This is a genomic window from Streptomyces sp. NPDC047072 (assembly GCF_040643855.1).
GTDB lineage: Bacteria > Actinomycetota > Actinomycetes > Streptomycetales > Streptomycetaceae > Streptomyces.
On the sequence record NZ_JBEYVC010000020.1, the window covers coordinates 1 to 57,671 of the forward strand.

At 70.1% G+C, this 57,671-nt stretch carries 51 protein-coding genes; 17 read left to right on the forward strand and 34 right to left on the reverse strand.

The features are described from left to right. The first annotated feature begins 227 nt into the window (after positions 1-227). Positions 228-1,244 carry a sigma-70 family RNA polymerase sigma factor gene (locus ABZ896_RS11735; RefSeq protein ID WP_360925783.1) on the forward strand — a complete coding sequence of 339 codons (1,017 nt, stop codon included), beginning with the start codon at positions 228-230 and terminating at the stop codon, positions 1,242-1,244. On the opposite strand, the gene ABZ896_RS11740 is transcribed toward ABZ896_RS11735, so the two are convergent. Then, positions 1,128-1,514, reverse strand: a complete 387-nt coding sequence (locus tag ABZ896_RS11740; RefSeq protein ID WP_360925785.1) for an STAS domain-containing protein — start codon at positions 1,512-1,514, stop codon at positions 1,128-1,130. The genes ABZ896_RS11735 and ABZ896_RS11740 overlap by 117 nt on opposite strands. A 132-nt stretch (positions 1,515-1,646) precedes the next feature. Here ABZ896_RS11740 and ABZ896_RS11745 point away from each other — a divergent pair, with 132 nt between their 5' ends. Further along, positions 1,647-2,570 (forward strand): AEC family transporter, encoded by a 924-nt coding sequence (locus ABZ896_RS11745; protein WP_360925788.1) that lies wholly within the window; start codon positions 1,647-1,649, stop codon positions 2,568-2,570. A gap of 5 nt (positions 2,571-2,575) precedes the next feature. Here the strand turns inward: ABZ896_RS11745 and ABZ896_RS11750 are convergent, their stop codons facing one another. The 8 genes from ABZ896_RS11750 to ABZ896_RS11785 all read right to left on the reverse strand — a co-directional run bounded on the left by ABZ896_RS11750 (position 2,576) and on the right by ABZ896_RS11785 (position 11,668). Further along, positions 2,576-3,163 (reverse strand): Uma2 family endonuclease, encoded by a 588-nt coding sequence (locus ABZ896_RS11750; protein WP_360925791.1) that lies wholly within the window; start codon positions 3,161-3,163, stop codon positions 2,576-2,578. A gap of 95 nt (positions 3,164-3,258) precedes the next feature. Beyond that, entirely contained in the window at positions 3,259-4,533 is a 1,275-nt protein-coding gene (locus ABZ896_RS11755; RefSeq protein ID WP_360926034.1) for a thymidine phosphorylase, read from the reverse strand. 27 nt (positions 4,534-4,560) lie between these two features. After that, the gene (locus ABZ896_RS11760) at positions 4,561-4,953 is read right to left on the reverse strand and encodes a cytidine deaminase (RefSeq protein ID WP_360925794.1); all 393 of its coding nucleotides are present in this window, start codon (positions 4,951-4,953) and stop codon (positions 4,561-4,563) included. Further along, a complete protein-coding gene (locus tag ABZ896_RS11765; protein ID WP_360925797.1) occupies positions 4,950-6,236 on the reverse strand; it encodes an ABC transporter permease in 1,287 nt (428 codons plus the stop codon). Before ABZ896_RS11765 ends, ABZ896_RS11760 begins: the two co-directional genes overlap by 4 nt. Further along, complete coding sequence (locus ABZ896_RS11770; protein ID WP_360925800.1) at positions 6,233-7,363, reverse strand: ABC transporter permease; 1,131 nt, start codon at positions 7,361-7,363, stop codon at positions 6,233-6,235. Before ABZ896_RS11770 ends, ABZ896_RS11765 begins: the two co-directional genes overlap by 4 nt. Beyond that, complete coding sequence (locus ABZ896_RS11775) at positions 7,360-8,904, reverse strand: ABC transporter ATP-binding protein (protein WP_360926037.1); 1,545 nt, start codon at positions 8,902-8,904, stop codon at positions 7,360-7,362. Before ABZ896_RS11775 ends, ABZ896_RS11770 begins: the two co-directional genes overlap by 4 nt. A 199-nt stretch (positions 8,905-9,103) precedes the next feature. After that, on the reverse strand, positions 9,104-10,162 hold the full coding sequence (locus ABZ896_RS11780; RefSeq protein WP_360925803.1) for a BMP family ABC transporter substrate-binding protein: 1,059 nt from the start codon (positions 10,160-10,162) through the stop codon (positions 9,104-9,106). A gap of 288 nt (positions 10,163-10,450) precedes the next feature. Beyond that, positions 10,451-11,668, reverse strand: a complete 1,218-nt coding sequence (locus ABZ896_RS11785; RefSeq protein WP_360925805.1) for a M20 family metallopeptidase — start codon at positions 11,666-11,668, stop codon at positions 10,451-10,453. Positions 11,669-12,083: 415 nt separating this feature from the next. Here ABZ896_RS11785 and ABZ896_RS11790 point away from each other — a divergent pair, with 415 nt between their 5' ends. Next, positions 12,084-12,449 (forward strand): hypothetical protein, encoded by a 366-nt coding sequence (locus ABZ896_RS11790; RefSeq protein ID WP_360925808.1) that lies wholly within the window; start codon positions 12,084-12,086, stop codon positions 12,447-12,449. Positions 12,450-12,466: 17 nt separating this feature from the next. Here ABZ896_RS11790 and ABZ896_RS11795 read toward each other — a convergent pair whose 3' ends face one another. Together ABZ896_RS11795 and ABZ896_RS11800 are read right to left on the reverse strand one after the other, a co-directional pair. Further along, on the reverse strand, positions 12,467-13,126 hold the full coding sequence (locus tag ABZ896_RS11795) for a class I SAM-dependent methyltransferase (RefSeq protein ID WP_360925811.1): 660 nt from the start codon (positions 13,124-13,126) through the stop codon (positions 12,467-12,469). Positions 13,127-13,457: 331 nt separating this feature from the next. Then, positions 13,458-13,859: an ATP-binding protein gene (locus ABZ896_RS11800; protein WP_360925814.1), complete on the reverse strand. Its 402-nt coding sequence runs from the start codon at positions 13,857-13,859 to the stop codon at positions 13,458-13,460. A gap of 148 nt (positions 13,860-14,007) precedes the next feature. Between ABZ896_RS11800 and ABZ896_RS11805 the strand changes: the two genes are divergently transcribed. The 3 genes from ABZ896_RS11805 (at position 14,008) to ABZ896_RS11815 (ending at position 15,805) form a co-directional block, all read left to right on the forward strand. Then, complete coding sequence (locus tag ABZ896_RS11805) at positions 14,008-14,862, forward strand: helix-turn-helix transcriptional regulator (RefSeq protein WP_360925817.1); 855 nt, start codon at positions 14,008-14,010, stop codon at positions 14,860-14,862. An 8-nt stretch (positions 14,863-14,870) separates the two neighbouring features. Then, a complete protein-coding gene (locus ABZ896_RS11810; RefSeq protein ID WP_360925820.1) occupies positions 14,871-15,071 on the forward strand; it encodes a DUF397 domain-containing protein in 201 nt (66 codons plus the stop codon). Positions 15,072-15,145: 74 nt separating this feature from the next. Next, entirely contained in the window at positions 15,146-15,805 is a 660-nt protein-coding gene (locus tag ABZ896_RS11815) for a class I SAM-dependent methyltransferase (protein ID WP_360925823.1), read from the forward strand. A gap of 70 nt (positions 15,806-15,875) precedes the next feature. On the opposite strand, the gene ABZ896_RS11820 is transcribed toward ABZ896_RS11815, so the two are convergent. From ABZ896_RS11820 to ABZ896_RS11860, 9 genes are all read right to left on the reverse strand, one after another. Beyond that, the gene (locus ABZ896_RS11820) at positions 15,876-17,054 is read right to left on the reverse strand and encodes a DUF1266 domain-containing protein (protein WP_360925826.1); all 1,179 of its coding nucleotides are present in this window, start codon (positions 17,052-17,054) and stop codon (positions 15,876-15,878) included. Between the two features lie 99 nt (positions 17,055-17,153). Beyond that, entirely contained in the window at positions 17,154-17,519 is a 366-nt protein-coding gene (locus ABZ896_RS11825; protein WP_360925829.1) for a hypothetical protein, read from the reverse strand. Continuing rightward, the gene (locus ABZ896_RS11830) at positions 17,516-22,207 is read right to left on the reverse strand and encodes a putative T7SS-secreted protein (protein ID WP_360925832.1); all 4,692 of its coding nucleotides are present in this window, start codon (positions 22,205-22,207) and stop codon (positions 17,516-17,518) included. The genes ABZ896_RS11825 and ABZ896_RS11830 overlap by 4 nt, the downstream gene beginning before the upstream one ends. Further along, positions 22,207-22,797: a hypothetical protein gene (locus ABZ896_RS11835; RefSeq protein ID WP_360925834.1), complete on the reverse strand. Its 591-nt coding sequence runs from the start codon at positions 22,795-22,797 to the stop codon at positions 22,207-22,209. The genes ABZ896_RS11830 and ABZ896_RS11835 overlap by 1 nt, the downstream gene beginning before the upstream one ends. Beyond that, a complete protein-coding gene (locus ABZ896_RS11840; RefSeq protein WP_360925837.1) occupies positions 22,794-23,135 on the reverse strand; it encodes an SseB family protein in 342 nt (113 codons plus the stop codon). The genes ABZ896_RS11835 and ABZ896_RS11840 overlap by 4 nt, the downstream gene beginning before the upstream one ends. 74 nt (positions 23,136-23,209) lie before the next feature. Continuing rightward, the gene (locus ABZ896_RS11845) at positions 23,210-24,274 is read right to left on the reverse strand and encodes a hypothetical protein (protein ID WP_360926040.1); all 1,065 of its coding nucleotides are present in this window, start codon (positions 24,272-24,274) and stop codon (positions 23,210-23,212) included. 95 nt (positions 24,275-24,369) lie between these two features. Next, positions 24,370-25,311, reverse strand: coding sequence for an N-acetylneuraminate synthase family protein (locus ABZ896_RS11850; RefSeq protein ID WP_360925840.1), 942 nt, complete (start codon positions 25,309-25,311; stop codon positions 24,370-24,372). A 14-nt stretch (positions 25,312-25,325) separates the two neighbouring features. Next, positions 25,326-26,582: an N-acylneuraminate cytidylyltransferase gene (locus ABZ896_RS11855; protein WP_360925843.1), complete on the reverse strand. Its 1,257-nt coding sequence runs from the start codon at positions 26,580-26,582 to the stop codon at positions 25,326-25,328. Between the two features lie 116 nt (positions 26,583-26,698). Next, positions 26,699-28,003, reverse strand: coding sequence for a DUF6716 putative glycosyltransferase (locus tag ABZ896_RS11860; protein WP_360925846.1), 1,305 nt, complete (start codon positions 28,001-28,003; stop codon positions 26,699-26,701). A 198-nt stretch (positions 28,004-28,201) separates the two neighbouring features. Between ABZ896_RS11860 and ABZ896_RS11865 the strand changes: the two genes are divergently transcribed. From ABZ896_RS11865 to ABZ896_RS11885, 5 genes are all read left to right on the forward strand, one after another. Then, positions 28,202-29,188, forward strand: coding sequence for a glycosyltransferase family 2 protein (locus tag ABZ896_RS11865; RefSeq protein WP_360925849.1), 987 nt, complete (start codon positions 28,202-28,204; stop codon positions 29,186-29,188). Then, complete coding sequence (locus ABZ896_RS11870; protein ID WP_360925852.1) at positions 29,188-30,531, forward strand: alpha-2,8-polysialyltransferase family protein; 1,344 nt, start codon at positions 29,188-29,190, stop codon at positions 30,529-30,531. The genes ABZ896_RS11865 and ABZ896_RS11870 overlap by 1 nt, the downstream gene beginning before the upstream one ends. Before the next feature lie 174 nt (positions 30,532-30,705). Continuing rightward, positions 30,706-33,345, forward strand: coding sequence for a glycosyltransferase family 4 protein (locus ABZ896_RS11875; RefSeq protein WP_360925855.1), 2,640 nt, complete (start codon positions 30,706-30,708; stop codon positions 33,343-33,345). Positions 33,346-33,476: 131 nt separating this feature from the next. Then, a complete protein-coding gene (locus ABZ896_RS11880) occupies positions 33,477-34,625 on the forward strand; it encodes an acyltransferase (RefSeq protein ID WP_360925858.1) in 1,149 nt (382 codons plus the stop codon). A gap of 63 nt (positions 34,626-34,688) precedes the next feature. Then, positions 34,689-35,561, forward strand: a complete 873-nt coding sequence (locus ABZ896_RS11885; RefSeq protein WP_360925861.1) for a class I SAM-dependent methyltransferase — start codon at positions 34,689-34,691, stop codon at positions 35,559-35,561. On the opposite strand, the gene ABZ896_RS11890 is transcribed toward ABZ896_RS11885, so the two are convergent. After that, positions 35,527-36,204, reverse strand: coding sequence for a TetR/AcrR family transcriptional regulator (locus ABZ896_RS11890; protein ID WP_360925864.1), 678 nt, complete (start codon positions 36,202-36,204; stop codon positions 35,527-35,529). The genes ABZ896_RS11885 and ABZ896_RS11890 overlap by 35 nt on opposite strands. A gap of 70 nt (positions 36,205-36,274) precedes the next feature. Between ABZ896_RS11890 and ABZ896_RS11895 the strand changes: the two genes are divergently transcribed. Further along, positions 36,275-37,672, forward strand: a complete 1,398-nt coding sequence (locus tag ABZ896_RS11895; protein ID WP_360925867.1) for an FAD-dependent oxidoreductase — start codon at positions 36,275-36,277, stop codon at positions 37,670-37,672. Positions 37,673-37,715: 43 nt separating this feature from the next. Here ABZ896_RS11895 and leuE read toward each other — a convergent pair whose 3' ends face one another. Together leuE and ABZ896_RS11905 are read right to left on the reverse strand one after the other, a co-directional pair. Then, complete coding sequence (gene leuE / locus ABZ896_RS11900; RefSeq protein WP_360925870.1) at positions 37,716-38,360, reverse strand: leucine efflux protein LeuE; 645 nt, start codon at positions 38,358-38,360, stop codon at positions 37,716-37,718. An 18-nt stretch (positions 38,361-38,378) separates the two neighbouring features. Then, positions 38,379-39,959 (reverse strand): methylmalonyl-CoA mutase family protein, encoded by a 1,581-nt coding sequence (locus ABZ896_RS11905; RefSeq protein ID WP_360925873.1) that lies wholly within the window; start codon positions 39,957-39,959, stop codon positions 38,379-38,381. Between the two features lie 207 nt (positions 39,960-40,166). On the opposite strand from ABZ896_RS11905, the gene ABZ896_RS11910 reads away from it, so the two are divergent. Next, complete coding sequence (locus ABZ896_RS11910; protein WP_360926042.1) at positions 40,167-41,018, forward strand: L,D-transpeptidase family protein; 852 nt, start codon at positions 40,167-40,169, stop codon at positions 41,016-41,018. A 244-nt stretch (positions 41,019-41,262) separates the two neighbouring features. On the opposite strand, the gene ABZ896_RS11915 is transcribed toward ABZ896_RS11910, so the two are convergent. Next, on the reverse strand, positions 41,263-42,345 hold the full coding sequence (locus ABZ896_RS11915; RefSeq protein ID WP_360925876.1) for a hypothetical protein: 1,083 nt from the start codon (positions 42,343-42,345) through the stop codon (positions 41,263-41,265). Continuing rightward, the gene (locus ABZ896_RS11920; protein ID WP_360925879.1) at positions 42,345-43,007 is read right to left on the reverse strand and encodes an RNA polymerase sigma factor; all 663 of its coding nucleotides are present in this window, start codon (positions 43,005-43,007) and stop codon (positions 42,345-42,347) included. Before ABZ896_RS11920 ends, ABZ896_RS11915 begins: the two co-directional genes overlap by 1 nt. An 846-nt stretch (positions 43,008-43,853) precedes the next feature. On the opposite strand from ABZ896_RS11920, the gene ABZ896_RS11925 reads away from it, so the two are divergent. Continuing rightward, positions 43,854-44,594, forward strand: a complete 741-nt coding sequence (locus tag ABZ896_RS11925; protein ID WP_360925883.1) for a hypothetical protein — start codon at positions 43,854-43,856, stop codon at positions 44,592-44,594. On the opposite strand, the gene ABZ896_RS11930 is transcribed toward ABZ896_RS11925, so the two are convergent. The 3 genes from ABZ896_RS11930 to ABZ896_RS11940 all read right to left on the reverse strand — a co-directional run bounded on the left by ABZ896_RS11930 (position 44,575) and on the right by ABZ896_RS11940 (position 48,134). Continuing rightward, positions 44,575-46,080, reverse strand: coding sequence for an ATP-binding protein (locus ABZ896_RS11930; RefSeq protein WP_360925886.1), 1,506 nt, complete (start codon positions 46,078-46,080; stop codon positions 44,575-44,577). The two genes, ABZ896_RS11925 and ABZ896_RS11930, sit on opposite strands and share 20 nt — an antisense overlap. A gap of 299 nt (positions 46,081-46,379) precedes the next feature. Further along, complete coding sequence (locus ABZ896_RS11935) at positions 46,380-47,222, reverse strand: hypothetical protein (RefSeq protein WP_360925889.1); 843 nt, start codon at positions 47,220-47,222, stop codon at positions 46,380-46,382. A gap of 291 nt (positions 47,223-47,513) precedes the next feature. Further along, positions 47,514-48,134: an RNA polymerase sigma factor gene (locus ABZ896_RS11940; protein WP_360925892.1), complete on the reverse strand. Its 621-nt coding sequence runs from the start codon at positions 48,132-48,134 to the stop codon at positions 47,514-47,516. Between the two features lie 225 nt (positions 48,135-48,359). Here ABZ896_RS11940 and ABZ896_RS11945 point away from each other — a divergent pair, with 225 nt between their 5' ends. Continuing rightward, complete coding sequence (locus tag ABZ896_RS11945; protein ID WP_360925895.1) at positions 48,360-50,477, forward strand: N-acetylmuramoyl-L-alanine amidase; 2,118 nt, start codon at positions 48,360-48,362, stop codon at positions 50,475-50,477. A gap of 4 nt (positions 50,478-50,481) precedes the next feature. On the opposite strand, the gene ABZ896_RS11950 is transcribed toward ABZ896_RS11945, so the two are convergent. After that, on the reverse strand, positions 50,482-51,954 hold the full coding sequence (locus ABZ896_RS11950; RefSeq protein WP_360925898.1) for an MFS transporter: 1,473 nt from the start codon (positions 51,952-51,954) through the stop codon (positions 50,482-50,484). Between the two features lie 66 nt (positions 51,955-52,020). Beyond that, the gene (locus ABZ896_RS11955; protein WP_360925901.1) at positions 52,021-52,443 is read right to left on the reverse strand and encodes a hypothetical protein; all 423 of its coding nucleotides are present in this window, start codon (positions 52,441-52,443) and stop codon (positions 52,021-52,023) included. Positions 52,444-52,611: 168 nt separating this feature from the next. On the opposite strand from ABZ896_RS11955, the gene ABZ896_RS11960 reads away from it, so the two are divergent. Beyond that, positions 52,612-53,073: a DUF1877 family protein gene (locus ABZ896_RS11960; RefSeq protein ID WP_360925904.1), complete on the forward strand. Its 462-nt coding sequence runs from the start codon at positions 52,612-52,614 to the stop codon at positions 53,071-53,073. Between the two features lie 5 nt (positions 53,074-53,078). On the opposite strand, the gene ABZ896_RS11965 is transcribed toward ABZ896_RS11960, so the two are convergent. The 4 genes from ABZ896_RS11965 to ABZ896_RS11980 form a co-directional block, all read right to left on the reverse strand. Then, entirely contained in the window at positions 53,079-53,648 is a 570-nt protein-coding gene (locus ABZ896_RS11965) for a hypothetical protein (RefSeq protein WP_360925907.1), read from the reverse strand. A gap of 76 nt (positions 53,649-53,724) precedes the next feature. Next, on the reverse strand, positions 53,725-54,228 hold the full coding sequence (locus ABZ896_RS11970; protein WP_360925910.1) for a hypothetical protein: 504 nt from the start codon (positions 54,226-54,228) through the stop codon (positions 53,725-53,727). 70 nt (positions 54,229-54,298) lie between these two features. Next, complete coding sequence (locus ABZ896_RS11975; RefSeq protein ID WP_360925913.1) at positions 54,299-55,066, reverse strand: DUF4328 domain-containing protein; 768 nt, start codon at positions 55,064-55,066, stop codon at positions 54,299-54,301. Positions 55,067-55,190: 124 nt separating this feature from the next. Then, positions 55,191-56,747 (reverse strand): glycoside hydrolase family 20 protein, encoded by a 1,557-nt coding sequence (locus ABZ896_RS11980; protein ID WP_360926045.1) that lies wholly within the window; start codon positions 56,745-56,747, stop codon positions 55,191-55,193. A gap of 257 nt (positions 56,748-57,004) precedes the next feature. Here ABZ896_RS11980 and ABZ896_RS11985 point away from each other — a divergent pair, with 257 nt between their 5' ends. Next, a complete protein-coding gene (locus tag ABZ896_RS11985; protein WP_360925916.1) occupies positions 57,005-57,553 on the forward strand; it encodes a 2-oxo-4-hydroxy-4-carboxy-5-ureidoimidazoline decarboxylase in 549 nt (182 codons plus the stop codon). Positions 57,554-57,671: the final 118 nt, after the last annotated feature.

Below are 57,671 nucleotides of genomic sequence, written 5' to 3' on the forward strand. Positions count from 1 at the left end.
GTCCTCAAACGCCGGACGGGCTGAAATCAGCCCCTCCGGCGTTTGAGGAGCAGGGGTCGAAGGGGGCAGCGCCCCCTGGGGATGGGACGGGTAGGGGCGGCGGGGGCGAGAAACGCTCTGACCTGCACGTTCGCCCACTCGGCACGCCATTGTCAGACCCCTGCGGTAGCTTCCAAGGTACTGGGCGCAAAGGCGCGACACAGCACGGCCACAGGGGTGGGTGGACGATGACGGACGGTACGGCGACTACGACGGATCTCGATCTGAGGCTCGAGAAACACCGGACCGAGCTGACGGGGTACTGCTACCGCATGCTCGGCTCCTCCTTCGAGGCCGAGGACGCGGTGCAGGACACGATGGTCCGGGCCTGGCGGAGCTACGAGAAGTTCGAGGGCCGCTCCAGCCTCCGCTCCTGGCTGTACCGCATCGCGACCAACGTCTGCCTGGACATGCTCACGGCGGGCAACAAACGCGCGAGGCCGATGGACCTCACCGAGTCGACGCCCCTCGCCCAGGCCGCCCTCTCCCCCCGCCCCGACCACACCTGGCTGGAGCCGATGCCCGACGCCCGCGTACTGCCGACCGTGGAGGACCCGGCGGAGGCGGCCGTCGCCAAGGAGACCGTCCGGCTCGCCTTCATGGCCGCCCTCCAGCACCTCCCGCCCAAACAGCGCGCGGTCCTGATCCTGCGCGAGGTGCTGGCGTGGAAGGCCAGCGAGGTCGCCGAACTGCTCGACACCTCGGTCGCCTCGGTCAACAGCGCCCTCCAGCGGGCCCGCGCGACCCTCGCCGAAGGGCAACAGCACGGCGCCGAGGCGGCCGTCTCCGACCCGCTCGACGAGGAGCAGCAGAAACTCCTGGAGCGCTATGTGAAGGCGTTCGAGGGCTACGACATGACGGCGCTGACGGCCCTCCTCCACGAGGACGCCATCATGACGATGCCGCCGTTCGACCTGTGGCTGACCGGCCACGACGACATCGCCGGATTCATGACGACGCTCGGCTCGGCCTGCGAGGGCTCCCGCCTGCTGCCGGTCCAGGTCAACGGCCTGCCGGGCTTCGCCCAGTACAAGCCGGACCCGGAGAAGGGCGGCTACAGCCCCTGGTCGATCCAGGTGCTGGAGATCTCAGACGGCCGGCTCACCGGGTTCCACTTCTTCCTGGACACCCAGCGCTGGTTCCCCCTGTTCGACCTGCCCCTCCATCTCGAAGGAGAGCCCGACCAGACCGAGGAGACCGTGTAGCGCGGGGTCGGCGTCGCGCAGTCGGATCCGGCCCCCGGCCCGGCGGGCGGTGAGCTGGAGCCGCGCGAGCAGGTCGACGGCGGCGAGCCCCGGCGGCCCGAGACCGGCGACATCGCAGACCACGACTCTCGCGCGGGTGCGCTCCATCAGCACCCGCAGCTCGTCACAGAGCCCCCTCACCTCGTCCCGGGTGACGGGGCCGGTCAGCACGAGTACGGCGGGTGTCATGGCGTCCACGAACGGTAGACCGGGCGGGCGGGGGTAACTCATCGGTCACGCACGATCACGTTGACCTGGGGGCCGCCTTCCCCCGAGGGTTACCTGTATGCGCCACCCATCAGCACCTCCCTGGATACGTCACGCCCTCCTCGCCTTTGAGAAGTTCCCGTGCGAGGAGTCCCCGTGCAGGGAGTGCTGACCGGCTTCGCGGTGATCGCGGTGGTCATCGGCGTCGGCTATCTGATCGGCCTGCGCGGTTACCTCGGCGACCAGGGGCGCGAGGTCCTGACCAAGCTGGCGTTCCATGTGGCGTCCCCGGCCCTGCTGTTCACGACCCTGGCCCGCACCGACCTCTCCGTGATCTTCTCCAGCCGCCTCCTGGTCACGGCGCTCAGCACGGCGGCGGTGGCGGGGGTCTTCGTCGCGGTGGGTGTCGTACGGCACTGGGGCGCGGGCCGTACGACGATCGGCGCGCTGTGCTCGTCGTACGTCAACTCCGGCAACCTCGGTATCCCGATCGCGGTGTACGTCCTGGGCGACGCGTCGCTGGTGGCGCCGGTGCTGCTGTTCCAGCTGGTCGGGGTGACACCGGTCGCGCTGACGGTCCTGGACCTGACGTCGGGCGACGCCAAGAAGGGTCCTTTGTGGCGCCGCCTGCTGACGCCCCTCCGCAACCCGATCGCGCTCGGCTCGCTGGCCGGTGTGGCGGTCTCGGCGGCGGGCGTGCACGTCCCGTCCCCGGTCATGGACCCCCTGACCCTCATCGGCGGCATGTCGGTCCCGGCCGTCCTGCTGGCCTTCGGCATCTCCCTGTGCGGCAGCACGATGCCCGGCCGGGGCCCGGACCGGGGGCTCGTCCTGCTCTCGGTCGCGTTGAAGTCGGTGGGCCAGCCGGCGGTGGCGTGGGCACTGGCGGCGGGGGTCTTCGGCCTGCGTGGCGCACCGCTCCTGGACGTGGTGGTGACGTCGGCACTACCGGCGGCCCAGAACCTGTTCACCTACGCGTCGACCTACGGCGTCGGCGTGCGATTGGCCCGCGACTCGATCCTGGTGTCGACGGTGCTGTCGGTACCGGTGCTGGTGGGGGTCGCGGCGTTGTTGGGGTGAGGCCCTCAGCTCAGCGGGAAGATGCCGGTGTCCAGGGCCAGCTTGAACGGTGCGGGCAGCGTCAGTTCCTCGCCGTACTCCACTGAATCGAGGACTCGATATGTGCCGCTCTGCGGTTCTCCATAGAGCGTCGCCGTGGGACGTCCCGACTGCCAGGCGTCCAACAGGAGATAGAGCGGTACGCCTGCCACCGCGTATCCGTGAGCCTTCTTGATGCGATCGTGGTTCGCATTGCTCTTGGACGTGACCTCGACGACGAGTTCGGCTTCGCCCGCATGCACGCGCGTTCCGCGGCGCAGGGCAGCCCTCGGCACCACGCACAGGTCTGGCATGAAGAGGCCACCCGACTCCGGGCACGTGAGGCCGAGTGTCTGATAGACACCCCAGTCGTCTGGAATTGCTGTGTACAAGCGACGCTGCACCAACTCAGCAGTGTCGTTGTGTTCTTCGGACGGCGGCGGCGGCACGGTGACGATCCCTTCAATGATCTCCACCTTGCTGCCCTCGGGGGCGTCCGTCTCCTCCCAGACACGGACGATCTCGTCCCAATCCGTACCCTCAGGGACCCCGGACTCGGCTGCGAGTGCGCTCATGGCGGTCTCCGTTCGTCACGTCACCGATCCCAGCATGCCGAACGGGACCGGCGGCGGTCCACCGATCCCGTTCACCCAAATGAGGAAATTCCAGGTCAGGCGATACGTTCCAGCACGACAGGCGACCCTGCGAAGCCCGTACCCGCCGCCCCGATGTCGTAGGACCCCTCGATCGACTCGAGCGCGTACTCGAAGCGTTCCGGGGTGTCCGTGTGGAGGGTCAGCAACGGCTGGCCCTCGGTCACCGTGTCGCCGGGCTTGGCGTGCAGTTCCACGCCCGCCCCCGCCTGCACCGAGTCCTCCTTGCGCGCACGCCCCGCGCCGAGGCGCCACGCGGCCACGCCGATGTCGTACGCATCGAGGCGGGTCAGGACGCCCGAGGACGGTGCCTTGATGACGTGCTGTTCGCGCGCCACCGGCAGCTCCGCGTCCGGGTCGCCGCCCTGCGCCGCGATCATCCGCCGCCAGACGTCCATCGCCGAACCGTCGGCCAGGGCCTTCGCCGGGTCGGCGTCCACGCCCGCCGCGTCGAGCATCTCGTGGGCCAGGGCGAGGGTCAGCTCGACCACGTCCGAGGGGCCGCCGCCCGCCAGGACCTCCACCGACTCGCGGACCTCCAGCGCGTTGCCCGCCGTGCGGCCGAGCGGCGTCGACATGTCCGTCAGCAGGGCCACCGTCTTCACGCCGTGGTCCGTGCCCAGGCCGACCATCGTGGACGCCAACTCCCGTGCGTCCTCGACGGTCTTCATGAACGCGCCGGTGCCGACCTTGACGTCGAGCACGAGCGAGCCCGTGCCCTCCGCGATCTTCTTCGACATGATCGACGAGGCGATCAGCGGGATCGCTTCGACCGTCCCCGTCACGTCCCGCAGGGCGTACAGCTTCTTGTCGGCCGGGGCCAGTCCGTCGCCCGCCGCGCAGATCACCGCGCCGGTGCCGTCCAGCACCGACAGCATCTCCTCGTTGGAGAGCAGCGCGCGCCAGCCCGGGATCGACTCCAGCTTGTCCAGCGTGCCGCCGGTGTGGCCGAGGCCGCGCCCGGACAGCTGCGGGACGGCCGCCCCGCACGCCGCCACCAGCGGAGCGAGCGGCAGCGTGATCTTGTCGCCGACACCACCCGTGGAGTGCTTGTCGGCGGTCGGGCGGGAGAGCGACGAGAAGTCCATCCGCTCGCCCGACGCGATCATCGCCGCCGTCCAGCGGGCGATCTCGCGGCGGTTCATGCCGTTGAGCAGGATGGCCATCGCGAGCGCGGACATCTGCTCGTCGGCGACCTCCCCGCGGGTGTACGCGTCGATGACCCAGTCGATCTGCTCGTCGCTGAGTTCGCCGCGGTCCCGCTTGGTGCGGATGACGGAGATGACGTCCATGGCCATGCAGGGCTTTCCTTCCGGGAATTACTTGGTGAGATGCCCCGGCCCGAAGGCCTGCGGGAGCATCTCCGACAGCGGCAGGATCCCCTCCGGGGTCTCCAGGAGGAGATCGGCGCCGCCGAACTCGTAGAGCAGCTGCCGGCAGCGGCCGCAGGGGACGAGCACCTCGCCCCGGCCGTCCACGCACGTGAAGTGCGTGAGCCGGCCGCCGCCCGTGTTCTGCAGCTCCGAGACCAGTCCGCACTCGGCGCACAGGCCGAGTCCGTAGGAGGCGTTCTCGACGTTGCAGCCGGTGATCGTGCGGCCGTCGTCGACCAGGGCGGCCACGCCGACGGGGTAGCCGGAGTAGGGGGCGTAGGCCCGGGACATGGCGCCCCGGGCGGCGGTCCTGAGCGCGCCCCAGTCGACGCCCGTCACTTGCCCTGGCCCTTCCGGTACCGCATGCCGTCCGCCTTCGGCATCCTGAGGCGCTGCGCGGACAGCGACAGCACCAGCAGCGTGACGACATACGGGGTCGCGCCCACGAAGTCGCTCGGGACCTCGTCGGTGGTCAGGTACCAGACCAGGACGCCCACGGCCACGACGGCGCTGATGACACCCTGAACGAGAGCCTTCTTGTACAGCTTCCAGCCGGCCATCGCGACGAGCAGCACGAACAGCAGGAGGAGCAGCGCGTGGACGGTCTCGCCGCCGTTGCGCAGCTGGAGCGCGTCGGAGTAGCCGAACAGGCCCGCGCCCATGGCGAGTCCGCCGGGCCGCCAGTTGCCGAAGATCATGGCGGCGAGACCGATGTAACCGCGGCCGCCCGTCTGGCCTTCGAGGTAGGTGTGCGAGGTGACCAGCGCGAGGAAGGCGCCGCCGAGGCCCGCGAGGCCGCCGGAGACGGCCACGGCCGCGTACTTGTACTTGTAGACGTTGACGCCGAGGGACTCCGCGGCGATCGGGTTCTCGCCGCAGGAGCGCAGCCGCAGACCGAACGGGGTGCGCCACAGCAGCCACCAGCTGGCGACGAACAGCGCGATCGCGAGGACGGTGACCACGGACAGGTCGGTGACCAGGCCGCCGAGGATGCCGGCGAGGTCGGAGATCAGGAACCAGTGGTGGTTCTCGATGGAGTGCAGCCCGCTGGACAGGCCCGGGACGTCGAAGTCGGGCAGCGAGTCCACCGGCGGGGACTGCTTGGGGTTGCCGCCCGCCTCCGCCGCCTTGCCGTCCACGAAGAAGAGCTTGGCGAGGTACTGGGTGGCGCCGAGCGCGAGGAGGTTGATCGCGACACCGGAGACGATGTGGTCGACGCCGAAGGTGACGGTCGCGACCGCGTGCAGCAGACCGCCGAGGACACCGAAGCCGACACCGCACAGCAGACCGAGCCAGGGGCTGGACTGCCAGCCGATCCAGCCGGCCCCGAAGGTGCCGAGGATCATCATGCCTTCGAGGCCGATGTTGACCACGCCGGAGCGCTCGGACCACAGACCGGCCAGGCCCGCGAGGCCGATCGGCACGGCGAGGCTGAGGGCGGCGGAGACCTGGCCCTCGGAGGTGAGCTGCTCGGAGCCGGAGATGACCCGCACCGCCGCGATGAGCAGCAGGGCGCCGGCGACGATCATCAGGATCTGGCCGAGCGAGCGGCCCGACCGGGTCTCGGCGCTGTCCGCCTTGGGGGCCGCGGGGGGCGGCGTGTCGGTCATCGTGGCAGTCATCGCGCCACCTCCTGCTTCTGGGTCGGGGTGGCGGCCTGGGCGGCGAGCTCGGCGCCGACCCGCTGCTGCTGGCGCTTGAGTCCGTAGCGTCGTACGACCTCGTAGGCGATGACGACGCACAGGACGATGACGCCCTGGATCACGCCGAGGATCTCCTTGTCGTAGCCCTCGAACTCCAGGTGGTTGGTGGTGCGCTCCAGGAAGCCCCACAGCAGGGCGCCGAGCGCGATGCCGATCGGGTGGTTGCGGCCGAGCAGCGCGATGGCGATACCGGTGAAGCCGATGCCGACCGGGAAGTCGTTGCTGAACTGGTGGCTGTCGTTGAGCAGGGTCGGCATACCGATCAGGCCGGCGACCGCGCCCGAGATGACCATGCTGGTGGCGACCATCTTCTTCACCGACACACCGCTCGCGGCGGCCGCGGACTCGGACTGGCCGACGGTGCGCAGGTCGAAGCCGAACCGGGTGCGGCCGAGCACGAACCAGTAGGCGATGCCGACGATCACGGCGATGACGATGAAGCCCCACAGCTCGCCCGCCGCGCCCGTGTCGATCTGGAAGAAGTACGACGACTCGGGCAGCGGCTTGGTGGAGACGACGGTGCCGCCGGCCTGGAGTTCGGCGAGCTTCCCGGGCTGGAGGAGGTAGGCGATGATCGCGGTGGCGATGGAGTTCAGCATGATCGTCGAGATGACCTCGCTGACCCCGCGGGTCACCTTGAGGACGCCCGCGATGGCCGCCCACAGGGCGCCAGTGCCCATGGCGCACAGGATGATCAGCGGGATGGAGATCCAGCCCGGCGTGGTCAGCGCGCCGCCGAGGACGGCGGCGATGAACGCGGCGATGCGGTACTGGCCGTCGACGCCGATGTTGAACAGGTTCATCCGGAAGCCGATGGCCACCGAGACGCCCGCCAGGTAGTAGGTGGTCGCCTTGTTGAGGATGTAGACCTGGCTGTCGCTGGCGGAGCCGTAGGTCACCATGTCGCTGAAGGCGGCGCCCGGGTTCTTGCCGGTGGAGAGGATCACCAGGGTGGTGACGACGAGCGCGGCGACGATCGCGAGCAGCGGCGCCGCGACGCCGAGGAGCAGCCGCTCCTTGTCGATGCGTTGGGTCAGCTTGTTCATCGGGCGTCGTCCTCGTCGCTCTCGGCGTCCGTCGTGTGCTCCAGGTGGCCGGTGGCCGCACCCGTCATCGCGGAGCCCAGCTCCTCGGGAGTGATCGTGGCGGGGTCGGCGTCGGCGACCAGGCGGCCGCGGTACATCACCCGCAGGGTGTCCGACAGGCCGATCAGCTCGTCCAGGTCGGCGGAGATCAGCAGCACGGCCAGGCCCTCGCGGCGGGCCTCGCGGATGTGGTCCCAGATCGCGGCCTGTGCGCCGACGTCCACACCGCGGGTGGGGTGGGCGGCGATGAGCAGCTTGGGCGCGTGGCTCATCTCGCGGCCGACGATCAGCTTCTGCTGGTTGCCGCCGGAGAGGGAGGCGGCGGTGACGTCGATACCGGGGGTGCGGACGTCGTACGACTGGATGATGCGCTCGGTGTCGCTGCGGGCCGCCTTGATGTCGAGCAGCTGGCCGCGGGAGTTGGGCTTCTCGGTGACATGGCCGAGGATGCGGTTCTCCCACAGCGGGGCTTCGAGGAGCAGGCCGTGGCGGTGGCGGTCCTCGGGGATGTAGCCGACGCCGGCCTCGCGGCGGCGGCGGGTGGGCGCGTGCGAGATGTCGGTGTCGTCGAGGGTGATGACGCCGGCGTCGGGGTCGCGGATGCCCATGATCGCCTCGACCAGCTCGGACTGGCCGTTGCCCTCCACGCCGGCGATGCCGAGGACCTCGCCCTTGTGGATGGTGAAGGAGATGTCGTCGAGGATGATGCGCTCGACGCCGTCGAGGTCGGTCTGGGCCAGGCGCAGGCCGTCCAGCTTGAGCAGCGGGACGTCGGTGACCGTGGACTCCTCGGTCTCCGGGGTGGGCAGTTCGCTGCCGACCATCAGCTCGGCGAGCTGCTTGGGGGTGGTGCCGGCGGGCTCGACGGTGCCGACGGTGGTGCCGCGGCGGATGACGGTGATCTCGTCGGCCACGGAGAGGACTTCGCCGAGCTTGTGCGAGATGAAGATGACCGTGAGGCCTTCCGCCTTCAGCTCCCGCAGGTTGTCGAAGAGGGCGTCGACCTCCTGCGGCACGAGGACGGCGGTGGGCTCGTCGAGGATGAGGGTCTTGGCGCCGCGGTAGAGGACCTTGAGGATCTCCACGCGCTGGCGGTCGGCGACGCCGAGTTCTTCCAGGAGGACGTCCGGGCGGACGTTCAGGCTGTACGCCTCGGAGATCTCCCGGATCTTCGTACGGGCCTTGGCGCCGATGCCGTACAGCTTCTCCGCGCCCAGGACGACGTTCTCCAGGACGGTGAGGTTGTCGGCGAGCATGAAGTGCTGGTGGACCATGCCGATGCCGCGGGCGATGGCGTCGGCGGGGTTGTTGAAGGTGACGGTCTCGCCGCCGACCGTGATGGTGCCCTCGTCCGGCTGCTGCATGCCGTAGAGGATCTTCATCAGGGTGGACTTGCCGGCGCCGTTCTCACCGCACAGGGCGTGCACGGTGCCGGTGCGGACGGTGATGTCGATGTCCTTGTTGGCCACGACACCGGGGAAGCGCTTGGTGATGCCGCGCAGTTCGACGGCAGCGGGAGGGCTGGACGCGTTGATGGCGCACTCTCCTGGGGGAAAGGGGCTGCGTAGGAGGGGGCAGGCGTCGGCGACGCTAGCGCGGCAACTCCGCGCTACACGCGTAGAGTTGACACATTGTTATGGCTCGGCGAGGGGCTTGACAAGGCCCCTGCGCCGAGCCGGGGTTCCGGCGGGAACCGTGAGGTCAGCTGGTCTTGACCTTGACGGTGCCGTCGATGATCTTCTTCTTCGCGTCATCGATCTGCGTCTTGATGTCGTCGATGAAGCCACCGCTGGTGGAGAGGCTGACACCGCCCTTGGCCAGGGAGTAGATCTGGTTGCCGGTCAGCGGCTTGCCGTCGTTGACGGACTTGATGAAGTCGTAGACGCCGGTGTCGACGTTCTTGACCATGGAGGTCAGGATCGAGTTCTTGAACTTGGCCAGACCCGGGATGTTGTACTGGTCCGAGTCCACGCCGATGGCCCAGGCGCCCTTGACGCCGGAGACGGCCTCGATCGAGCCGTTGCCGGAGGAACCGGCCGCGGCGTAGATCACGTCGGCGCCGTTGTCGAGCATGCCGGACGCGGCCTCCTTGCCCTTGGCGGGGTCGGCGAAGCCGGAGAAGTCCGAACCGTGGGTCAGGTACTGGACGTCGACCTTGACCGAGGGCTTGGTGTCCTTGACGCCCTGGGCGTAGCCCGCCTCGAACTTCTTGATCAGCGGGGTGTCCACACCGCCGATGAAGCCGACGTGGTCCTTCTTGGTCTTCAGCGCCGCGGCGACACCGGCGAGGTAGGAACCCTGCTCCTCGGTGAAGGTGATGCTGTCGACGTTCGTGGCCTTCGCCACCGAGTCGATGAGGCCGAAGCTGACCTTCGGGTACTTGGGGGCGACCTTGTCGATCGAGGTGGCGTAGGAGAAGCCGACTGCCACGATCGGGTTGTAGCCGGCGTCCGCCAGGTCGGTCAGGCGCTGCTCGCGGTCGGCCTCGGTGTCGGAGCTCTTGGCGGTCAGCTCCTTGATGGAACCGCCGAACTCCTTCTCGGCCTTGTCGGCACCGCGCGCGGCGGAGTCGTTGAAGGAGCGGTCGCCGCGGCCGCCGACGTCGTAGGCGAGGCCGATCTTGATGCCGCCCTTGCCGCCGTCCGACGACGAGGAGGACGAGCTGTCGTTCTCGGAGGAGGTGCTGCCACACGCGGTGGCAGTCAGTGCGAGAGCTGCGGTCGCGATACACGCAGCGGAAAGCTTGGCTACCCGGCGCACGGGAGGCTCCTTCACCTGACCTGAGCGCCTTGTCGGCGCTTCATGTGAGCACCATGCCAGTGCTCGGGCCTGCACGCCCCTGCGGCGTCGGCTTCGCGGCATCGTAACGCGCGTAGATGTCGGAAACAGACCCCCAACGAAGCCGTTATCGATTCGAGGCAAACACCGTCTGAACTGAGGCTCTGGGGCCTTCGCACACCCTGGTTGCGATGAGCGCACGATTGGCTTACGAGCATGTTGCGCCGGGTGGCGGAACGGCCCCCGCGGGGGCCGTTCGCCGGGATCCGATCAGCTCGCGGCGTCCAGGAGGGCCGCCGCCGTGAACATCTCCACGCCTACGGTGATGGCGTGCTCGTCGGCGTCGAAGTCGCCCTGGTGCAGGTCGCGCACGGTCCGCTCGCCGGGCGTCCGCACGCCGAGGCGGGCCATCGCGCCCGGGACGTGCTCCAGGTACCAGGAGAAGTCCTCGCCGCCGAGGCTCTGCTCGGTGCTCTCGACGGAGTCGGCGCCGCGCCGGGCGGTCATGGCGGTGCGGATCAACTCGGTGGAGTCCGCGTGGTTGACGACGGGCGGGACGCCCCGGACGTAGTTGATCTCGGACTTGGCCCCGTGCAGGTTGGCGACCTCGTCGATCGCGGCGACGACGATGTCGGGGGCCTGCCGCCAGGCCTCGATGTCGAGGCAGCGCACGGTCCCGGAGAGTTCGGCGTGCTGCGGGATGACGTTCGGCGCGTGCCCCGACTCGATCCGGCCCCAGGTGACGGCGAGCCCGGCGCGGGTGTCGATGCGCCGGCCGACGATGGCGGGCACGTCGGTGACGACGCGGGCGGCGGCGGTGACGAGGTCGGTGGTGAGGTGCGGCCGGGCGGTGTGGCCGCCGGGCCCGTCGAGGGAGATCTCCAGCCGATCGCACGCGGAGGTGATGGCGCCGGTCCGCAGCCCGATCCTCCCGGCGTCGACGCGCGGGTCGCAGTGCACGGCGAGGATCTGCCCGACCCCCTCAAGCACCCCGCAGTCGATGGCGTCGGCGGCGCCGCCGGGCAGCACCTCTTCGGCGGGCTGGAAGAGCAGCCGCACGGGCCGCGGCAGCAGCCCCTTCCTGTCGAGCTCGGCGAGGACGAGACCCGCGCCCAACACCACCGTCGTATGCACGTCATGCCCACAGGCGTGCGCCCGGTCGGGCACGGTCGAGCGGTACGAGCACTCGCTCTTGGTGTCCGGGATGGGCAGGCCGTCGATGTCGGCGCGCAGGGCGAGCATGGGGCGTCCGCCGTCCCAGTCGCCGATGTCACAGATGAGCCCGGTCCCGACGGCGAGCACGCGCGGCTTCAGCCCGGCCTTCTCCAGCCGTTCCTTGATCGCCGCGGTGGTGCGGAACTCCTGGTTGCCGAGCTCCGGGTGCATGTGCAGGTCGCGCCGGAACGCGACGAGTTCGGCGTGCAGCGACGCGGGAAGGGTGCCGGGGAGCTGTTCTCCGGCGGGGTCGACCTCGGACTCTGGTGACATCAGTTGCTTCACCCTCTTAAGCGTAGGACGCCTCAGTGGCCGCCTGACCCTCGATCAACAAAACTTCAACCCGTCAGGGGAGGAAAATCTGGCCGCTCGACGCATGGGACTGGCTGGAGGTGGGTAGAAACTCCGTTTCCCCACGGATACCACGGGCAGTCGCCCACGCGCCGGTTTGTTCACCTGTCGGGACCGGACGGCGGCGAAACCGGGGCAGAGTCCCGGAACCATCACCGCCGGAACGCGGCCGGGCACCCAGGGTGCACGGATCACGGAATTCACCCGGACGGCGGGATCCCGATGACGCGGACCCGGTTCAGCGACCCAGCCACTCGTCGAGTACGCGGCCACGCTCCGCGCCTACCTCGGCACGGCACTGGAGACGGGCGCGCTCGCCGTACCGCACGACGGCCCGGTGTCCTGGACGTCCCACGAGGACCTGGCGGAGGCGGCAGCGACGGCCCTGACGGAGGAAGCCCCGCTTTACGGCATCACGCCCCCGCTGACCGCACCCCGCACGCTGGACTTCACCGAGATCGCCGCGATACTCACCCACACCACGGGCCGAACCGTCACCCGAGTCGTCATGGACGACGACGAGTGGACGACCGCGGCGATCACGGCCGGGGTGCCGCGCCCGCTGGCGGAGTTCCTCCTGACGATGTTCACCGCGTCCCGGGAGGGAGAGTTCGCCGTGACGGACCCCACGCTGGAGACGACGATCGGGCGCCCGGCGAGGACCGTTCAGGAGCTGGTGGAGACCGTCGCGCGCTCACGGTGACCGCAGGCCGGCCCTCGTCAGCCGGGCTTCCTCGCCACGACGTACGCCCGCGGGTACTTCTTGCCGTCCAGCGCCTCACAGCGCACCCGGCTGACGACCTGGAGGCCGGCCGCGGTGAGAAGTCCGGCGACCGTGTCCGGCGTACGCCAGTAGTAGTCGAGGTCGATCTCGTGACCGAAACGTTCGGTCAGATGAAGGCGATCGTTCTCGTCCGAGGTCTGGAACCCGAGGAGGACATGCCCACCGGCCCTCAGCACACGATGGAACTCGGCGAAGGCGGTGGGAAGTTGGTCGTCCGGGACATGGATGGTCGAGTAGAGCGCTGTGATGCCGCCCAGCGTCCCGGACGGCAGGTCCAGAGCCGTCATCGAGCCGACGTGGAACCGGAGTTCGGGATGGGCACGGCGGGCCAACTCCACCATCTTGGGCGAGACATCCACCCCGAAGACGGGAATCCCGAGTTCATGGAACCGGGCGGTGGCGTGCCCCGGCCCACTGCCGACATCGGCGACCGGCCCGAGGTTCTGCTCCTTCACCAACTCCGCGAACCCACTGATCAGACCTCTGTCCAGGGTCTGAATCCCGAGCCAGTCCGAGAACTGCTCGGAGTAGGGCTCGGCGATGGTGTCGTACGCGGTTCGGGTGGCCCGTATGAAGTCGGGGGTGTCGGCGCTCACGGGCTGCACCTTAGCGACGCCGACAGTGCCGTTGCGGCGCACCGGGCACCCGACACGCAACACCCGACAGCCGCTCGCCGCCGACCCACCCGGCGTGCAGGCGAGACGCGACCGCGCACGCCCCTACTCCGGCCCACAACCCAACAGCCCCTACGACGAACCCACTTGGCCCCCGCTCTCCCCAGGCCGCCCGCTCGCTTCTCCCCCGCGCTGGAGGGAGCCGTGTCAGGGGTGACCCGAAGGGTCATCGGCGAAGCCGACGCGCAGCGCCCTTGACTCGGCTCGCGGAAGCGCGACCCTCAGAAAGAAGCGGGCGGCCCAACGGCCACGCCTAAGCAGCCGCCAACTCACACCACACGAACTTTCCCCGACTCCCGCACCTGGCCAACGGCTGCCACCCCCACACATCGGCACACGCCTTGACCAACGCGAGCCCCCGCCCCGCCTCCCCCAGCTCCCCCAACTCACCGGGCGGCTCAGGAAGTTCAGGATCCGCATCCCAGGCCCCGACCCGCAACACCCCACCCGCCCACCGCACCCGCAGCGCAGCGGGCCCTTTCGTATGCCGTACGGCATTGGAGACCAACTCCGCGGCGAGCAGCTCCGCGGTGTCGACGAGCCGGATCAGCCCGTGCATCGTCAGAACGAGCCGAAGGGTACGACGGGCAACGGTGACGGCACGGACGTCGTTGGGGATGTACAGCGTGTACTCCCAGGGTTCGTTTTCAGGCATGGGTCAACTCCAGTTCGACAGAGCGATTTCGCAGAGTGCGCGTTACGCCACCGACGGTAGACCTGTAATTCCAGGTCTAGCAATCGAATCGCGTAATCTGACCCCGAACGAGTCGCGCCCACCGGCGTGTTGATCCGAGGAGCGCTCCATGGCGGGACTGAGGCCGGAACCCACTGCACGCCAGATGCGACTGGGGACCGAACTCCGCAGACTGCGGGAGCAGGCCGGCCTCACAGGACGGGAAGCGGCCGCCCTGCTCGGGGTGAGCTCCGGCCAGATCAGCCAGATCGAGTTCGCCCAGACCGGAGTGAGCGAGAAGCGCCTGCGCACCATGGCGGCCAACTACTCCTGCTCCGACGAGAAGTTGATCTCAGCCCTCGTACACGTGGCCACCGACCGGACACGCGGCTGGTGGGAGGAGTACCGGGAGCAACTGCCCACGCCGTTCCTGGACCTCTCCGAGCTGGAACACAACGCCACCTTCCGATGGGACGTGGACCTGCTGCACGTGTCGGGCCTCCTGCAGACCGAGGACTACGCACGGGCACTCTTCTCGACCCGCATCCCCGAACTCCCCGATACCGATCGCGAGTTGCGCGTGCGGCACCGCATGCAGCGTCGGGTGATCCTCAAGGGGCCGACACCGATCCCCTACCGGGCAGTGATCCACGAGGCGGCACTACGCATCAGAGTCGGCGGCCGGACCACCTCGCAGACCCAGCTCGCCCGCATCCTGGAACTCTCCGAAGCGGATCACATCACCGTCCGGATCATCCCGTTCAGCCTGGAACGCTTCGACGACACCGGCAGCGCGATGATCTACGCCGGCGGCAGCATCCCCAAGCTGGACACGGTGGTCCGCGACGCCCCACACGGCACGGTGTTCATCGACGCGGAGACTCAACTCGGCGTCTTTCGAACGCTCTTCCGTAGAGTAGAGGCGGCGTCACTCGATCCCGAACAGTCCCGCGACCTGATCCACCGGCTGGCCAAAGAGCTGTGAGGCACCCGATGAACACCCCCGACATCTGGCGGAAGTCCTCCTATTCCGGCGGCGGCGACGGCAACGCCTGCGTGGAGGTGGCCCACCTGCACTCCCGCATAGCCGTACGCGACTCCAAGGCCCCGGCCAAGGCGACCCTCGTCTTCCCCGCCGCCCCCTTCACCACGTTCCTCGAATCCCTCAAGTCCCCCCACCCCACCCCCCGATGACCACCAGGCAAACTCCACACGGCGCCCCGCGCCTTTCCCCCTGACGGCCCCCGAACCCCCGCTAGGGTCACCCCGTGACCGCCGACACCCCCGACTTCATACGGGCCACCCGCACCGCGTACGACACGATCGCCGAGCCCTACACCGAGCAGTTCTCGGACTGGGCAGGCATCCCCACGCTGGACAGAGCCCAGATCACCGGCTTCGCGGAACTCGTGAAGGAGCAGAACGCCGGCCCGGTCGCCGACATCGGCAGCGGCCCAGGACACGTGACCGCGGCGCTCCACGCACTCGGCATCCCCGTCTTCGGCGTGGACGTCTCCCCGAAGATGGTGGAACTGGCCCGCAGAGCCCACCCGGCCCTCCGCTTCCACGTGGGCTCGATGACCTCCCTGGACCTACCGTCGGAAACCCTGGGCGGCATCACAGCGCTCTACTCGATCATCCACGTCCCGGACGACCACCTACCGCAGGCCTTCGCCGAGTTCCACCGAGTCCTGTCCCCCGGCGCCCACGCCCTGATCGGCTTCCAGTACGAACAGGGCGACCCCCACATGCACCTCGACGAACGCTACGGCCACAAAATCTCCCTGGACTACTGGCTGCGCACCCCGGAAGCAGTGGCCGCCCCCCTCACCAAGGCCGGCTTCCAGGTGATCGCCCGAGTACTGCGAGAACCCCTGGACGACGAGAAGCTGCCCCGCGCCTACCTCGTGGCGAGGAAGCCGTCGTAGTGGTGCCTCCGCACCCACCGAAAGGCGACGAGCGGACAGCGGAGTGACCGACGTTCTTCCCCTGATAGGCCTACCGGAAGGGAAGGTTGAGCCAGGGGCTGGCGGGGTCGGACATCAGGATCCGGTGGACGGTGACCATGTCCTGGTACCAGCTGCCGAACTTCTCGTTGTCGAACTGCAGACAGCGACCGAGGATGAACGCGGCGGAGAAGTCCTGCCAGGACTCGTAGCAGCGAGCGGCCCGGAGCCCGGCTTCGACGACGGCGGCCTCGGCCTCCGGCAGGGCGCAGTAGCGGGTACTCAGACCCCAGCGAGCCATGCAGGAGGCCCGGCCCAGATCCCACGCGTCGGCTGAGCTGACGTACTGCCCCTCGCCGAGAATGCCGTCAGCACGCATGCGGGCCTCGTAGCGGGTGATACGACCGATGAGCTGCTGGACACCCTTGACACGCGCCTCGGTCTCGGCCGCCGGGAAGGGTGTGGTCCTGGTGACCCCGTCCGAAGTGAGAAGGACCTCGCCCTCCGCCCGTCGGCGCAGAACTTGGGCGGCCGCGTCGAGCCAGTAGCCGGTCTCGACGCACCCGTCGACGTCCTGGGCAATGGCCCGGCGTAGGCCGAGGGCGAACTCCCACTGGGAGTCGGCGCCGTTGGTGGCCAGCAGGGCGCCTTGCATCTCCTGCCAGCCCTGGTGGCTGGTGACACCCCACGACTTGCGCAACATCCGCCGCTCGGTCTTGTAGCCATGGCCGTGGTAGGCGAGGGCGTTCCAGGGGCGGCCCTGGTGGACGATGAGGTGGGCGCCGCAGGCCAGACCGTGGGCCACGGGTCCATGCAGCGGGCCACCCACCCGTAGTGTCCGCAGCGCTGCTTCGTCGGAGGGGCCGGCGCTCTGTGTGGCGTACCGGGTCCAGGCGTAGGACTGCGGCGGGGCGCCGGGCAGGAATGCCTCGCAAGGACTCCCCGGATTCACGACGATCATGTCCGGAAAGCCAGGTCTCCAGCTCTCTGCGACCCATTTGAGCTTCGCCCACTCGAACACCCGCTGCGGCTCGGGCGCGGGCAGCATGCCCTCGGTGTACACCGCCCAGATCCGGCCCCCGGCAACCCGGGGGTCGCTGTCGAACACGTAGTAAGTGCTCAGGATCTTGTTGGCATCCGCCTTGTCCCGCCGAATCTCGTAGAAGACCCGATTCCGCGCAAGCGCCTCGAAGTAAGCCGCCCAGTCGTTACGGCACTTGGCGTCGAACAAAGCCTGCTCGACATCCGTGGGAGGCGTCCAGACGGGCGGGACGGAAGAACCGAAACCCGCAGGAGGAGGCCCGAAGGACATTGTTCACCTTTGCGCTAGTCACGTGGTTTCGATCGCGCCGGAGACTTCTAGACCTCGTAGAACGTCAAGCGCCTTCCGGGCAGCAACACGCAAATCGCACCACACCTGAGAATTCCGAACGGCACTCTCGCTCCATTTTTCTTCAGGGGTACGAGTCATATCTTCAAGGATTGCATCCACACTCCCCAAGGGCCCACCGAGCGAGTCAGGAATTACCCCTTCGGCGATCATCCCAGAAACAACACGGAAGGAGTCATCAAAATCCAAGGCCAACTCGTCCGGTCCGACACCCAAACCGCGAACGTGGTCGATCTGTCGCGACGCGTCCCAGGAAAGACACTCCAACGACTTTTCCAACTGCCGGACAGCGACATCAACCCTCACCTGATAATCCCTTCTACGTCTCCGCCCAAATTCCCTTCCCATCCCTTCACCCGCCAGTACGCTCCTTCTCCATGATGCCCACCACCAGGATGCCATCGCAGCATCCGGCCAGTGGGGTGATCGAGCTCATTGTATTCGCGCAGCACCCACCCTTGCCCGGCGTGACCACCTCGGCCAAGGGATTCCTCTCTCCAACCAGGCGTATTGATCAATGCGCCTCGGACTTGATCCGGCCTGACCCCTCCGCTGAGAACATCTGGATTTTCCATGATGTCCTCGATCCCTTGTATAGACCCTACTGGTCCGGCCTCTTGCCGAAGCTGTTGATTCAGACGTTCACCATTTGCAGCGTTGTGGGGCCCATCAGCCCCAGTACGCCACCCTCCCGTTTCGCATGGCGTCAGCCCCAGAGGGTCACACCACATATACGGATTGGGACCGTAGGTGTCAGGGTTGGGGGCCGGAGCAAGGCCGAGGGGGTCCGGCGTGGTGTAGCGGGCGGTTTCGGGGTCGTAGTGGCGGAAGTAGTTGTAGTGGAGGCCCGTTTCGGGGTCGTAGTACTGGCCCGGGAAGCGGAGGGGGGTGTACGCCGTGCTGTCGACGGCCCAGGCTGTGGTGCCCCAGAGGGTGGAGCGGGTGCGCCAGGCTATCTCGCCGCGTTCGTCGAGCAGTTCGCTCGGGGTACCGACCAGGTCCGTGACGATCGCGAAGAAGCGGGAGTCGATCTCCTGTTGTGGGGCGTCGGCTGCGGTGATGCGTTCCGTCTGGGTCAGGGGGTGCAGGCCCCGGTGGTTCCAGGTCAACGTGACCGGGTCGGGGTGGGACGGGGACGTCGTCGTCTGTTCGCAGAGGGTTGTGCCGTCCCAGGTGAAGGTCACCTGTTCCAGCATCGATTCGCCGTCCGGGGACAGGCGTTGTTTGGCTGTGCGGCGGCCCAGAGGGTCGTAGCGGTAGCGCCAGCGTGTGCCGTCCGGGGTCGTCACCGATGTGAGGCGGTCCTCCGCGTCCCACTCGTAACGCCAGGTGTCCGGCTTGCGGGAGAGGCGGGTTTTCTGGCGGAGCGTGACGCGGCCCGCTTCGTCGTGTTCGTAGCGGACGGCTCCGGCGCGGGTGATGCGGGTGCCCGCATAAGCGCGCGGGCCGGTCGATTCGCTGCCCGGGTGGTCGGACGGCCAGGACGCCGACGTCTGGTTGCCCGCCTCGTCGTAGGCGTATGTCTCCGTCCAGTTCGGCGCGTGGACGGCTGTTACCCGGCCCGCCTGGTCGAGGTCGAAGCGGCGGAGACCGTTCAGGTGGTCGTCGATGGCCGTGAGGTTGCCGTCCGCGCGGTAGGTGTACGCGCGGTGTTGGGCAGCGGGGCCGGTGAGTTCTTGTTTCGTCAGGCGACCCACGAGGTCGTAGGCATGGGTCAGGGTCACCGACTCGCCCACCCTGCGCGTCAGTTCGCGGCCCGCCTCGTCATGGGTGAACGTGAGCGTGCGGCCCGACGTCTGCATCGCGGTGCGGTTGCCCGCCGCGTCGTACGTCCACGTCGTCGTCGCGCCGGTGGGGGTGGTGCGGCCCACCCGGCGGCCCAGGACGTCGTATGTGTAGGCGACCGCGCGGTCGTTGACCGTTTCCGACAGGACGCGGCCCGCCTCGTCACGGCGCAGGGACAGGACGGCGTCCGGGCCCGCCGCAAGGGTCAGGGCGCCCGTCACGTCGTAGACGAAGGAAGTGACCGCACCCGCCGCGTCCTTGCGGATCACCTGGCCCAGGACGTTCCGCTCGAAGTGGATCCTTCGGCCCAACGGCGCGGATCTCGCCGCCAGTTGGCCCGCCGCGTCGTGCTCATACGTGAGCGTGCGGTCGTCGAAGTCCGTCTCCTTCACAAGGCGGCCCGCGGCGTCGTAGGTGTAACTCCACGTCAGGCCCTGCGGGTTCACCACTTGCGTGAGGCGCAGTTCCGTGTCGTGGGTGAACTCGTAGCGGACGCCGTCCGGGCCCGTGCGGGCCGCCAGCAGGTCGAAGTGGGTGTACTCGTAGCGGGAGACCGCGCCCAACGCATCCGTGTGAACAACACAGTTGCCTTCGCCGTCGTATGTCCACGACTCCGAGGCGCCATCTGCTGTCGTACGGCGGGACAGGCGGCCTTCCACCGTCCACTCCAGGCGGGTCACCGCGCCCAAGGGGTCCGTGACCGTCACCGGGCGGCCGAAGGCGTCGCGGGAGTAGCGGGTCACCGCGCCCAGGGGGTCCGTGATCTCCACGGGCAGGCCCGCCGTGTCGCAGCGGACCCGGGTGGTCGCTCCGAGTGCGTCGGTGACGGACGCGAGGTGGCCGTTGTCGTCATAACCGAAGCGGGTCGTCGCTCCGGAGGCGTCCGTCACCGCCGTGCGGTTGCCGAACTCGTCGTACTGCTGCACCACGCAGGTGCCGTCCACGCCCGTCACCGTGACCGGCAGGCCCTGAGCGTTGTAAGCGATGCTCGTGTACCGGCCGTCCGGGCGGACGGTCAGGACCGGGCGGCCCGCTCCGTCGTACGCGTAACTCACCGTGCGGCCCAGGGGGTCGGTGATGGTGAGGGGGCGGTCGGCCTCGTCGTAGGTGGTGCGGGTCGTGGCGCCGTCCGGGGTGGTCACCGCTGCCACCTGCAGGTCGCTGTTGATCTCGTACAGCGTGCTGTGGCCCAGGGAGTTGACCGCCGTGACCATCCCGTCGCCGTACCTGTACGCGTAGGCGAGGTGGCCCGCCTCGCCGCCCTGCGAGACACAGCGGTCCTGGTCGTCGTACACGTAGTGGTACGAGGAGTTGTTCGTGTCGGTCCATGCGGTGATGCGGCCGAGGTGGTCGTTGGTGAACCGCGTCGGCAGACCGGAGGAGTTGGTCACCGCCGACAGGTGGCCTCCGGCGTCGTAGCCGAAGCGGAGCAGTTCCACGTCCGCCAGATGCAGCGCCGTGATCCGGTCATCGGAACACACGATCCTCAGGTGGTACCCGGCCGAGTGGACGATCGCGGTGGGGGCGCCCTCGTCGTCGTACTCGAAGGTCAGCCACTGGCCCGAGCGGTCGGTCAACTGGACCAGCAGGGCGATGCCGTCGCCGTCGCCGCCCGGGGCCGCGAAGTCCCAGAAGCGGCCGGTCTCCGGGTCGGTGACCGTGTAGTCGCCGGAGAAGTCCACCGTCAGAGGCCACTCGACGCCCGCGAGCGGCAGCACCGGGACGCCCGGCGCCGGGTGCGGGTACGCCAGCAGCGAGCCGTCCTCCCGGACGAACACGACACCCTCGGCGTCCACTTCGAGGCGCTGGTCGGCCGTCGAGGTCCAACTCGGGCCGAACCAACGGCCCGAGCGGTACGACGACTCGAACTGGCGGGAGAAGGTCAGGGGGAGGCGGGCGGGCAAGGAGACGTCCGTGGCGGGGAGCGACATGCGGCCCGTGGCCATGTCGATCGGGTCGCTGCCGAACGTCTTGCACCACAGTCGGCGGGCCGTGTCGCGAAGGGACGTGCGCACGCTGTCACGTGCGGCGCTCTTCGCCGCGTCCTTGGCCGCCGCCCGGGCCGCGTCGCTCAACGCCGCCCGGCCCACCCCGCCCGCGCCCTTCCCACCGATCAGGTTCGACGCCAAGTAGCCCAGCGCGTCGCCCGGGTCGCTCGACCAGCCTGTGCCCAGCAGGGACATCGGCAGGCGTTCGGGGTGGGCCGCCGTGCCGACCAGGCCCGCAAGCAGCAGTTGGGAGTTCTTCATCCACTCGCCGGGGTGGGTCAGGTTGTAGACGTCCAGCGGGTTGACCGTGCGGGCCAGTTTCAGCATGTCCGCGCCGCCGCGGAGCAGACCGCCGACCATGTGGGCGTTGTTGAGCTGGGTGCCGACGAACAGGTCCGCCGCGTCCGCGCCCATGCGGTCGGTGAACTCCGGTTTCGGCGGGGCCTGTTCGAGCGCGGCGGCGATCCGGCGGCGGGCCTCGTCGGCCGCGTCCGTGCGCTGTCGGCGGGCCTCCGCCAGGATCTCCTCGGCCTCGCCACGGGCCGCCGTACCCGGGTCGACGAAAGCGCCCGGCCTGACAGGCTTCGCACCCGGGTCGCCGCCCGCCTCGGCGGTCGCGTTGTACCGCTCGGCAGCCTGGGCGTATGCCTTCTGATCGGCTTCGTAGGCGTCAGCCGCCCGCTGTGAAGCGTCCTGCGCCCTCCGATACGTGTCGATCGCCGACTGCGCCTGCTGCTGCGCCCAACGGACCGTGTCCGCGTACGACTCCAACGCGCCGGCCGCCGCCGTGCACGCGGCCGCCGCCGTCAGCCACTGCTTGGGCTGGACCTCGAACTTCGCGCGGAACGCGTCCGCCGCCTTGCCCTGCCACTCGGCCGGGTCCAGCGAGCGCATGCCCTGGCCGACGTTCTCAAAAGCCCCGGCGAACTTCCGCAGATGCCCGGCCCGTTCCCGAAGCGCCGACTCGCTGCCGTGGAGCAGTTCCCTCGGGTCCTCGCTCTCGCCCAGCGCGCGTTCGGCGACCGTGCCGCCGAGGCGGTTGTTCACGCCCTCGCCGAAGTCCCTTACACCTTCGGCCAGTCCGTCCGCGCCGACCGCCGACAGGCCGTCAGCCACACCGTCCGCAGACCAGTTGACCGCCTCGCCGACGCCCTTGCTGACGCCGTCCGCCGCGCTCTCCAGGCCGTCGCCGAAGTCGTCGACCAGATCCCCGAAACCCATCAGCCCTCGTCCTCACCCGAGTTGGGCGGTCCGCTCCACTGCCAGTCCGTGCGCGGGTCGAAGAGCGCGTCCGGTGTCACCGTCGACGTTGAGACATCCTCCGCCGCCTGCGACCAGGCCGCCTTCACCTCGTCCTGGCCGGACGTGAACGACTCCGCGCTGTAGTCGGCGTTCGCCACCTGGGAGACGGGGTTGTCCTTCAACGTCTCCGACCAGGAACGGGACTTGACCTCGTCCGAAGACAAGTAGGGGTTGCCCGTGCCTGCCGTCCACACCGTCTTCAACGTGTCCGACACGTACTGTTCCTGCTCGTGGTACAGGCCCGCCGACAGGCCGAGCCGCGCCGCGAACTCGTTCGCGTCCTGCATCAGCGAGCGCACACCCCAGCCCCAGCGGTCGCAGAAGTCCGAGAACACGCCTTGCAGACCGTCGTCGCCCGTTTCCAGGCCCGTCAGCGAGAGGTCGTCGAAGCCGCGGCCCAGGTTCGCCTCGATGTCGAAGCCGAAGTCCTTCAGCTCGTCCATCGCCTGGTTGATGCCCCGGGTGATGCGGGCCATCGCCTCCGGATCGGCCTGGTAGCCATCGCTCACGCTTCGGCCCTCACGGAATCCACGGCCACCGCGTCCGGCACGATCCCCACAACAGGCGGCAGTGCGAAGCCCGTTGCGCTCCCCGCGTCCACCGCGATCCCCGTCGGGCCGTCCGCTCTCGGAATCGCCTGGTCCAGCAATCGCGCCCCGTACACCGGTATTCGCTCCGGCACAGCCTCGCCGCGCGCCTCCGCGAACCGCTCCAGCGCCGCCTGGTCCGTGAAGGCGAACAGCCAGCGGATATCGCCCGACTCCGCCGACAGCAACGAGCCGTCGACTACCGGCACCAGCACCTCACGGCGCCGGAACTCGCCCACGATCTCCCGCGGGTTGTCCACGTCAGCCACCCCCGTCGTAGCCCTCATCGAACGTCGCACAAGCGAACGACGATGCTAGACGATGCGGCTGAGACTCAGCCCGTCGCCACCGCCGACAGCCGGGTCACGTCCCGTGCCGTGCCCGTCACCCCCGACAGGAACCCCTGCGCCCGGGGCGAGGCCGTCTCCGTGAGCCAGTCCGGGTCGATGTCGCAGACCGCCACGCGGACCTCCGTGCCGGCCAGGGCCAGGGGGAGCGTGTGGACGACCGTCGAGGGGAAGCTGAGGATCGTACGACCGATGGGGCCGCGGCGGGCGATCAGTTCGAGGGGGAGGTCCGGGCGGACGATCTCCAGGCCCGTCTCCACGGCGAGTCGGTGGAGCTTGTCGGTCGCCTCGCGGCGGTGGGCGAAGTAGCGGGTCGCGCCATGGGTCTTGGCCAGGCCCCGGACAGCCTCCAGGTAGCGCTCGGCGTCCACCACCCCCGTCTCCACCAGCGAAGTACCCACCATGTCCGCGCCCTTGGTGATGCGGGGCGGGCCGAAGCGGGCGCGGGTCCAGGCGAAGGCGTTGGCCGAGACCGTGACTCCGGGCGGGGTCTCCGTCATCGGCATCGAGGAGAAGATCTCGACTCCCCGGCCCTCCCCCGGCGTCAGGCGTTTGCGGGCCGCCGCCGAGATCGGGGCGAAGGCGAGGTCGCGGGGGCTCGGGCGGCCGCCCTTGCGGTGCCAGCGCACGAGCCGTTCACCGCGGGCCAGTTGGGCGACGAACTCCATCGTGGCCGTGCCGTCGTCCACGACGACCACGTCGGGGGCGCGGGTGATCGTCAGCAGCAGTTGTACGTAGCGGGAGAAGGGGTCGCCCAGGACGATGCGGTCGGCCCTGCGGACCATGCCGGCCAGGCCGCCGATCGTCTGGAAGGGGGCCGCCGGGCCGCCCCTCGCCTCCTCCCAGCGGACCTCGTGGTCCGCCTCCCGGGCCAGCTCGGCCATCCGGCGCAGCTGGCCGCGGGTCATGGGGTCGGTCGGGGACAGCACGACGAGGGTGAGCTCCGCGCCGGGCGCGTGGGCGTGCGCCCACTCCAGCACGTTGAGCAGCTGGACCGGGCTCTCGACGAAGGCGAGAGTGTGGGGGCCGGTGTTCCCGGCGCGGGGGCTCATCGACGTACGACCGTCCCGTCGTAAGGCGCTCATGAGGGGCGCGTAAGCAGGAGACGCGCCCGGCCCGGAGCTGCTCCGGGCCCGGCGTTCACAACTCAGACCGAGACCGGCTCGCCCGCCGCCGCGGCGATCTCCGCCTCCGCGACGACGCCCGAGACGCGGCGCAGCTTCTTCATGGGGCCGAGCTCGGAGTCGTAGACCTTCTTGACGCCGTCGCCGAGGGAGGCCTCGATGGTGCGGATGTCGCGGACCAGGCGCTGAAGGCCCTGCGGCTCGACGGAGGCGGCCTGGTCGGAGCCCCACATCGCGCGGTCCAGGGTGATGTGGCGCTCGACGAACACCGCGCCCAACGCCACGGCGGCCAGCGTGGTCTGGAGGCCCGTCTCGTGGCCGGAGTAGCCGATCGGGACGTTGGGGTACTCCTCCTGGAGCGTGTTGATCACGCGCAGGTTGAGCTCCTCGGCCTTGGCCGGGTAGGTCGAAGTGGCGTGGCAGAGAAGGATGTTGTCGCTGCCCAGGACCTCGACCGCGTGGCGGATCTGCTTCGGCGTCGACATGCCGGAGGAGAGGATGATCGTACGGCCGGTCGCGCGCAGGGCGCGCAGCAGCTCGTCGTCGGTCAGGGAGGCGGAGGCCACCTTGTGGGCCGGGACGTCGAACTTCTCCAGGAAGGCGACGGCCTCGGTGTCCCACGGGGAGGCGAACCAGGCGATCCCCTTCTCCTTGCAGTACTCGTCGATCTGGCGGTACTCGTCCTCGCCGAACTCCACGCGGTGGCGGTAGTCGATGTACGTCATCCGGCCCCAGGGGGTGTCGCGCTCGATGTCCCACTGGTCGCGCGGGGTGCAGATCTCGGGGGTGCGCTTCTGGAACTTCACGGCGTCGCAGCCGGCCTCGGCGGCCACGTCGATGAGCTTGAAGGCGTTCTCCAGCTCGCCGTTGTGGTTGATGCCGATCTCGCCGCAGATGTAGACGGGCTGGCCGGGACCGGCGATGCGCTCGGTACCGAAGGTGCGCAGACGGGAGTTGACAGTCATGGCAGGCGATTTCCTTACTTGGTGAGGGAGTCGAGAGAGGGGCCGAGGATCCAGCTGGCGATCTCTCGGATCGCGCCGTCGCCACCGGGGACGGTGGTGACCGCACGGGCGGCGCCGCGTACCACGTCGTGGGCGCTCGCGACCGCCACGGGCCAGCCCACGAGGGCGAAGCACGGGAGGTCGTTGACGTCGTTGCCGACGTAGAGCACGCGCTCGGGCGCGATGCCCTGCTCCTCGCACCACTGTTTGAGGGCGAGGTCCTTCCGGTCGATGCCGTGCAGCACGGGAAGCTTCAACTTCCGTGCGCGCGCGGCCACTACCGGGTTCTGCTCCGTGGAGAGGATCAGCATCTTGAGGCCCGACTTGCGCAGGGCGGCGATGCCGAGTCCGTCGCCGCGGTGCACGGAGACGAACTCCTTTCCATCGGCGTCGATCAGCACCCGGTCGTCGGTCTGGGTGCCGTCGAAGTCCAGGACGACCGCGTCGACGTCCTCAAAAGAGGGCTGGGTGCCCGTGTCGAGCAGGGGGGCCAACGCCCTTGCTCGGGCGAGGTCGTGCGGGTCGTCGATCTCCAGCACCCGTGCCGGGTCGGTCCGTACGAGTTCGGTACGGCCGAAGAAGCGGTGCTGGTGCTTGCGGAAGCCGGCCGCGTCCATGCCGTAGACGGCGCCGGTCTCCAGGAAGTCCTGGGGGCGGTCCTGGCGGCGGGGGCGGAACGACTTGTCGTGGTTGACGCCGTAGCCGCCGCCGACGGCAGCGTCGGCCTCCTCGACGGTGCCGGCGCGGGCCTCGTCGTCGGCGTCGCGCCACACGAAGCCGTGGAAGGGGGCCACCGTCATGGCGGAGTCCGCGCCGTTGTCGACGATCGCGCCGACCACGCCGTCCACGTCCTCGCGGACGATGAAGGGGCTGGTGCACTGGACGAGGAGGACCACGTCCACCTGGGCGCCGTGCAGGGCCTCGTGGGCGTCCAGCGCGTGCAGGACGGCGGCCTCGGAGGTGGCGGTGTCGCCCGCGATGGCGGCGGGGCGCAGGACGACCTCGGCGCCGGCGGAGCGGGCCGCTGCCGCGATGGCCTGGTCGTCGGTGGAGACGACGACGTCCGTCACCAAGCGGGAGGCCAGGCACTCGCGGGTCGCCCTCGCGACCAGGGGGACTCCGCCGACGGGGAGGAGGTTCTTCGCGGGTACGCCCTTGGAGCCGCCGCGGGCGGGGATCACCGCGAGCACGCGGCGCACGGATGCGTGTTGGGCGGCTTGCGGGTGGGACATCGGGGCTGCTCCTTGGGCTGCTTGCGAAGAGTTGGGGGTCGTTCGTCGGGTGCGGGTCTGTGGGGGCTGGTCGCGCAGTTCCCCGCGCCCCTAGGTGGGTTTCCGTTCAGCGGTGTTCACAGTTCGCCCATTCGTCTGATCACCGGCGCCACCCGCTGTACGCCGTGGCGGTACGCGCCTCGTGCCGCGCGGCGGACTATCTGGCGGACCGGGCCCGGGTCCTTGTCGTGGGCCGGGGCGCCGGGGAGCGGGGTGCCGTCGGGGGCGAGGTGGTGGCGGGCGAGGATGCCCGGGAGGTAGCCGGGGGCCGTCTCGGGGGTGTAGTAGGGGGTCAACTCCGGCAGGCCGCCCGGGTGGTCGAGCAGCTTCGCGATCCGCTCGCGCGCCGCGTCGAAGGCGTGCGCGTACGAGCCGTCCGCCGCGACCCCCTGCCGCGCCACCCACTCCTCGTCCGCCACCGGCCGGTGCCCGGCGTCGAGTTGGTCCCAGGAGGCGAGGCAGCCCGAGCCGACGAAGTGGTGGTTGCCGAGGACCTCGCGGATGCCCAGGTCGGTGAGGACCACCGTGGGGATCCGCCGGTGCAGGGACTCCAGCGCGGCCGTCGAGCTGACGGTGACCAGCAGGTCGGTGCGGTCGAGGACCTCGCCCATGTTGCCGTAGACCAGGCGGAAGTTGGCCGGGGGTTCGAGCCGCTGGACCAGCTTCTGGTACGGCAACTCCTCGATGTGCGTGGTGTGTTCGCCGGGCTTGGAGCGCAGCTTGAGCAACACCTCGCGCTCCGGGTGCAGTCGGGCGTGCCCGATCAGCCGCTTCAACAGGTACACCCGGTCCCGGCGGTTGTCCGGCACCGAGGGCTGGACCGCGAACACCACCGTGTACGGGTCGTGTTCACCCTCGTAGGAGGAACCGCCCAGGAACGGCAGCGCCACCTCCGTCACCGACGAGGCGTCGGCGCCCACCCCCTCGTACACCGCGCGGAAACGCTCCGCGTCCTGGCGGGAGTTGGCGAGGACGAGGTCGGCGCCGTGCCGCAGGAGGAGGCCGTCGGCGAGCTTCTCATAGACGACACCGACGTAACCGGTGACGACCACGGGCCGCTCGGTGCGGCCCTGCCACACCCGCGCCAGTCCGTGCAGCATCGCCTGCACGCCGCCGCCGACGAGCGAGAGCACGACGATGTCGTACGACTCCTCGGCCATGGCCCGCAGGAACTCCACGGCCGTCACCTCGCGCAGCGAGTCCGCGCGCACCCCTACCTCGTCGAGCTGGCGTGCGGTGGGGGTGGCCCGGCCGCGCAGCAGATAGCCGTCGAGGGCGGGATCCTGGGCGATGCGGGCGGCGGTCAGCGCACCCCACTTCCAACGGGTGTCGGAGTCCGCGAGGATGGCGATTCGGAGTTGCTTCGTTGCACTTGGCGGCACGTCGAAGACGCTAGGAAGCAATTTCTAGGTGTTGCCCAACCGCGAATCAACGAAAAGTTAACAAAGCCCGTCCGAGAGCCGAACTGGCCCGTGGAAGACCGGGAAGTACACGGGATGCACTGTTCCGACACATGGAGTTCACCCCCTGTCTCCTCACCGATAAGGTGTGCTGCCGGACCGCCTTCTAGCGTTTCTGGGGTGCCTAAGCTTTCCGTGATCGTGCCGTTCTACAACGTGCAGCAATACGCGCCCGACACCCTCCGAAGTCTTCGAATGAATGCGCGACGCGACTTCGAGTTCGTTCTGGTCAATGACAGATCGAAGGACGAGACGCCGGCGATTCTCGACCGCGCGGCGACGGACCTTTCGGACGTCGCGCAGGTCAAGGTCGTCCACCACGAGGTGAACGGAGGACTCGCCACCGCGCGCAACACCGGTCTGGACGCGGCGACGGGCGAGTACCTGACGTTCCTGGACGGGGACGACTGGCTGGCCCCGGGCTATCTCACGGAGCTGGTGACCGCCATCGAGGACCTGGGCTGCGACTTCGTGCGCACCGACCATGTGCAGGCCACCGCGCGCGCCCGGACCGTGCACCGGGTGCCGGTGGGCCGCCGGAACGAGGTGCTGGACCCACGCGCGGCGATCCTGCCCGCCGACCGCACCACCTCCGTGGACTACGCCTACGCCTGGGCCGGCGTCTACCACCGCAGACTGCTCGACAAGGGCCTGCTGCACTTCACCCACGGGCTGCGCACCGCCGAGGACCGGCCCTGGATCTGGAAGCTGCACCGCGAGGCGGAGTCGTTCGCCGTGGTGAGCCTGCTCGGTGTCTTCTACCGGCGCGGGGTGGCCTCCTCCCTCACCCAGATCGGCGACGCCCGCCAGCTGGACTTCATCCGCGCCTTCGACCAGGTCGTCGAGGAGACGGCCCAGGACCCGGACGCCGAGCAGCTGTTGCCGAAGGCCGTGCGCACCTACTGCGCGATCATCGCCCACCACCTCTCCGACGAGTCCAAGTGGGAGCCGGCCGTGGCCCGTCAGCTGCGCACGCTGAGCGCGGCGGCGATAAAGCGGATGCCGCAGGACATGCTCGGTGACGTACTCGACACCATGGACCTGCGGCGCTCGTCGAAGCTGCGGCGGCTGCGGCGCCGGGTCACCACTGCGAAGGCGGCCGCCTGATGCCCCGTAACTCCCCTCCTACGACGCAGATCTTCTGCGCCTCCACGCTGTACGGCGCCGCCACCCTGGCCGCCGCGATCGACTCCGACCTCTTCGAGGAGGCGGAGCGGCGGGTGCTCCTTGTGTTCAACAACTCCGCGACCCCGGAGACCACGACCCCGCTGGACGCCATGCCCGGCTTCGAGCCGCTGCGCGCCCACTTCGACGAGGTCCTCTCCTGGAACGAGGCAATCCGCCCCTTCCACCCGGGCGCCTGGACCCCCCGCCCGGACGACGTCCCGCTCTTCGAGCGCTATCTGCGCCTGCTGTGGGGCCTCGGCGAGGACCGCGTCGAGCTGGTCCTGGAGTCCATCCAGGTCACCCCGGCGCTCACGGTGGCCCAGCTGTTCACCGACGCGCCGGTCGACGTCTACGCCGACGGCCTGATGAGTTACGGCCCCACCCGCAACAAGATCGACCCGCTGGTCGGCACCCGGGTGCGCCGGCTGCTCCACCTGGACCTGATCCCGGGCCTCACCCCGCTGCTGCTCACCGAGTTCGACGTGCCGCCGGTCGTGGTGCCGACGTCCGCCTTCCTCAAGGTGCTGGGCGAACTCGGCGAGTCCGTGGCGCAGTTGCCCCCGCTGCCGGACGACGCGGCGCTGCTGCTCGGCCAGTACCTCTCCGCGCTGAACATCCTGAGCGCGGAGGAGGAAGAGGACCTGCACGTACGGATGCTGAAGGGCGCGGTCGCGCGCGGGCACCGTACGGTCGTCTTCAAGCCGCACCCCACCGCACCGGCCCGCTACAGCCGCGCCCTGGAGGCGGAGGCGGAGAAGCTGGGCGTCGAACTGACCGTGCTGGACACGCCCGTGCTCGCCGAGGTGCTGTTCGAGCAGGCGCGGCCCGCGCTGGTCGTCGGCTGCTTCTCCACCGCGCTGTTCACGGCGTCCGCGCTCTACGACCTGCCGGCCGCCCGCATCGGCACCGAGCAGCTGCTGGAGCGGCTCACGCCGTACCAGAACAGCAACCGGATCCCGGTCGTGCTGGCGGACGCGGTGCTGCCGGACCTGGAGGACCGCAAGGGCGAAGAGGCGCTCCCCGGCGCGGAGTTGAACGCCCTGGTGGCCGCCATAGGGTTCACCATGCAGCCGCAGATCCACCCGGCCCTGCGCACGCCCGCGCAGCGCTACCTCTCGAAGCACTTCGGCCCGCGCACCCGCCGTTACTTCAGGAAGAAGCGGCTCACCTCGCTGGGTCTGCCGGGCGGTATCCCGGAGCGGCTGGCGTTTCTGCCGAACAACTCGACCGCGCGCCGGGTGGTGCGTCGGGCGCGGGCGCTGAAGAAGGCCGTACGGCGTTAGAAGTTCCCCGAGAAGGCGGGGCGTGACGGACTTCCGTCACGCCCCGTTCGTGTGTTTACGGAGCCGTTGTTCATCGGCCGTTCTTTTCATGTTTCACACGGTCATAGAAAGGTCGGATTTCATTCACGAAGTTGCAGACTTATCCCCAAGTGCTCGGAGTGGACGGGTATACCCATGCGCATCGCTGTGTTTGTCGAGAACCGCAACGGCGTCGGCCTCGCCTCGGAGATCATGCGCGCGCCGGGCGCCGGGGACCACTCGTTCCACCTGGTCACCGCGGACCGGGACGGCAACGTCGCCGGCTGGATCGAGGAGGAGGCCGCGGCCCGCTTCGACGACCTCGTGGTGCGCAACCTCTTCGCCGTGGACGAGGCGCTGAGCGCCGACGAGTTCCTGGAGGAACTCGGGTACCGCGTCCAGGCGTTCGCCGAGCAGGAGGACATCGACCGGCTGGTCTTCTTCAACGACCAGTCGCAGCGCGGCCGAAGAGTCGCCGGAGCGCTCGGCCGCACGGTCCCGCTCGTCCTGGTCCAGGACGGCCACCTCGACTTCCGCTTCAAGAAGACCGAGGCCGGGCTGCACGACCAGAACTGGTACTACGGCTCCTCCTCCCCCGCCGCCGTCTGCGTCTGGGGCCCGGCCACCGCCAACCACCTCACCTTCCGTACGGCGGACGCCAACCCGCCCGTCCACATCACCGGCGCGCTCGGCCACAGCGACGACCCGGCGCTGCTGCGCGCCGCCCGCTCCACCACCCACCGGCACGCCAAGGCGGCGGGCGAGCGGCTGCGGATCGTGCTGCTGGACCAGCCGCTGAGCAACCAGAGCAAGCTCTCCCGGAACGACCACCGCACCCAGCTGACCGAAGTGTGCGAGGCGCTCCACGAGTTCGGCGACATCGAGATCAAGCCGCACCCCTCCACGCTCGGCGGCCACCTCGACTGGCTGCGCACCCTGGAGAACGTCGAGGTCCTCGACGAGAAGGCGCTGCTGGACGCCGAGGCCCTGGACGGCTACGACCTCGCCGTCACCTTCTTCTCCACGACCTACCTCCAGACCCTGCGCGCGGGCACCCCGCTGGTCCTGTTCAGCCCGCCCCCGCTCAACATCGTCTTCCCGACGGTCAACCACCCGCTGCTGCGCAACGTCGGCACCGTCGGCGAACTCGTCGACGTGGCCGCCGAACTCCAGCGCTCCGGCAAGTTCGCGGCCAACGTGCACGGCGAGCCGGTCGAGCACTTCCTCACCTTCCACGACGACGTCCCCGCGCGGGTGCTGGCCATCATCGAGAAGGCCGCCGTGCCCGCCGAGCCGCCCGCCCCGCGCTGGACCACGGCCGAGGACACCCGCGTCGGCCTGACCCGCGCCGAGCGCGCCCTGCACGCGGTGGAGCGGCGGGTGGTCCGGCCGCGCTCGCTGGCCGTCCTCGGCCTCGGCTTCTCGTACGTCACCGGGGTCGCGATCCCCGTCCTCACCTACACCCAGGCGCTGCTCGCGCAGAGCCCGGTCGACATCCGCTACTACGACCTCGGCGCCTACACCCGCTCCGAGGACGTCATGGCGGAGCTGGAGGGCGCTGAGGTTGTCCTGATCAACAGCCTTGCGCCGTTCTGGCGTTCGGCGCTGGCCAACGAACTGGTGCAGGCGCTCCAGGACGCCGGGAAGTCCGTGGTGCTGTACGCCCACGAGACCGAGTACGTCATGAACTTCGAGGGCGGCCAGCACACCCTGCGGCACGAGGAGATGCTCCGGCTGCTGCCGAAGCTCAAGGTGCTGTGCGTCTCCACCTCGCAGGCCGACATGTTCCGCCAGCTCGGGGTGAGCGACCCGGTCGTCGTCTACAACACGGTCCCGCGCGACACCCACCGCGCCCGGGCCCGCCGTACGCCGGGCGAGCGGCCCAGGATCGTGATGGTCGGCTCGATGCAGGACCGCAAGGGCCTCGACCTGTTCTCCCGGGTCGCGGAACTCGCGTACACCCAGGGCCTGCCGTGGCGGTTCGCGTGGATCGGCCACAAGACCTGGCGGATCGGTCCCTCGACCCTGCTGTCGGACCGCGTCGAGTGGATGGGAGCGCTCTCCCGGGACCGGGTGCGCGAGGAACTGGCCGCCTCGGACGTCTTCTTCCTCTCCAGCGTCGACGACCCGATGCCGCTGTCGGTGGTCGAGGCCGTGCAGCAGCGGCTGCGGGCGGTCACCTACCACCGGGTGGGCTCGCGGGAGGTCCTCGAAGGCGTGGCCGGCTACCGCTCGTTCGCCGAGTACACGCCCGAGGCGGCCCTGGAGGCGCTGCGCCGGGTGCTCGACGAGGAGGTGTCGGAGACCGACTACCAGGACGTCGAGGACCTCTTCGACATCGACGCGTTCGCGGCCCGGATGACGACGGCCCTGGGGCTGCCGGGGCCGGGCGAGGGCTCCCGCGAGGAGCACACGGACGCCTTCGACGCCGTGCTCTCCCGGCACGGCCGCTACCTCGCCGAGGACTTCACCCGGCACATGGAGAAGGGGCAGCACGACGACGCGCTGCGGGTCGGGACGGAGATCCTGCGCCGCCGGCAGCCGGTGGACGTGCTCGTCGGCATGGCCGAGATACGGGCCCGCCGGGGCCAGACCGAGGACGCGGTCAAGCTGCTGTCCGCGGCCGCGATCGCCGGCGGGGAGCGGGCGCGGGTGTGGACGGAGGTGGCCCGGGTCGCGGAACTGCTCGGCGCGCGCGGCCGGTCCATACGGAGCCTGGCCCGCAAGGAGGCGGTCCGCATCCAGGTCGGCAACCGCTCGGCACGGCTGCTCGCCCCGGGGGGCCGGGAACAGTGAGGGAATCCTGTACGACGGTCAAGTGAACCCTTGGAGAGGGCTGGGCGAAGAGCGATCTCATCGAACAAACGCGCCCAGGGTGATGCCTAATCTGCTGGTGGACGCCACTTCTGCCTGCTAGGGGTACCACCGTGACCGAGACGGTCCTGAGCACCACCAAGCCACAGCCCGTCCCGGCCGCGCCCGCCCAGGCCGACCCCGCTCCGGTCGCGCCGGTCAAGCGCGAGGGCGGCCGGCTGCGGGCCCTGGACGGGCTGCGGCTGGTCGCCGCGCTGATGGTGGCGCTCTACCACTACGGCGGCCGCGGCGGCTTCGTGACGCAGGCCTGGGGTTCCTCCCCCAAGGAGCAGTTCCCCACCCTGCACACGCCGTTCGCCTACGGCTGTCTCGGCGTCGAGGTCTTCTTCGTCATCAGCGGGTTCGTCATCTGCATGAGCGGCTGGGGCCGTTCCCTGCGCTCCTTCTTCGCCTCCCGGGTGTCCCGGCTGATGCCCGCCTACTGGGTGGCCGTCCTCCTCGTCACCGCGGTGTTCGCGCTGCCGGCGGTCGTCTACAAGACGGTCTCGCCGAGCGACGCCCTGGTGAACATGACGCTGCTCCAGCAGCCGCTGGGCGTGGACCGGGTGCTGGGCGTCGACTGGACGCTGTGGGCGGAGATCCGCTTCTACGCCCTGTTCGCGCTGCTGGTGGTCCTGCCGGGGGTGACCCGGCGCCGGGTCATCATGTTCTCGGTGTGCTGGCTGCTGGCGGCGGCGGTCACGCAGGGCGCGAACGAGCCGCTGCTGACCATCGTGCTCATGCCGGAGTACGCGCCGTTCTTCATCGGCGGCATGGGCCTGTACCTGGTGCACCGCGACCGGTCGGACGTCTACGCCTGGGGCATCGCCGTGGCCGGCTTCCTGATCGGCCAGCACTACATGGTCAAGGAGCTGTTCAACGCCACCGACCCGAACGCCTTCGCACACCGCACGTCCTTCGGCATCATCGCCGTCGTCGCCTTCGGCTTCGTCGCGGTCGCCGCGATCGCGGTGGGCTGGCTGGACTGGGCCAACTGGCGCTGGCTGACGGTGGCCGGGGCGCTGACGTACCCCTTCTACCTGGTCCACGAACACCTGGGCTGGGTGGTCATCAAGGTCCTCCACCAGGACCTCGGCCTCCCCTCCGCGGCGACCTTCGCCCTGACCATCGCCCTGATGCTGACCCTGGCGTACGCGCTGCACCGGCTGGTGGAGAAGCCGCTCACCCCGAAGCTGCGGGCGGCGCTGAACAAGGCGCGGTGAGCTGTTCACCCGACGTTCTCCTCGTCGACCGCTGGCCCGCCGCTGGATGAGCAGACTGGTCTCATGGGTGACGCACAGCAGACGTACACGTATCCCGGTGAGCTCCGTGACGTACCCGGGTGGTTCCCTCCCCTGGACCAGATGCTCTTCTCCTGGTTCCTCGAACGGCAGGAGGAACCGGGGGACCTGCTCGAACTCGGCGTCTACATGGGCAAGAGCGCGATCCTGCTCGGACGGCATCTGCGGGACGGCGAACGGTTCACGGTGTGCGACCTGTTCGGGGGCGCGGCGCCGGACGGGGCGAATCGCGCGGAGACCTCGAAGTCGTACGCCACCCTCACCCGGCAGGCCTTCGAACAGAACTACCTCTCCTTCCACGACAGCCTGCCGCGGGTGATCGAGGGCCCCACCTCGGTGATCTCCTCCGAAGTCGCCCCGAACAGCTGCCGGTTCGTCCATGTCGACGCCTCGCATCTGTACGAGTACGTGCGCGACGACATCGGGGCGGCTCGGGAGATCCTGCGGCCGGGAGGTGTGGTGGTCCTCGACGACTTCCGGTCCGAGCACACGCCGGGAGTCTCGGTCGCCGTGTGGGAGGCGGTGCTGAACCGGGGGTTGCGGCCGATCTGCCTCAGCACGCAGAAGCTGTACGGGACTTGGGGCGACCCGGCGCCGGTCCAGGAGGAGTTGCTGACGATGCTGCGGGGCCGGGCCGACGTGGGGCTGAGCGTGCAGGAGGCGGCGGGGCATCGGCTGGTGCGGGCGCGTGCGCAGGGGATGAAGGCACCGGTGTTTCCGCGGTCCCGGCACTACGTGGCACCCGTGGCCGCACCTCGCCCCGCGCCGAAGCCACGGCGGTCTCCCGCGAGGCAGATCGCCGTGGACCTGTTGCCGCCCGTCGTCACGCGTGCGGTGCGGAAGGTCCGGGCCCGCTAGGCCGGTAGCGCCGCTCGATTCCCTCCACCAGTAGGGCCAGGCCCTCCTCGTAGTGGTGGTCGTAGTCCTCGAAGATCTCCGCGCCCGCCGCTGCCGACAGGGGAAAGTCGGCCATCAGGCGGGCGCGATCCTCTACGTCGAACCCTTCCCTCCGCTCGCCCGGCATCGGCTTCACGCCCTGTTCCTCGGTGACGAAGCCGAGCGTGTAGAAGTACGACGTCGAAGTGGCCCGGACGGCCTGGGCGATCGTGAAGCCGGCCGCCGTGAAGACGCGCAGCGTCTCCTCCATCTCGCGGGCGTGCTCTATGCCGGTGAAGCGTGAGCCGCTGAAGACCTTCGCGCCGTCGCGGTATCCCAACAGGGCCGTGCGCAGGCCCCTGTTGGACTTCAGCAGGCGTTCCCGCCAGGTGTCGGCCGGGTCCAGTGCCGTGTCGGCGACCATACGGCGGTACATCTCCGTCGCCATCTCGTCCAGCAGCGCCTGTTTGTCCTTGAAGTGCCAGTAGAGGGCCGGCGCCTTCACGTCGAGTTCCTTGGCGATGGCGCGCAGGGAGAGGCCGTCGAGGCCCACCTCGTTCAGGAGCTTCAGGGCGGTGTCCGCGACCCGGGCGCGGTCCAGGGGCGGGCGTTTCTCCGTACTCACGCTTGACAGCTTAACAGCGTTAAGGGCACTCTCGGAGAGGACGGAACTTAACAGCGTTAAGGAGATGGACATGAACACCGACGTACTCGTCGTGGGCGCGGGCCCGACCGGCCTCGCCCTCGGCATCGACCTCGCCCGGCAGGGCGTGGACGCGCTGGTCGTGGAGAAGGCCGACCGGCTCTTCCCGGGCTCACGCGGCAAGGGCATCCAGCCGCGCACCATGGAGGTCTTCGACGACCTCGGCGTCCTCGACGCGATCCGCGCGGTCGGCGGGGACTACCCGGTCGGGATGATCTGGCAGGACGGCAAGCGGGTCGCCGAGAACCAGATGTTCGACCCGGCCGAGGCGACGGAGGACTCGCCGTACACCGCGCCCTGGATGGTCCCGCAGTGGCGCACGCAGGAGGTGCTGTTCGCGCGGCTGGAAGAGCTCGGCGGGCGGGTCGGCTTCGGACGGGAGGTCGTCGGGTTCGAGCAGGACGACGACGGCGTGACGGTGCGCTTCTCGGACGGTCCGGACGTCCGCGCCCGGTACGTGGTCGCGGCGGACGGCGGCCGCTCGGTGGTCCGGCGCGCCCTCGGCATCGGCATGACCGGCGAGACCGTCGACCCGAACCCGCTGCTCGTGGCCGACGTGCTCATCAGCGGCCTGGACCGCGACAACTGGCACGTCTTCCCGCCGCGCGGTGAGGGCGACGGCTTCCTCGCGATCTGCCCGCTCGCCGGCACGGACGTCTTCCAGGCGGTCGCCCAGTTCCCCGAGGGCACGGCCGTCGACCTCTCCCTCGACGGCATCCGCGAGGTCGTCGCGGCCCGCTCCCACCTCGCCCCCGAGTCCGTGACCGAGGTCCGCTGGGCCTCCGACTTCCGGCCCCGCGCGGCCCTCGCGGACAGCTTCCGCGCCGGCCGCGTCTTCCTCGCGGGCGACGCGGCCCACGTCCACTCCCCGGCGGGCGGACAGGGCCTCAACACGAGCGTCCAGGACGCGTACAACCTGGGCTGGAAGCTGGGCGCGGTGCTCCGGGCGGGCGCTCCGATCTCGTTGCTGGACACCTACGAGGAGGAGCGCCGTCCGATCGCCGCGCGGATGCTCGGCATCTCGACGGGCGTCCACCGCGGAGAGGTCCGCCGGGGCGAGTCGACCCGCCAACTCAACCTGGGCTACCGGGAGTCATCGCTGACGGAGGAGACCCGTACGGACCCAGGGCCACTGCGGGCCGGCGACCGCGCACCGGACGGGGTCCTGTCGGGGGGACGGTTGTTCGACGCCTTCCGGGGACCCCACTGGACCCTGGTGGCGGTGGACACGGAAGCACCAGAGGTGCCGGGGGCAGTGCGGGTGATCAGGGGGGAGGAGCAGGGGTCGTACAGGAAAGGGCTGTACCTGGTACGCCCGGACGGCTACGTGGGCTGGGCAGGCGACTCAGCCGCCGGCTTGTCGGAATACGCCCACCGAATCTGCTTTTAGGGGCGCGGGGAACTGCGCGACCAGCCCCCACCGGCCCGCACCCTCAAGCGCTCGCCAGCGACAACTTCACAGCGAACCCGAGAAACAACGCCCCCGCGGCCGAAGTAGCCCCGGCCGACAACCGCCGCCGCCTCCGAAACGCATCGGCCAGCCGCGTCCCACCGAATATCAACACCGTCAGATACAAGAAGCTGGCGACCTGCGCGAACGCGCCGAGCACCACGAACGACAGCGCCGGATACGCATACCCCGGATCCACGAACTGCACGAAGAACGCGACGAAGAACAGAATCGCCTTGGGATTGAACAGGCTGATCACCAACGCCTTGCGATACGGCCGCTCACCGGGCCCGGCCTCGGAGACCTCCACGTCGGCCGTCGCAGACCGCCGCCACATCCCCCAGGCAGCACGCAGCATCCCGATCGCGAGCCACGTCAGATACCCGGCCCCCGCGTACTTCACGATCCCGAACAACACGGCGTTGGCCTGAAGCAGCGAAGCGACTCCCGCCGCCGACAAGGTCATCAGCACGGCGTCCCCGCACCACACCCCCGCCGCAGCCCGATACCCGGCCCGCACCCCGAGCCGCGCGGCGACCGAGACGACGTACAGCGAGTTGGGACCGGGCAGCAGGACGATCAGGACGAGTCCGGCCAGATAGGTGGGGAGATCTATGACACCGAGCATGAAAAGGAGTGTCGCACGCTAGAACGCGTCGGTCGGGACGTATGTGCCCCAGACCTCGCGAAGGGCGTTGCACACCTCACCGACCGTCGCGCGGGCGCGCAGGGCGTCCTTCATCGGGTAGAGGACGTTGTCCGTGCCCTCGGCCGCCTTCTTCAGGTCGGCCAGGGCGGTGTCCACCGCCGCCTGGTCCCGCTCCGCCCGCAGCGCGGCCAGGCGTTCCGCCTGCTGTGCCTCGATCGCCGGGTCGACGCGGAGCGGCTCGTACGGCTCCTCAGCGTCCAGCTGGTAGCGGTTGACGCCGACGACGACCCGTTCGCCGGAGTCGGTCTCCTGGGCGATGCGGTAGGCGGAGCGCTCGATCTCGTTCTTCTGGAAGCCGTGCTCGATGGCGTTGACCGCGCCCCCGAGGTCCTCGACCTTCCGCATCAGCTCGATCGCCGCCGCCTCGACCTCGTCCGTCATCTTCTCGATGACGTAGGACCCGGCGAAGGGGTCGACGGTCGCGGTCACGTCGGTCTCGTACGCCAGCACCTGCTGGGTGCGCAGCGCCAGCCGCGCGCTCTTGTCCGTCGGGAGCGCGATCGCCTCGTCGAAGGAGTTGGTGTGCAGGGACTGGGTGCCGCCGAGAACGGCCGCCAGGCCCTGGACCGCGACCCGGACGAGGTTCACCTCCGGCTGCTGGGCGGTGAGTTGGACGCCCGCCGTCTGCGTGTGGAAGCGCAGCATCAGCGACTTGGGGTTCTTCGCGCCGAACTCCTCGCGCATCACCCGGGCCCAAATGCGCCTGGCCGCACGGAACTTGGCGACCTCTTCGAGGATCGTCGTACGCGCCACGAAGAAGAAGGAGAGCCGGGGCGCGAAGTCGTCGACGTCCATGCCGGCCGCGACCGCCGTACGGACGTACTCGATGCCGTCCGCGAGGGTGAACGCGATCTCCTGCGCGGGCGAGGCGCCGGCCTCGGCCATGTGGTAGCCGGAGATCGAGATGGTGTTCCACTTCGGGATCTCGGCCTTGCAGTACTTGAAGATGTCCGCGATCAGCCGCAGGGAGGGCTTCGGCGGGAAGATGTACGTGCCCCGCGCGATGTACTCCTTCAACACGTCGTTCTGGATCGTGCCGGTGAGCTGGTCGGCGCTCACGCCCTGCTCCTCGGCGACCAGTTGGTACAGGAGGAGCAGCAGGGAGGCCGGGGCGTTGATCGTCATCGACGTGGAGACCTTGTCCAGCGGGATCCCGCCGAACAGCACCCGCATGTCGTCGATCGAGTCGATGGCGACCCCGACCTTGCCGACCTCGCCCGAGGCGATCGGGGCGTCGGAGTCGTGGCCCATCTGGGTGGGCAGGTCGAAGGCGACCGACAGACCCATCGTGCCGTTGGCGATCAGCTGCTTGTACCGGGCGTTGGACTCCACCGCCGTACCGAAGCCCGCGTACTGGCGCATGGTCCACGGGCGCCCGGTGTACATCGACGGGTACACGCCCCGCGTGAAGGGGTACGACCCCGGCGCGCCCAGCTTCTCGGCCGGATCCCAGTCCGCGAGATCCTCAGGTCCGTACACCGGCTCGATGGGCAGTCCGGACTCCGACTCGCGCGCCATGGTGTTGTTGCCTTCCCGTACCGACTGACCTTCGACGGACTGTAGCGGTGCGCCTGCGCCCAGTGGAGGGGCACACCCTGGGAGCTTCCTCACAAGCGTATTGCGGCCTGCGTCACACCGCCGCCGGACTGTTCACGACCGGCCGGACGGGGGAGACATCTGGGGGATACCGGTGAGACGACGGGGGTCCGGATGCGTATCGAGGGCATGGGGAGAGCGTTCGCCGCGGTGCTGGTCCTGGCGCTGGCCTGCGGGTGCACGGTGCAGGGCGGCGACGGGGACGGCAAGCGGCATCTGCCCGTGCGCATCGAGGTCCCGAAGCGCAGTACGCCCCCACCCGACGACAAGGCATCCGACAAGGCATCCGACAACGCCTCCGACGATGCCTCTGACAAGGCCGACCCCACGCCTGAGTCCTCCGCCGCGCCCGCCGTGCTGTGGTCGCGCGGCGACTCCGGGCTCGGGGTGCGCGAACTCCAGGCCCGCCTGCGCCAGGTCGCCTGGCTCTACGACGGCCCGACCGGGTCGTACGACGACCTCACCGAGCGGGCGGTCAAGGGGTTCCAGGGCAAGCGGGGGCTGCCGAGGACGGGGAAGACGGACACGGTCACCTGGCAGCGGCTGAAGAAGATGACGCACGAGCCCGGCAAGTGGAAGCTGTACCTGATGGGCGGGCAGCCGGCCGACGCGCCGGACGCGCGGTGTCTGACCGGGCGGGTGCTGTGCATCAGCAAGACCAGCCGGACCCTGCGCTGGATGGTCGACGGGCGGACGCTGACGACGGTCCCGGTCCGCTTCGGCGCGGTGGGCACACCGACCCGGGAGGGTGTGTTCCACGTCTACTGGAAGTCCCGCCACCATGTGTCCACGCTCTACGACTCCCCCATGCCGTACGCCATGTTCTTCAGCGGCGGCCAGGCGGTGCACTACTCGGCGGACTTCGCGGCCCGGGGGTACGCGGGCAACTCGCACGGGTGCGTCAATGTCCGGGACGAGGCGGCGATCGCGGATCTCTTCGCGGAGGTGCGGAACGGCGACAAGGTCGTCGTGCACTGGTGAGACGCGGGGTATGAGGCGCGGACGGGACCGGGGGAACGTGTCCCGCCCGCGCCGAGGTGCACGAGCCGTAGGTACGGGGGGAACCCCGGCTCTGTGCGACGGCCGATGACCAGTCGGCTCACTCACTACTGCGCCACGGCGGCCGAAAACGTCACACCCGCCGCGGCGGAAACCGGGGCGGGTGGCGTCTTCGCAGCTCAGCGGGGGTTCAGGGGGTCGCCGGGTCACCGGGCGACTGAAGTTCTCAGACCGCGCTGTACGTCGGTTCGGGTGACGGCGTCGGGTCCGCTGTCGGGGCGGCCGTCGTGGACGTGGGCGCCGCCGTCGGGTCGACCGGGGTCTCGGAGACACCGCCGTCGGGGTTGTGGCGGTTCTTGCGGGGCGCCATGAACTGGCCGTCGCCCTGGCTGTTCCCGCCGCCGTCCTCCTGACCGTTCCCGTCGCCCTGGCCGTTCTGGCCGCCGCGGTCGGTCCGGTCGCTGTCCTCGCCCTGGTCGCCCTCTTCGCCGCGCGCCTTGCGGTCGTCGGTGCCGGTACCGGTGTCGCGGTCCTTCAGGACCCCCCGGCAGTACTTCCACACCTGGGTCGAACCGCCCGCCGCGTCCTCCAGGGAGCGTCGGCGGTCGCCGCTCAGGCCCTTGCCGCCGCGCAGGTCGCGGCAGGCGGACTCGGCACCGCCCCACTCCCCGGTCGGGAGTTCGCCCCGGGTGCCGCCCACGGCACCGGGGTTCGTCTGGGTGCCGCCGCGTGCGGTGTCGCGCGAGCCCTCGTCGGAACCGTCGGCCGACGGCTTGCTCTCGGGGACCGTGGGCGACGGCGAGACCTTCGGCTGTCCCGGGGTGGCCGGGGCGGAGACGGAGGCGGCGGGGCTCGGGTCGTCCCCACCGGTCAGCGACGGCACGATTCCGGTCGCGGTCACCAGGGCGCCCACGCCCACCATGCCGACGGCCAGCGCGGCGGCCAGCCCGAAGTGGGGACGGCTGCGGCGGGGCGGCGCGTCCGGTCCGGGCCGGCCGAGGCGCACCAGACCCGCGTCGTGCGGGCGCCCTGCGGCGGACGGGGTGACCCAGTCGTCCGCGCGGCCCGCGCGCACCTTGCGGAAGGCCGCCAGCGCGGCCTCCTCGCCGGGGAGTTCGACGCCGGCCCGGGCGGGCTGCGCGGTCAGGGACTCCAGGGTCTTCGCGAGCCGGTCGGCCTGGTCGCGGGCGGCCGGGTCGACGGCTTCCGGGGACTCGCCGCGCAGCAGCAGCTCTGCCGTTTCGAGGTCCAGCCACTGGCCGGGGGTGGGAGGTTCGCCCTCGGGGTAGACACAGCTCTCGTCGGCCATCACATGTCCTTCTGCGTCCGCGCGCGCAGATGCGTCACACTCGCGGACGTCACCGCTCGGTCGTGCGGTTCTCGCTGGGGCGGCAGGGCGTCGAGTGCCTCGGCCGATTCCGGATCCGCGCCGAGGAGTTCCGCGAGCCGTTTGAGCCCCCGGTGTGCGGCGGTCCGTACGGCGCCGGGCCGTTTGCCGAGGGTCTCGGCGGCGCTCTTCGCGTCCAGGCCCACCACCACGCGCAGGACGACGGCCTCGGCCTGGTCCTGGGGCAGCCGGGCGATCAGGGAGAGGGTGCTGTCGGTGGCCAGGGCCTCGATGGCCTCGCCCGCGGTGTCCGACTCGGCGGGCTTGCCGGTCAGTTCGGTCTCGTCGCCGCCGATCGCGGGGCGGCGGCCGCGCATCCGGATGTGGTCGAGGGCGCGGTTGCGGGCTATGCGGGCGGCCCAGCCGCGGAAGCGGTCCGCGTCGCCGCTGAAGCGGTCCAGGTCACGGGCTATCTGGAGCCAGGCCTCGGAGGCCACGTCCTCGGCGTCCGGGTCGCCGACCAGGGTCCGGACGTACCCGAGCAGCCGCGGGTGCACGGCGCGGTACACAGTCCGGAACGCGGTCTCGTCCCCGTCCTGCGCCGCAAGCACCGCGGCGGTCAACTCCGCGTCGTCCCCCAGCACCCGTGAATCCTCAATACATGGTCGCGATCGATGGTCGTCGCTTCGAGCCGCGCGCCCGGCGCGAAAGGCACGTTACGACCTGAAACCGCTGCTCGTCCATGTCCGTACAAGTTGCAACAACCTCGTGATCCGAGGCCGGGCCGACGGGGTGTGACAGAAAACGCACTCCTGGCGCTGAAGAGAGTAACGGGCCGCCGCGCGGCCCGTGCCGCGCGACGGCCGGGGCCTCTCCTGTGGGGGGTGGCGGCCCCGGTCGTTGCCTCGGTTTAACGGCCTCGACCTGGGACGATGCACGGATTCGGTGACCGACACGGCCAACGCGTGAAACCGGTCAGACACTTCATACGACCCAATCTGGACCGATATGCTGAGCCGTTCCGGGCGCCGTCCTGCGGAGCTGCCGACCCGCCGTTGACCGCATGTGGCCATCGTATGGCCGGCGAGGATGCCTCACGTTCGCGGAGCCCACGGGGGTTCTTCCCTGGGCCCAGTTCATTCGTACCTCCGCTGTGCCGCCTGTCGTGGATACGGAGCCGCTCGGGAGATTCCATTCGTCCCCGGGCGGAGCGTCACCGTGCACCGACCTGGCTGGCATCCCGTCCTCAGGCGCGCGGTGTCAACAACGTGACGTACCTGCTGGAGCAACTCTGCCGCACCCTGAACCCGCGCGACGATTCGCCGCCTTGTTCAACTGGAGGCGGGGATCGTCGTCCCCGAGGCGGCGGATGCGCCCATCTGTCGGTCTCGCAGTCGCACTCGCCGACCACATGCTCGTGTGCGGTCCGTCGCCGTCGGCGCTCTCAGGAAGTCGCCCCTGCCGCGGGCCGTCGCCCACAGGCTCGGGACATGGAGGACGTGGACACCCCGGACACGGTACGCAACCTGATCTCCGGCGGTACTCAACGCACCGTCGTACAGGCCAGGACCGTTCAGCTCGGGTTCTCCCCGTCGTGCCCGTTCCCCGACGACGCTAAAACAGACGATCTCGCCTTGCTCGAAAGCCGGTGGGGCGAGGACACACTGCGCCTCGCTCCTCCGGGCCCATTGCCATACGACTTGCTTCTACAATCGGGCGCCCATCGTCTGGCACCGGCGATCCGACGATTCGAAGACTACGGTTTCGATGTGCCACTCAGAGCGCCTCACCGCCCCGACGAGCTGGATGAGCAGCTGTTGTCTTCCTTCGGGCCGTGTTCATGGTTCGACCTCTCCGTCGGTGACACGATGCCGTTCGCGTATCTGGTCGTGGCCGCGCGGTCCGTACTCCGCCCTCCGGCCGAACTCGCCGAGCGGCTGATGACCTACGGGCTTACGGTCTCCTGTACGGACCTGCCGGCCGGGTTGTCGGCAGCCGACGCGCACGAACTCCTCTTGGACTCGAAATTCGACGAGACCTATATGTCCGTGAGTGATGAACTCACGTGGCAAGACCTGCTGCGTCGCGCAGGGGAGTTGAATGCGACCCTCGAACAAGTCGTCCAATGGCTCGCCGAGTTGGGGATCCCGGTGCCCGACATCGGAGAGCAGCTACGTCGCGCCCTCGCCCGAGTTCCTCGTCCCCTTGGTGTCAACTGCCGTAGAGAGTAGGCAGATCGACCAGGAGAAGGTCATCACGGTACTGTGCCAGGTCGACGAGATCCGGATAGAAGCCGTGCAGGGAGTACAGGGCCAGGGTGGCGGCACTGGTGTCATAGCCCTGGTCTTCGAGCAAGGCACGGATTCGTTCCAGGCGCTCCAGGTCACCGGTCCCCCGGCGCGCGGCGGTCGCCTTGGCCTCGCCCAGCAGCGCGATCTTCGCGCGAGGGGCCTGCGTGCGCTCGCCGGCGGCCAGGGCGATGACATCGACCTCGTGCTTGGTCCGGGCCGCCTGGTCGGCGACCTCGGTGGTACCGACTGGGCCGGGCAGTCCACCGGGCAGCAGGGTGTGGGCGTAGCGGCGGGTGAAATCGCGGGCCAGGTCCTCGAAGTGCGGCCCGAGGATCTTGGAGTTGAAGGTCGGGGCGGCCTGCTGCCACACCTGCTCGGCAAAGCCCTGCTCCACGGCGGCGGCCTGCGGGAGGGTGATGAGCTGGTTGAAGCGGATGACCGGGTCAGTGAGGGTGATGACGGGGTGCTTGGAGCGGAGGATGTCCTGTTCCCGCCGGATGTAGCCGGTGGATTCCAGGACTCCGAGCGGGTGGGCGACGGCGTTGCGCGGGCGTTCCAGGGCGGCACCGATCTTGCTCGGGGTGGTGGCCCCGTTCGCGATCGCGGTGAGGATGTCGTAGTACAGGGTGTGCTGGGTGATCCTCGGGTCCTCGCGCAGCAGGTACTCGGTCTCGGTACGCGAGTACACCGCCCGCCCCGGGTCCAGCAGCGTCCGGGTGAGCCAAGCGTCGAAGCCGTCGTCCGGATGCGGGCGGGCAGCCACCGGCCTGTAGCCGGGGGCTCCACCCAGGACCGCGTGCACCTTCAGCGCAGTCATCGGGTCGGCGATCTGCCAGAAGGCCCGGCTGTCGCGGTAGTCGAAGGCGCCCAGCCGTAGATCGACCACCGCGCGTCCCCGCAACGGCTTTGTACCCGAGAGCAGTTCGTGCATGACGCTCATCGCCGAGCCGCACAGGATCAGCCGCGGCCCCGGCCCGGCACCGGGCCGGGCGCCCCGCTGGCGCTCATCGTAGAGCTGCTGCAACAGCCCGGGAATTTCAGGCGAATGCTGGAGGAGGTACGGCAACTCGTCGACCACGAGGAGCGGGTGCGCCGAACGGGCCGTCACATCAAGGGCGTTGGACAGGACGTCACGCCAGTCGGTCAGACGCAGACTGCCTGGCCGCAGGCCGGCATGGGTGGCGACCGCGTCGCTGAACCGCTGGATCGCGGGCAGCCGCCCCTCCTCCCGGACCGCGGTGACGTAGAGGCCGCCGACCTGCTCGGACAGGGCCTGCAGAAGGTACGACTTCCCGTGCCGCCGCCGTCCCGACACGATGCCGAGACGCATCGCCGGGTCCGGATCAGCGAGGAACTGCGCGAGCAGATCCCACTCCCGGTCCCTGTCGACCACGTGGTCCGGCTTGGCCGGCAGGCCCTTCGTCACTCGCCCTCCTACACCTCGACTACGTCGGATTCCGTCTAAGTCTACTTCGACAGGATCCGTCGCCCTTGAATTCCCCCAGGCCCCGAACCTCACACACCTTCACCGACCGAGCCAAGGATTGGACACGTGATCAGCGCGCGACCAGCAGCGGTCAGGAACAGCCAGAAACACCTGGATGAGGGCCGATCCAGACGGGAAACGAGTACTTGCACCCGGACAACGAAATGCCTGGCCAGAGACCCTTCGCGCTTCTGTCAGACCAGGGGTGGCGGCCCCGGTCGTTGCCTCGGTGGGCCGGGCTACTGCTTCCCGGACTTCCCCTTGCCGCTGTTCTTGTCGGCGTTCCCGCCCGTGTCCTTGGGGGCGTTTCCCTGGCTGCCGGAGTTGCCCGGTGCGTCGGTGGCCGTCGTGTCGTCCAGCCGGGCCGCGCAGTAGGCGCCGACGTTCGTCGCACCGCCGGCCGCCGTGATCAGGCGCTGCCAGGCCGTCGAGTCGAGGGCCTGGCCGTGCCCGGCGACCTTCTCGTACGCGCGGCAGTGGGCCTCGGTGTCCTGGGCGGTGTCGGGGCGGTCGGCGGGGGCGGGTGTGGCGGGGGCTGATCCGGAGACCCCGGTTCCGGCACGGTCCGGAGTGCTCGCCACCGCGCTCGGAGTCCGGTGTCCGCCGCTCTCCCCGGCCCTGTCCTGGCCGTCCACCGCGCCGATCGCGGCGACGGCGACACCGCCGAGCGTGAGGCTCGCGAGGAACACGGAGAGCGTGGCCTTCAGCGACCGTGCGGTGCGCCGCTTCTCCCGGGGCCGCCAGTCGTCCCGCCGCCGTGTCCGCGCCCGATGCGCCCCGGCGTCCCGAGCAGCCGTGAACGCGGCGACGGCCCGCCCCTCGGCCACCTCGTCCGGTTTCACCTCGCGCACGGCCCCGGCGAGCACGTCCTCGAGCACGCTCCGCGATACGACCTCGGCAGCGCGCCCGGAACGGGACGGGCCCGCGGCACCGCCGCCGTACGCCGCCCCGGCCCGACCGCCGTCGTACGCCGCCTGGGCCCGACCGCCGCCGCCCGCCGACCCGTCACCGCCGGCGTCGGCGGACGCGGGCCGCACAGGTCCGCGGTGCGGGGTTTCGCCCGAGTCGCGCTGTTCACCCATGCCGCTTCCGTCCCTGTCCGCCCTGTCCGGCCCACCTGCCCGGTCTCTGTTCCCCGCCCTGCCCGTACCGCTCGACCCAACCGCGCCGCGCGCACCACCCGGCCCGCTCTGGCCGCCGACACCGCCCGCACGCCCCGGCCCAACCAGCCAGCCCGCACGCCCCGGCCCAACCAGCCGTCCCGAGCGATCCGGCCCGACCAGTCCGCCCGAGCGGCCCGCGCCTTTCGGCTGCCTCGCGCCACCCGGCGCGCCGGCCCCCTGTCGTTCCGGCGCCCTTCGCCCCGGCACCTGTCATGTCGACTCCCCCAGCGTCCGGGGGTCGTCATCCGTCACACCCTCGGCGGGGCCCAGTTGTTCGGCCAGGCGTTTCAGGCCCCGGTACGCGGCCGTCCGTACCGCGCCCGGGCGCTTGCCGAGCACGCGGGCCGCGGCGGGACCGTCCAGGCCGACGACCACCCGCAGCAGCACCGCCTCGGCCTGGTCCCGCGGCAGCCCCCGCACCAGCGCCAGCGCGTACTCCGTGGACAGCGACTCCAGCGCCTGGTCGTGCGTGCTGTGCGGCCCGGCGAGTTCCAGTACGTCCTGCTCCAGCGCCGCCGACCGCGGCCGTACCTTCTGCCGGCGCAGATGATCCAGCGCCCGGTGCCGCGCGATCGTCGCGGTCCAGCCGCGGAAGCCCGCCCCGTCGCCCTTGAACCGTCCGAGGTCCCGCGCGATCTCCAGCCACGCGTCCGAGGCCACGTCCTCCGCGTCGCCCCCGACCAGCCCGCGCAGATAGCCGAGCAGTCCGGGCTGCACGAGCCGGTACGCGGCCGCGAACGCCGCCTCGTCGCCCTGCTGGGCCCGCGCGACGGCCGCGCCCAGTTCCCCGTCGTACGCCTGCACGCGGCGGGGTTCCGCTCCCTGGCCCAAGAACTTGTCCGTCCGTACCGGTTCGTGTCCCTCACGCTCAACAGCGCCCCACCGCGCCGAAGTGTCACAGCGGGGTCGCGGATCCCGGGGACCCCTGCTGTGACGCCCAGCCCCCTCCGTACGCTGAGTGAGTGCCACCCCTGTGACGGGTGGTGTTTCTGTGACTGGATTTCAGGGGTGGGGTAGTTGAGTCGTCGAAAGACGCGTGCGTACAGACCGCTGAGCATGAAGCGACGGGCCTGGCTGACGCTCGGCGCGGTGGTCGTGACCGGAGGGGGCGTGGCGACCTACGCCACCGCCAGCCCGGTGGACGGCTCGGCGGACGCGGTGGAGAAGCGGCCGGTGCGGGTCTACAACCTCGCGCTGAAGGCTCCCGAGACCGGCGAGCGCGAGCTGCCGCGCACCGAGACCAAGCAGTTCTCGCTGCTCGGCGTCTCCTGGACGGGGGCGACCAGGCACCTCGACGGAAAGGCGCAGGTACGCACCCGGAGCCTGGACACCGGCGCGTGGACGTCCTGGCAGGACCTGGAGACGGACGCCGACCCGGTGGAGGACGCCGACGAGCGGGCCGGGGCGCGCGGCGCGTCCGAGCCGCTGTGGGTGGGCCCCTCGGACGGCGTCGAGGTGCAGGTCGTCCACGAGGACGGCACCACCAGCGCCGGACTGCCCTCGGGCCTCAAGGTCAACCTGGTCGACCCGGGCGTGGTGACCGCCGCGGAGCAGAAGGCCACGGAGAACACGGGCTACGACGTCCAGCCGGCCGCGTATCTCGCGGACGAGTCCCCGAGCCCGGCGACGACCACGCCCGCCCCGCTCCCGTCCACCGTCCCCGAGCCGCCGATCACCTCGCGCGCCGACTGGGGTGCCGACGAGTCGCTGAGCCCGGACCCGTCGGAGTACAACGCGGACGTGAAGGCCGTGTTCGTGCACCACACGGCCGGTTCCAACGACTACACGTGCGCGGAGTCGGCGTCGATCGTCCGGGGCATCTACGCGTACCACACGCAGTCCAACGGCTGGAACGACATCGGCTACAACTTCCTGGTCGACAAGTGCGGCACCATCTTCGAGGGCCGCAAGGGCGGGGTCGACCAGCCGGTGCTCGGCGCGCACACCTACGGCTGGAACCGTGAGTCCACCGGCATCGCGGTCCTCGGCGAGTACACCGACGCGGGCGCCTCGAACGCCGCCCTCGCCTCGGTCGCCCGGATCGCCGCCTGGAAGCTCGGCCAGTACGGCGTCGACCCGAACTCCACCGTCCAGCTCAAGTCCGGCGTGACGCAGAAGAACCTCGCGGGGACCAGCTTCACGGCGGGCGAGTCGTACACCTTCAACCGGATCTCCGGCCACCGCGACGGCTACGCCACCGAGTGCCCGGGCAACTCCCTCTACGCCCAGCTGCCGACGATCCGCGCCTGGGCGTCCGGCCCGGTGCAGGGCCTGAAGGTGACCGGCGTGACCGGCGCGGGCCTGTCCGGCTCGACGTACTACACCAAGGGCGCGATCACGGTGAAGTGGTCGACGACCACGCCGGGTTCGCTGATCTCGAAGTTCGAGGTGCTGGTCGACGGCAGCGTCGCCAAGACGGTCTCCGGTACGGCCACTTCGGCGGCGGTCACCGTCGCCACCGGCAGCCACAAGGTGGCCGTACGGGCCGTGCACCAGTCCAAGAAGACCACCACGACCACCGCGCTGACCGTCGTCGGCGACACCACCGCGCCCACCTTCTCGACCGCGCCGAAGCTCACCCTGCGCACCGGCACGGTCAACACCGCAGCCGTACCTGTCACGTTGGGCTGGAAGGCCACCGACGCGCTCGCCCTCAAGCAGGTCAAGCTGCTCACCCCGACGACGGCCACCTACGGCCCGACCGTGACGAGCGCCAAGCCGACCGCCAAGTCCGGTACCGCGAGCACCTGGAAGATGGAGGCGGCCGACTTCGCGGGCAACACCCGTACGTCCGCGCCCTCGTTCACGCCGATGATCCTCCAGGAGACCTCGGCCACGAAGACCGGCACCTGGACCAGCCGCTCCAACACCAGCTACCTGGGCGGCAAGTCGTACTCCAGCAGCTCCAAGGGCGCGAGCCTGACCTGGACGTTCACCGGCAAGTCGGCGGCCTGGGTGGTCTCGCGGGCGACCGGGTCCGGGCAGGCGTACGTCTACGTGGACGGCACCAAGGTCGCGACCGTCGATCTGCGGGTCTCCGGGGCGACCACCTACCGCCAGGCGATCTGGACCAAGTCCTGGTCCAGCAGCGCCCAGCACAAGGTGAAGATCGTGGTGGTCGGCACCAGCGGCCGCCCGACGATCACGACGGACGGCCTGGTGTACATCAAGTAGCGCCTCACAAAGCCGAATCCACCGGTTCGGGCGTCCGCTCCCCTTCGCCCTGGGGAGTGGGCGCCCGTTCGGCGTTGATGACGGTTCCGGCGACCAGCGCGGCGAGCAGCAGCGCGCCCATCGCCCACCAGGTGGCCACGTTGAAGCCGTGCACGGTGGCCTTCGCGGCGAGCAGCTTCCTGTCGACGCCGGGTCCGGCGTGTGCGGTCAGATAGGTCGTGGTCACGCTCGCGGCGATGGTGTTCAGCAGCGCCGTACCGATCGAACCGCCCACCTGCTGGGCGGTGTTGAAGGTCGCCGAGGCCGCGCCGGAGTCCTGCGGGGCGACGCTTCCGGTGGCCAGCGAGACGGAGGTCATCATCGCGGTGCTCATGCCGAGGCCGAGCATCAGCATGCCGGGCAGCACGTGCGAGGCGTACGCCGGTTCCACACTGACCTGGGCGATGATCGCCAACCCCCCTGCGGCGACCAGGAGTCCGGGCACGATGAGGAACCTGGGCTGCACCTTCCCGAGCAGCCGGGCGGCGATCTGCGTCGACCCGACGATCATCGCGACCGTCATCGGCAGATACGCGCAGCCGGTCTTCAGCGGCGACCAGCCGAGGACGGTCTGGAGGTAGTAGGTGAGGAAGAGGAAGACGCCGAACATGCCGATGGTCACGAGGAGTACGGTCAGGAAGGCGCCGACGCGCTGACGGTCCTTCACCACGGACATCGGCAGCAGCGGCACCCGGGCCCGCGTCTGCCACAGCCCGAAGGCCGCCAGCAGGACGACACCGCCCGCGAGCAGCGTCACGACCAGGCCGTCGCCCCAACTGCGGGACTCCGCCTCGGAGAAGCCGTAGACGATGGAGAGCATCCCGGCCGAGCCGAGCAGCGCGCCCGGCACGTCGAGACGGGCGTCGGGGTGGCGCTCGCCGCGGGCGAGGATGGCCCGGCCGCCCGCGAACGCGATGAGCGCGACGGGCACGTTGACGTACAGGCACCAGCGCCAGTCGAGGTACTCGGTGAGCAGTCCGCCGGCGAGCAGGCCGATGGCCGCGCCCGCGCCGACGATCGCCCCGAACACCCCGAAGGCCTTGCTGCGGTCCTTGGGGTCGGTGAACGTGGTGGCGAGCAGCGCCAGCGCGGAGGGCGCGAGCAGCGCGGCGAAGACGCCCTGGAGGGCGCGCGCGCCGAACAGCATGCCCTGGCCGCTCGCGGCCCCGCCGAGCGCGGAGGCGGCGGCGAAGCCGAGGAGTCCGATCAGGAAGGTGGTCCGCCGCCCGACGAGGTCGGAGATCCGGCCGCCGAGCAGCAACAGGCCACCGAAGGCGAGGGTGTAGGCGGTGATGACCCACTGCCGGTTGCCGTCCGACATGTTCAGGTCGGCCTGGGCGGAGGGCAGGGCGATGTTCACGATGGTCATGTCGAGCACGACCATCAGCTGGGCGAGCGCGATCACTACCAGCGCCCACCAACGACGATTGTCGGCCATGAGCCCATCGTGCTCCCGCCGCCCGCCGTTTGGGAACGCCCGCGTCTCTTATTGCGTCCTTTTTGCCTACGCCCGTTGGACGGAAGCCGTCGCGTCCCGGCACAGCAGCCGCAGCGAGCCGTCCCCGGCGAAGCACCGGCGGGCCTCGTCGACCGGGTCCCACAGCCGCCCGTCCGGCGTACGGATCCAGTGCTCGCCGCCGCTCGCCCACCACTCGGCACCGGTCTGGCGCACGATCACCTCACCGGCGTAGGCGCCGAGCCCGCGCAGCACGGTCTCCACGGCGGCGTACGGCGCTCCCTCGCGCCGTATCTCCTCGACGATCCGGTCGACCCGCCACAGGCTCTGCGCCGAGTAGTCGAGCCGGACCCGGGCGCCCTCGCGCAGCGCCGACACCGCGTCCGCCGCCCAGCGGACCGGTTTGGTCGCGGCGGAGGGCCTGGTGCCGTCCTGCGCCGCCGTCACTCGCCATGTCGTGTGTGTCGTCACACGGGGATCAGCGCACGTGCGGGCGGTCGCGTCACACGTTTTCGCGGGGGTCCGCAGGACTGGCGCAATACCTGTGCGGGATGGACCCGGCCCGGTTACAGGACCCTCGCGTCCACGGGGGTTGACGCCGGAGTGACGATTCCCCGCCGCCGTGCGCTCCACTCTCCGATGAGCGACTACTTCCACCTCCGCGCGGTGCCGCCCTCGGCGCTGCGCAACAGTGCGCACTGGATGCAACGGCTGTTCGAGGACGACTGGGACGCCGTGCGGGAACGGATCGGACGGCATCGGGAGGAGGTGCTGGACAAGGGCTACCTGGACCACGAACTCCTGTACGCGGGCGCCGAGGTGGTCCTCGGCGGCCGCCCGGTGTACCCCTCCGAGCGGGACAGACCGCCGTTCCTCGTCCTGACGGCGGCGAAGGCCCACCGGGTCGCCGGCTACCTCTCCACCACCGACTTCGATCCCCTGTGGCAGACCGCCCGCGAGGCCCTGCTCCCCCGCTACGGCGGCACGGACGCGGAACACGAGGCCCGCACCGTCTTCGCCGCCGCCCACCGCGACCTGACGGCGTTCTACGAACAGACGGCGCACTACGGGGACGCGGTGGTGAAGTGGCTGGTCCGGTGAGCCGTTCAGGCTCTCCGCCGGCTCCGTCGTGACACCACCGCGCGGAGCACCCTGCGGCCCTCCGTCGAGACGTCGAGCGCGGGGCGCAGCCCCGACGGGCCGTGGGCGGCGAGGAGTTCGAGGACCTTGGTCTGGCGGCGGAGTTCGGCGGCGACCAGCGGGGAGACGCCCTCCGTACGGCCTTCGCGCGGGGCGTCGACCGGGGACGTGCCGCCCAGCGGGTCGAGCAGCCGGTGGATCCGGAGCGCGGCGACCGAGCAGGCGTCGGCCCACGCCCGCAACTCCCCCGCGGAGCGCGAGGCGGGCGCGTCGGCGAGCATCCGGTGGGCCAGCGCGACGGCCTCGTCGGCACCGGGCTCCTCGGCACCGGGCTCCCCGACGGTCCCCAGCTTTGCGCGCACCTGCTCCAGCCGTTCGCCCCACGCGTCGCCGGTGTCGTCCGCCAGCTCCGCCCACAGGGGTCGCAGGATCTCGTCGTCGCCGCCGAGCAGCGGTACGCACCGATCCAAACAAGCCAACCCGCTGGCGGCCAGTCCGCGTTCGTCGGCCTGGCCGATCAGCTCCACCAGACTCATGCACGCCTCCCTCGCCGAGCGGTCTCCCCTTACGGAACCCGCACTTCCCCTTACTGCGCGCGACGGCCCGGGAGTGTCACAGGGGCACGACACCGAGCCGGTCGAGCATACGGAAGAAGAGGTTTTCGGCCAACGGATCGGGTTCGGCGGTCAGGACGTCGAGCAACGGCTCCTCGTCCACCGCCCGCCCCGCCTCCGCCGCCCAGGCGACCGCCCGCGCGGCGGCCTCACCCGGCTCCAGGAAGTAGTCCTCCAGCGACAGCCCGCCGTCACCGGCCCCCAGGAACTTGGCCGTCGCGGCCCGCGCGAGACACGTCGTCCACACCCCGCTCTCGGGCCCGGCCGCCTCCACCACGACCGCCGCGCTGTCCATGACGTACCCGAAGAGCGCGGGCGAACCGGTCCGCGCCGCCAGCGCGTTCATGTTCCCGACGTCGCCCTCGGTGCTCGCGTACTCCCAGACCTGCCACCCGTCCGGCGCCGACGCCCGCAGCACCATGCCCTCGGCACCCGCCAGCGCGTCCAGCTCCGCGAGCGGCGCCCCGGCGCGGCCCACGACGAAGTAACCCCAGTAGCCCATCCCCTGTCCCCCCTGACGGCCGAATACACCACAGTCGTACGGCAGTTCGCGGCAGGAAGGAATCATTCCGTCACGCGGGGACGGGCACCGCCGGGCCCTGGTGGGCCTTCTCGTCCTGCAACCGGGTCAGCTTGAGCACGACCAGGGCGGCGAGCACGGCGGCCACGAGGTCGAGCGCGTCGGCGACCATGACCAGGGGCGTCCACTCGTGGATCTGCCGCGGGGTGTCGGCGCTGTCGGCGATGCCGTAGAGGACTTCGCCGCCGATGGTCGACAGCAGCCACAGCGTCCACCAGGCGTTGACCGGCCCGTGTCCCGCGGTCCTGCCTGCCGGACGGCTCGCGTCCCAGACGTCGAGCATGACCCGGCGCGGGTACCAGAGGTTCACGAACGGCGCGACCCAGCCGCCGATGACCCAGCCACGGGCCTTGCGGTGCCCGTTCGGGCTGAAGACCTCGGCGTTCACCCGGACCCGCCAGAACCAGATCACGAAGACGACGGCACAGGCGAGCAGCGAGAGCCCCTGTCCGACTCCGGCCACCCCGGTGAGCAGGTCGGCGGTGTCGGCCCGGTCCAGCACGTCGTCCCCGGTCCGGCCGTCCGCGAGGTCGCCCCTCACGACGTACTGGAAGACGTCCGTCCCGAGGGCGAACACGTCGGCCAGCGCGACCAGTCCGAGCATCGCGACGGCCGCCCGGCCGAGCCCGACCGGCGAGCGGAGCCAGGCGTTCGGCGCGAGCCCGGTCGGCGGGGCCTGGAAGCCGGTCCGTGTGGAGCAGGCGGTGCACAGCACACCGTCCTGGACCGCTTCGAAGTGATGGCAGCGCGTGCAGAGCATGACGTCGTCCCCCGAGGTGTCGATGACCGGTGAACCGCGCGGCCTCTCCCCAGAGCCTCACGCGCGGCATGCGGAACATACGGTTCGCAGGTCGCGTACGTCCACCCGTATCCGGGGCGCCCGGTCAGTCCAGCCGGTTCGCGAGCGCCTTGAAGTCCGTCCAGGACAGCTCCGGTTGCCCCGGGTCCCACAGCTTCTGGGCCGTCGCCCGCAGCGGCATCCGGATGCCGACCGCGACCTGGCTCTGCGTCTGCGCGTTCGGGAAGTCGCACCACACCGCGAAGGACCCACCGAGGATCTGGCCGTCGTACGACTTCGCCACGGGTGTCGTGCCTCGCACGACCCGCGGGGTCCACTGCTCGTAGATCCGCTCGCCGGTCGGGTAGGAGAACTGGTTCGGCTGCCCGAGGACGTAGTAGAGGAACTTGTCGTTGTAGTTGACGACCTTGCGCCCCGCGTTCAGGTACGCCACCGGCTGCCGTGCCCCGATCTCCTTGCCCGTCCAGTACCCGACCCGGATGTCCTTGTCGGGATGCACCGACACGTTCTCGTAGAACCCGTCGTTCCAGGCGCGCGGTACCTTCCCGTGTCTGCGGACGGTGGCGGCGCGGTCGTTGAGCCAGCCCGTGGCCAGGTCGGCGATCGTGCCCCCGGCGCCGTAGGCCTCCCGGGCCGCGGTGGCGAGCTGGGGGTAGGTCGTCGCGGGGCTCTTCACCATGAGCGCGCGGTACTCGTCCCCGCCGAGGTGCCAGTCCGCGCCGGGGAACAGCCCGGCGTACTCGTTCAGCAGGTCGTCGACGATCTTCGCGGACTCCGGCTTGGAGATGTCGACGGCCCCGCGCGCGGCGAGCCCCGACGCGCTGCGCAGCTGCAGCTCGGGGTGGGCGGCGATGACGGCCCCCAGATGCCCCGGCGAGTCGATCTCCGGTACGACGGTGATGTGCCGCTGCGCCGCGAGGGCGACGATCCGCTTCACCTGCGCCTTGCTGAGGTGCCGCGCGGACACGATCTCCGGGTGCGAGTCGGACTCGATCCGGAACGCCTGGTCGTCGGAGAAGTGCAGATGGAGCTCGTTGTACTTGAGGTCCCCCAGCTCCCGGACCCGGTCCTCGATCCATCCGGCCGTGAAGTTCTTGCGCGCGATGTCCAGCATGAACCCGCGCACCGGCTTGGCCGGCGCGTCGCGTACGACGCCCTCCGCCGCCGTACCGCCGCCGTGCACCTCCTGCTTGAGCGTGCGGGTGCCGTAGAACACGCCCGCGTCGGTCGGTCCGCTGATGTCGACCCGCCCGTCGCGCACGGTGAGGGTGTACGACTCCTCGCCTTTCGCGCTGTTGAGCGCCAGTCGTACGTCCCCTGCGCGCACGTCCTTCTTCTGCCCGGCGTACGTCAGCCCCAGCTCACCGGCGAGCAGCCGGCCCTCGTCGGCGAGGCGGGCGTCGGAGACGACCACGCGCAGCCCGGCGGCCGGACGCCAGCCGGGGCCGCGGGCGGGGGTGTGCTCGCGGACGGCGGGGATGGTGCGGGGGGTCTTGGACAGGGCGTAGACGAGGGTGCGGCTGGGAGTCGGGGTGGGGGCCGGACGTGTGGCGGCCGCGGTGGACCGGGGGGCGGAGGACGTCTGTGCCCGGTCCTGCCGTTGCGACGAGCCGGTGGGCTCGCTGTCGTCGCCGGCCCACATGCCGAGCGCCACTCCGGCCCCGACGGTGACGACGACCGCCCCCGCGACGACCCCGACGGCTCCCCGGGCCCGCTTCTGTGGTCGCTTCCTGTGCTGGCTCACACGGCCAACCTAGGGGGTGGGGTGAGGGTGGTGTGTCCACCGGGCGTTCCGAAACTCTCCCGTGCGGGTGAAATTCGGGCATCCGTCGGACAGGTCATGCTCACTCTCGATAACGTGACGTCACACCGCTCACAGCTTCCCCTGCCGAAACACACGTGACGCCCACACATCTTTCCGGCCGACCGGCCATACCGTCCCTGCCCACCGTCCTGGACGCCTTCAACTCCGCCCCCGCCGCCGAGGCCCGGGGCCTGTTGCTGGACTGCCTCCGCAGCCTGCGCTGGGCGGACCGCATCGCGGCACACCGCCCGTACCCGACGGTCGAGGCGCTGCTGGCCGCGTCGGACGAGGCGGCGTACGACTTGACTCCGTCGGATTTGTCGGAAGCCCTGGCAGGAGAGACCTTGCCGGTGTTGCCGGACGGCGCGTATATGGCCGCCCACATGGCGATGGACGCGGCGCACGCGGCGTACGAGTCGAAGTTCGGCCACGCGTTCGTCATCTGCCTGGACGACTTGCCCCCTGCCGAAGCCCTCGATCACGTCCTGGCAGAAATCCGGTCACGTTTGACAAACGATCCGGAGGAGGAACGGGTGGTTGCTTCGGACGAACTCCGCCGCCTGGCAAAGGGACGTCTGGTCGGCCTACTCAGGGGCGCGGGGAACTGCGCGACCAGCCCCAACGGCGCCGCACCCAACGCATAACGCATCTTTTGGCCACTGATTACCCCATCCGCATGCCACTTTGATCACACAGGTAGGCCCGGAGTAAGCCGACAGCCGACGCCTGGATAACATGCTGAGGGCCGGTGGACCGTACCCG

Bases quoted from the DNA above. Each gene is read 5' to 3' on its own strand.
- ABZ896_RS11735 (WP_360925783.1), top strand. From the start codon at position 228: ATGACGGACGGTACGGCGACTACGACGGATCTCGATCTGAGGCTCGAG.
- ABZ896_RS11740 (WP_360925785.1), bottom strand. From the start codon at position 1,514: ATGAGTTACCCCCGCCCGCCCGGTCTACCGTTCGTGGACGCCATGACA.
- ABZ896_RS11750 (WP_360925791.1), bottom strand. From the start codon at position 3,163: ATGAGCGCACTCGCAGCCGAGTCCGGGGTCCCTGAGGGTACGGATTGG.
- ABZ896_RS11755 (WP_360926034.1), bottom strand. From the start codon at position 4,533: ATGGACGTCATCTCCGTCATCCGCACCAAGCGGGACCGCGGCGAACTC.
- ABZ896_RS11765 (WP_360925797.1), bottom strand. From the start codon at position 6,236: ATGACTGCCACGATGACCGACACGCCGCCCCCCGCGGCCCCCAAGGCG.
- ABZ896_RS11770 (WP_360925800.1), bottom strand. From the start codon at position 7,363: ATGAACAAGCTGACCCAACGCATCGACAAGGAGCGGCTGCTCCTCGGC.
- ABZ896_RS11785 (WP_360925805.1), bottom strand. From the start codon at position 11,668: ATGTCACCAGAGTCCGAGGTCGACCCCGCCGGAGAACAGCTCCCCGGC.
- ABZ896_RS11800 (WP_360925814.1), bottom strand. From the start codon at position 13,859: ATGCCTGAAAACGAACCCTGGGAGTACACGCTGTACATCCCCAACGAC.
- ABZ896_RS11805 (WP_360925817.1), top strand. From the start codon at position 14,008: ATGGCGGGACTGAGGCCGGAACCCACTGCACGCCAGATGCGACTGGGG.
- ABZ896_RS11810 (WP_360925820.1), top strand. From the start codon at position 14,871: ATGAACACCCCCGACATCTGGCGGAAGTCCTCCTATTCCGGCGGCGGC.
- ABZ896_RS11830 (WP_360925832.1), bottom strand. From the start codon at position 22,207: ATGGGTTTCGGGGATCTGGTCGACGACTTCGGCGACGGCCTGGAGAGC.
- ABZ896_RS11845 (WP_360926040.1), bottom strand. From the start codon at position 24,274: ATGAGCCCCCGCGCCGGGAACACCGGCCCCCACACTCTCGCCTTCGTC.
- ABZ896_RS11850 (WP_360925840.1), bottom strand. From the start codon at position 25,311: ATGACTGTCAACTCCCGTCTGCGCACCTTCGGTACCGAGCGCATCGCC.
- ABZ896_RS11855 (WP_360925843.1), bottom strand. From the start codon at position 26,582: ATGTCCCACCCGCAAGCCGCCCAACACGCATCCGTGCGCCGCGTGCTC.
- ABZ896_RS11870 (WP_360925852.1), top strand. From the start codon at position 29,188: ATGCCCCGTAACTCCCCTCCTACGACGCAGATCTTCTGCGCCTCCACG.
- ABZ896_RS11875 (WP_360925855.1), top strand. From the start codon at position 30,706: ATGCGCATCGCTGTGTTTGTCGAGAACCGCAACGGCGTCGGCCTCGCC.
- ABZ896_RS11885 (WP_360925861.1), top strand. From the start codon at position 34,689: ATGGGTGACGCACAGCAGACGTACACGTATCCCGGTGAGCTCCGTGAC.
- ABZ896_RS11895 (WP_360925867.1), top strand. From the start codon at position 36,275: ATGAACACCGACGTACTCGTCGTGGGCGCGGGCCCGACCGGCCTCGCC.
- leuE (WP_360925870.1), bottom strand. From the start codon at position 38,360: ATGCTCGGTGTCATAGATCTCCCCACCTATCTGGCCGGACTCGTCCTG.
- ABZ896_RS11905 (WP_360925873.1), bottom strand. From the start codon at position 39,959: ATGGCGCGCGAGTCGGAGTCCGGACTGCCCATCGAGCCGGTGTACGGA.
- ABZ896_RS11910 (WP_360926042.1), top strand. From the start codon at position 40,167: ATGGGGAGAGCGTTCGCCGCGGTGCTGGTCCTGGCGCTGGCCTGCGGG.
- ABZ896_RS11915 (WP_360925876.1), bottom strand. From the start codon at position 42,345: ATGGCCGACGAGAGCTGTGTCTACCCCGAGGGCGAACCTCCCACCCCC.
- ABZ896_RS11925 (WP_360925883.1), top strand. From the start codon at position 43,854: ATGGAGGACGTGGACACCCCGGACACGGTACGCAACCTGATCTCCGGC.
- ABZ896_RS11935 (WP_360925889.1), bottom strand. From the start codon at position 47,222: ATGGGTGAACAGCGCGACTCGGGCGAAACCCCGCACCGCGGACCTGTG.
- ABZ896_RS11945 (WP_360925895.1), top strand. From the start codon at position 48,360: ATGAAGCGACGGGCCTGGCTGACGCTCGGCGCGGTGGTCGTGACCGGA.
- ABZ896_RS11950 (WP_360925898.1), bottom strand. From the start codon at position 51,954: ATGGCCGACAATCGTCGTTGGTGGGCGCTGGTAGTGATCGCGCTCGCC.
- ABZ896_RS11960 (WP_360925904.1), top strand. From the start codon at position 52,612: ATGAGCGACTACTTCCACCTCCGCGCGGTGCCGCCCTCGGCGCTGCGC.
- ABZ896_RS11965 (WP_360925907.1), bottom strand. From the start codon at position 53,648: ATGAGTCTGGTGGAGCTGATCGGCCAGGCCGACGAACGCGGACTGGCC.
- ABZ896_RS11970 (WP_360925910.1), bottom strand. From the start codon at position 54,228: ATGGGCTACTGGGGTTACTTCGTCGTGGGCCGCGCCGGGGCGCCGCTC.
- ABZ896_RS11975 (WP_360925913.1), bottom strand. From the start codon at position 55,066: ATGCTCTGCACGCGCTGCCATCACTTCGAAGCGGTCCAGGACGGTGTG.
- ABZ896_RS11980 (WP_360926045.1), bottom strand. From the start codon at position 56,747: ATGTGGGCCGGCGACGACAGCGAGCCCACCGGCTCGTCGCAACGGCAG.